This window comes from Streptomyces sp. STR69 (genome assembly GCF_024519455.1).
GTDB lineage: Bacteria > Actinomycetota > Actinomycetes > Streptomycetales > Streptomycetaceae > Streptomyces.
Genome location: NZ_JALJRY010000017.1, coordinates 135,098 through 192,768, shown reverse-complemented (window position 1 = coordinate 192,768; position 57,671 = coordinate 135,098). Strand labels below are relative to the sequence as shown.

General features: G+C 69.9%; 47 protein-coding genes and 1 other RNA gene (1 of these 48 cut by a window edge). 25 read left to right on the top strand and 23 right to left on the bottom strand.

Annotation, left to right across the window (positions count from 1 at the left end; translation table 11 throughout):
* On the top strand, positions 1–466 hold the 3' portion of the coding sequence (locus OC490_RS30010) for a glycosyltransferase family 39 protein (RefSeq protein WP_262061175.1). The gene continues 1,250 nt to the left of window position 1, outside the view; only the last 466 of its 1,716 coding nucleotides appear in the window; its start codon lies beyond the left edge, outside the window; the stop codon is at positions 464–466.
* On the opposite strand, the gene OC490_RS30005 is transcribed toward OC490_RS30010, so the two are convergent.
* Positions 426–899: a MarR family winged helix-turn-helix transcriptional regulator gene (locus OC490_RS30005; RefSeq protein ID WP_262061136.1), complete on the bottom strand. Its 474-nt coding sequence runs from the start codon at positions 897–899 to the stop codon at positions 426–428. The two genes, OC490_RS30010 and OC490_RS30005, sit on opposite strands and share 41 nt — an antisense overlap.
* Before the next feature lie 131 nt (positions 900–1,030).
* Here OC490_RS30005 and OC490_RS30000 point away from each other — a divergent pair, with 131 nt between their 5' ends.
* A complete protein-coding gene (locus tag OC490_RS30000; RefSeq protein ID WP_019056748.1) occupies positions 1,031–1,444 on the top strand; it encodes an organic hydroperoxide resistance protein in 414 nt (137 codons plus the stop codon).
* A gap of 71 nt (positions 1,445–1,515) precedes the next feature.
* Here the strand turns inward: OC490_RS30000 and OC490_RS29995 are convergent, their stop codons facing one another.
* From OC490_RS29995 to OC490_RS29960, 8 genes are all read right to left on the bottom strand, one after another.
* A complete protein-coding gene (locus tag OC490_RS29995) occupies positions 1,516–2,778 on the bottom strand; it encodes a hypothetical protein (RefSeq protein ID WP_262061135.1) in 1,263 nt (420 codons plus the stop codon).
* Complete coding sequence (locus tag OC490_RS29990) at positions 2,775–4,997, bottom strand: bifunctional glycosyltransferase/CDP-glycerol:glycerophosphate glycerophosphotransferase (RefSeq protein ID WP_262061134.1); 2,223 nt, start codon at positions 4,995–4,997, stop codon at positions 2,775–2,777. Before OC490_RS29990 ends, OC490_RS29995 begins: the two co-directional genes overlap by 4 nt.
* Before the next feature lie 7 nt (positions 4,998–5,004).
* Positions 5,005–7,200 carry a bifunctional glycosyltransferase/CDP-glycerol:glycerophosphate glycerophosphotransferase gene (locus OC490_RS29985; RefSeq protein ID WP_262061133.1) on the bottom strand — a complete coding sequence of 732 codons (2,196 nt, stop codon included), beginning with the start codon at positions 7,198–7,200 and terminating at the stop codon, positions 5,005–5,007.
* Between the two features lie 147 nt (positions 7,201–7,347).
* Positions 7,348–9,609: a bifunctional glycosyltransferase family 2 protein/CDP-glycerol:glycerophosphate glycerophosphotransferase gene (locus OC490_RS29980; protein ID WP_262061132.1), complete on the bottom strand. Its 2,262-nt coding sequence runs from the start codon at positions 9,607–9,609 to the stop codon at positions 7,348–7,350.
* A 154-nt stretch (positions 9,610–9,763) separates the two neighbouring features.
* Positions 9,764–10,672 (bottom strand): carbohydrate ABC transporter permease, encoded by a 909-nt coding sequence (locus OC490_RS29975; protein WP_262061131.1) that lies wholly within the window; start codon positions 10,670–10,672, stop codon positions 9,764–9,766.
* Entirely contained in the window at positions 10,669–12,009 is a 1,341-nt protein-coding gene (locus OC490_RS29970) for a carbohydrate ABC transporter permease (RefSeq protein ID WP_262061130.1), read from the bottom strand. The genes OC490_RS29975 and OC490_RS29970 overlap by 4 nt, the downstream gene beginning before the upstream one ends.
* Positions 12,010–12,016: 7 nt before the next feature.
* Positions 12,017–13,402, bottom strand: coding sequence for an ABC transporter substrate-binding protein (locus OC490_RS29965; RefSeq protein WP_262061129.1), 1,386 nt, complete (start codon positions 13,400–13,402; stop codon positions 12,017–12,019).
* 155 nt (positions 13,403–13,557) lie between these two features.
* Positions 13,558–17,097, bottom strand: a complete 3,540-nt coding sequence (locus OC490_RS29960) for an FHA domain-containing protein (RefSeq protein WP_262061128.1) — start codon at positions 17,095–17,097, stop codon at positions 13,558–13,560.
* Positions 17,098–17,431: 334 nt separating this feature from the next.
* Here OC490_RS29960 and OC490_RS29955 point away from each other — a divergent pair, with 334 nt between their 5' ends.
* The 4 genes from OC490_RS29955 to OC490_RS29940 all read left to right on the top strand — a co-directional run bounded on the left by OC490_RS29955 (position 17,432) and on the right by OC490_RS29940 (position 22,681).
* Positions 17,432–19,138, top strand: a complete 1,707-nt coding sequence (locus tag OC490_RS29955; protein WP_262061127.1) for a serine/threonine-protein kinase — start codon at positions 17,432–17,434, stop codon at positions 19,136–19,138.
* A gap of 131 nt (positions 19,139–19,269) precedes the next feature.
* Positions 19,270–20,511, top strand: a complete 1,242-nt coding sequence (locus tag OC490_RS29950; RefSeq protein WP_262061126.1) for a serine/threonine-protein kinase — start codon at positions 19,270–19,272, stop codon at positions 20,509–20,511.
* 140 nt (positions 20,512–20,651) lie between these two features.
* A complete protein-coding gene (prfB, locus tag OC490_RS29945; protein ID WP_262061125.1) occupies positions 20,652–21,758 on the top strand; it encodes a peptide chain release factor 2 in 1,107 nt (368 codons plus the stop codon).
* Positions 21,759–22,069: 311 nt separating this feature from the next.
* The gene (locus tag OC490_RS29940) at positions 22,070–22,681 is read left to right on the top strand and encodes a hypothetical protein (protein WP_262061124.1); all 612 of its coding nucleotides are present in this window, start codon (positions 22,070–22,072) and stop codon (positions 22,679–22,681) included.
* A gap of 96 nt (positions 22,682–22,777) precedes the next feature.
* On the opposite strand, the gene OC490_RS29935 is transcribed toward OC490_RS29940, so the two are convergent.
* A complete protein-coding gene (locus tag OC490_RS29935; protein WP_262061123.1) occupies positions 22,778–22,969 on the bottom strand; it encodes a hypothetical protein in 192 nt (63 codons plus the stop codon).
* Between the two features lie 251 nt (positions 22,970–23,220).
* Here OC490_RS29935 and ftsE point away from each other — a divergent pair, with 251 nt between their 5' ends.
* From ftsE to ssrA, 5 genes are all read left to right on the top strand, one after another.
* The gene (ftsE, locus tag OC490_RS29930; protein WP_019065989.1) at positions 23,221–23,910 is read left to right on the top strand and encodes a cell division ATP-binding protein FtsE; all 690 of its coding nucleotides are present in this window, start codon (positions 23,221–23,223) and stop codon (positions 23,908–23,910) included.
* Positions 23,911–23,975: 65 nt separating this feature from the next.
* Positions 23,976–24,896: a permease-like cell division protein FtsX gene (gene ftsX, locus OC490_RS29925; protein WP_262061122.1), complete on the top strand. Its 921-nt coding sequence runs from the start codon at positions 23,976–23,978 to the stop codon at positions 24,894–24,896.
* Between the two features lie 67 nt (positions 24,897–24,963).
* Entirely contained in the window at positions 24,964–26,148 is a 1,185-nt protein-coding gene (locus OC490_RS29920) for a S41 family peptidase (RefSeq protein ID WP_262061121.1), read from the top strand.
* Positions 26,149–26,229: 81 nt separating this feature from the next.
* The gene (gene smpB / locus OC490_RS29915) at positions 26,230–26,775 is read left to right on the top strand and encodes an SsrA-binding protein SmpB (RefSeq protein WP_262061174.1); all 546 of its coding nucleotides are present in this window, start codon (positions 26,230–26,232) and stop codon (positions 26,773–26,775) included.
* A 94-nt stretch (positions 26,776–26,869) separates the two neighbouring features.
* Positions 26,870–27,257, top strand: a transfer-messenger RNA (tmRNA) gene (gene ssrA / locus OC490_RS29910).
* A 72-nt stretch (positions 27,258–27,329) separates the two neighbouring features.
* Here ssrA and OC490_RS29905 read toward each other — a convergent pair.
* The 7 genes from OC490_RS29905 to OC490_RS29875 form a co-directional block, all read right to left on the bottom strand.
* Positions 27,330–30,239: a glycoside hydrolase family 3 protein gene (locus tag OC490_RS29905; RefSeq protein WP_262061120.1), complete on the bottom strand. Its 2,910-nt coding sequence runs from the start codon at positions 30,237–30,239 to the stop codon at positions 27,330–27,332.
* 44 nt (positions 30,240–30,283) lie between these two features.
* The gene (locus tag OC490_RS29900) at positions 30,284–31,294 is read right to left on the bottom strand and encodes a LacI family DNA-binding transcriptional regulator (RefSeq protein WP_262061119.1); all 1,011 of its coding nucleotides are present in this window, start codon (positions 31,292–31,294) and stop codon (positions 30,284–30,286) included.
* Positions 31,294–33,567, bottom strand: a complete 2,274-nt coding sequence (gene yicI / locus OC490_RS29895; protein WP_262061118.1) for an alpha-xylosidase — start codon at positions 33,565–33,567, stop codon at positions 31,294–31,296. The genes OC490_RS29900 and yicI overlap by 1 nt, the downstream gene beginning before the upstream one ends.
* A 15-nt stretch (positions 33,568–33,582) precedes the next feature.
* Positions 33,583–34,407, bottom strand: a complete 825-nt coding sequence (locus tag OC490_RS29890) for a carbohydrate ABC transporter permease (protein WP_262061117.1) — start codon at positions 34,405–34,407, stop codon at positions 33,583–33,585.
* On the bottom strand, positions 34,404–35,372 hold the full coding sequence (locus tag OC490_RS29885; protein WP_262061116.1) for a carbohydrate ABC transporter permease: 969 nt from the start codon (positions 35,370–35,372) through the stop codon (positions 34,404–34,406). The genes OC490_RS29890 and OC490_RS29885 overlap by 4 nt, the downstream gene beginning before the upstream one ends.
* Entirely contained in the window at positions 35,369–36,637 is a 1,269-nt protein-coding gene (locus OC490_RS29880; RefSeq protein ID WP_262061115.1) for an ABC transporter substrate-binding protein, read from the bottom strand. The genes OC490_RS29885 and OC490_RS29880 overlap by 4 nt, the downstream gene beginning before the upstream one ends.
* A 207-nt stretch (positions 36,638–36,844) precedes the next feature.
* A complete protein-coding gene (locus tag OC490_RS29875) occupies positions 36,845–38,014 on the bottom strand; it encodes an MFS transporter (RefSeq protein WP_262061114.1) in 1,170 nt (389 codons plus the stop codon).
* Between the two features lie 84 nt (positions 38,015–38,098).
* Here OC490_RS29875 and OC490_RS29870 point away from each other — a divergent pair, with 84 nt between their 5' ends.
* The 4 genes from OC490_RS29870 to OC490_RS29855 all read left to right on the top strand — a co-directional run bounded on the left by OC490_RS29870 (position 38,099) and on the right by OC490_RS29855 (position 43,886).
* The gene (locus OC490_RS29870) at positions 38,099–39,067 is read left to right on the top strand and encodes a LysR family transcriptional regulator (RefSeq protein WP_262061113.1); all 969 of its coding nucleotides are present in this window, start codon (positions 38,099–38,101) and stop codon (positions 39,065–39,067) included.
* 555 nt (positions 39,068–39,622) lie between these two features.
* The gene (locus OC490_RS29865) at positions 39,623–40,369 is read left to right on the top strand and encodes a hypothetical protein (protein WP_262061112.1); all 747 of its coding nucleotides are present in this window, start codon (positions 39,623–39,625) and stop codon (positions 40,367–40,369) included.
* A complete protein-coding gene (locus OC490_RS29860; RefSeq protein WP_410099130.1) occupies positions 40,369–42,609 on the top strand; it encodes a glycosyltransferase in 2,241 nt (746 codons plus the stop codon). Before OC490_RS29865 ends, OC490_RS29860 begins: the two co-directional genes overlap by 1 nt.
* The gene (locus tag OC490_RS29855) at positions 42,606–43,886 is read left to right on the top strand and encodes an acyltransferase family protein (protein ID WP_262061111.1); all 1,281 of its coding nucleotides are present in this window, start codon (positions 42,606–42,608) and stop codon (positions 43,884–43,886) included. Before OC490_RS29860 ends, OC490_RS29855 begins: the two co-directional genes overlap by 4 nt.
* On the opposite strand, the gene OC490_RS29850 is transcribed toward OC490_RS29855, so the two are convergent.
* The 3 genes from OC490_RS29850 to OC490_RS29840 are packed head-to-tail and all read right to left on the bottom strand — an operon-like array spanning position 43,852 to position 45,106.
* Positions 43,852–44,049 (bottom strand): DUF397 domain-containing protein, encoded by a 198-nt coding sequence (locus tag OC490_RS29850; protein WP_262061110.1) that lies wholly within the window; start codon positions 44,047–44,049, stop codon positions 43,852–43,854. The genes OC490_RS29855 and OC490_RS29850 overlap by 35 nt on opposite strands.
* An 11-nt stretch (positions 44,050–44,060) precedes the next feature.
* Complete coding sequence (locus tag OC490_RS29845; RefSeq protein WP_262061109.1) at positions 44,061–44,240, bottom strand: DUF397 domain-containing protein; 180 nt, start codon at positions 44,238–44,240, stop codon at positions 44,061–44,063.
* An 11-nt stretch (positions 44,241–44,251) separates the two neighbouring features.
* Positions 44,252–45,106: a helix-turn-helix domain-containing protein gene (locus OC490_RS29840; protein WP_262061108.1), complete on the bottom strand. Its 855-nt coding sequence runs from the start codon at positions 45,104–45,106 to the stop codon at positions 44,252–44,254.
* Between the two features lie 229 nt (positions 45,107–45,335).
* Here OC490_RS29840 and OC490_RS29835 point away from each other — a divergent pair, with 229 nt between their 5' ends.
* Complete coding sequence (locus OC490_RS29835) at positions 45,336–45,794, top strand: ATP-binding protein (protein ID WP_262061107.1); 459 nt, start codon at positions 45,336–45,338, stop codon at positions 45,792–45,794.
* 19 nt (positions 45,795–45,813) lie between these two features.
* Here the strand turns inward: OC490_RS29835 and OC490_RS29830 are convergent, their stop codons facing one another.
* Both OC490_RS29830 and OC490_RS29825 read right to left on the bottom strand, forming a co-directional pair.
* Complete coding sequence (locus OC490_RS29830; protein ID WP_262061106.1) at positions 45,814–45,969, bottom strand: hypothetical protein; 156 nt, start codon at positions 45,967–45,969, stop codon at positions 45,814–45,816.
* Positions 45,970–45,996: 27 nt separating this feature from the next.
* Positions 45,997–46,176, bottom strand: coding sequence for a hypothetical protein (locus OC490_RS29825; RefSeq protein ID WP_262061105.1), 180 nt, complete (start codon positions 46,174–46,176; stop codon positions 45,997–45,999).
* Between the two features lie 329 nt (positions 46,177–46,505).
* On the opposite strand from OC490_RS29825, the gene OC490_RS29820 reads away from it, so the two are divergent.
* The 4 genes from OC490_RS29820 (at position 46,506) to OC490_RS29805 (ending at position 50,378) form a co-directional block, all read left to right on the top strand.
* Complete coding sequence (locus OC490_RS29820) at positions 46,506–47,333, top strand: PQQ-binding-like beta-propeller repeat protein (RefSeq protein ID WP_262061104.1); 828 nt, start codon at positions 46,506–46,508, stop codon at positions 47,331–47,333.
* 26 nt (positions 47,334–47,359) lie between these two features.
* On the top strand, positions 47,360–47,596 hold the full coding sequence (locus OC490_RS29815) for a hypothetical protein (RefSeq protein WP_262061103.1): 237 nt from the start codon (positions 47,360–47,362) through the stop codon (positions 47,594–47,596).
* A gap of 138 nt (positions 47,597–47,734) precedes the next feature.
* Entirely contained in the window at positions 47,735–49,090 is a 1,356-nt protein-coding gene (locus tag OC490_RS29810; protein WP_262061102.1) for a nitrate/nitrite transporter, read from the top strand.
* A 127-nt stretch (positions 49,091–49,217) separates the two neighbouring features.
* On the top strand, positions 49,218–50,378 hold the full coding sequence (locus tag OC490_RS29805; protein ID WP_262061101.1) for a uroporphyrinogen-III synthase: 1,161 nt from the start codon (positions 49,218–49,220) through the stop codon (positions 50,376–50,378).
* 73 nt (positions 50,379–50,451) lie between these two features.
* Here the strand turns inward: OC490_RS29805 and OC490_RS29800 are convergent, their stop codons facing one another.
* Positions 50,452–50,964, bottom strand: coding sequence for a DUF1772 domain-containing protein (locus OC490_RS29800; RefSeq protein ID WP_262061100.1), 513 nt, complete (start codon positions 50,962–50,964; stop codon positions 50,452–50,454).
* 169 nt (positions 50,965–51,133) lie between these two features.
* On the opposite strand from OC490_RS29800, the gene OC490_RS29795 reads away from it, so the two are divergent.
* The 5 genes from OC490_RS29795 to OC490_RS29775 all read left to right on the top strand — a co-directional run bounded on the left by OC490_RS29795 (position 51,134) and on the right by OC490_RS29775 (position 57,602).
* Positions 51,134–51,727, top strand: a complete 594-nt coding sequence (locus OC490_RS29795) for a CGNR zinc finger domain-containing protein (protein WP_262061099.1) — start codon at positions 51,134–51,136, stop codon at positions 51,725–51,727.
* 329 nt (positions 51,728–52,056) lie between these two features.
* On the top strand, positions 52,057–52,578 hold the full coding sequence (locus OC490_RS29790) for a sigma-70 family RNA polymerase sigma factor (RefSeq protein ID WP_019056398.1): 522 nt from the start codon (positions 52,057–52,059) through the stop codon (positions 52,576–52,578).
* A gap of 38 nt (positions 52,579–52,616) precedes the next feature.
* The gene (locus OC490_RS29785) at positions 52,617–53,372 is read left to right on the top strand and encodes an anti-sigma factor family protein (RefSeq protein ID WP_262061098.1); all 756 of its coding nucleotides are present in this window, start codon (positions 52,617–52,619) and stop codon (positions 53,370–53,372) included.
* A 152-nt stretch (positions 53,373–53,524) separates the two neighbouring features.
* A complete protein-coding gene (locus tag OC490_RS29780) occupies positions 53,525–55,837 on the top strand; it encodes a HelD family protein (protein WP_262061097.1) in 2,313 nt (770 codons plus the stop codon).
* 337 nt (positions 55,838–56,174) lie between these two features.
* The gene (locus OC490_RS29775) at positions 56,175–57,602 is read left to right on the top strand and encodes an NAD-dependent malic enzyme (RefSeq protein ID WP_262061096.1); all 1,428 of its coding nucleotides are present in this window, start codon (positions 56,175–56,177) and stop codon (positions 57,600–57,602) included.
* Positions 57,603–57,671: the final 69 nt, after the last annotated feature.

Sequence of the window (57,671 nt, the reverse complement as noted above, 5' to 3'; positions counted from 1 at the left end):
CCCCGAGAACCTCGCCGTCGTGTCCGCGCTGGCGGGCCGTGAGCTGCGGCCCGGCGACCCCGTGCTGTTCCTGCCGTCGTTCTGGCGGGTGACGGCGTTGGCGTATCCGGGCCCGTTCGCCGGGGCGCGGGACCTGGCGCTGGCGGAGTCGGGGGCGAGGTCCGGGACGCTGAGCGGGCGGGAGGTGGCGCCGGGGGAGTTGCGGGCACGGCTCGCCGGTGCGGACCGGGTGTGGATTGTCGCGCAGTCGAATCTGCTGCCGTCCCGCTGGGTGCCCGGCGACCCGGCCGACCGGGTCAAACTCGACGTCGTGGACGGGGAGTTCGCGCGTCGGCGGCAGTATGTGAGCGGACGCGTGAAGCTCGCTCTCTACATCCGCCGAATGCCTCCGCGGCACCTGGTCATGCCTGCTCCGGAACCCACGGTCATGCCTGCTCCAGCGCCGCCGAGTCCAGCGCGCCGGTGAGTTCGTCGAGTCGTGTCCGCAGTGCGCGGATCTCGTCGATGTCGAAGCCGGTCGCGCCGAGGATGCGGCGCGGTACGTCGAGGGCGCGTTCGCGCAGGGCGACGCCCTCGTCCGTGAGCCGTACCTCCACCGAGCGCTCGTCGCGGGCGCTGCGCTCACGTCGTACCAGACCGGCCGTCTCCAGCCGCTTGAGCAGCGGGGACAGGGTGCCGGAGTCGAGCCGCAGGTGTTCGCCGAGCTTCTTGACGGGCAGTTCGCCGTGCTCCCACAGCACCAGCATCACCAGGTACTGCGGGTAGGTGAGCCCGAGGTCCTTGAGCAGCACGCGGTAGACGCCGCCGAAGGCGCGTGACGCGGCGTTCAGGGAGAAGCAGATCTGCTGGTCCAGGCGGAGCCAGTCGCTGGTCGGGGTGTCGGCGGGAGTGGTGGTCATGGTTCCAGGATAGCGCTAGTGGGCCATTTAGTTGTGTGCAATTGAATTGTGTGCTCTACTTGCCGTCGTGAGGCGGTCCGGACACCCGGGCCGGCCACCCCCACCAAGACTTCCGAGAGGGATGGTTTCCAATGGACGCGATCTACACCGCCGTAGCCACCGCCACCCACGGCCGTGACGGCCGCGCGGTCAGCAACGACGGCAAGATCGACCTTCAGCTCGGCATTCCGGTCGAAATGGGCGGCAACGGCCAGGGCACCAACCCTGAGCAGCTGTTCGCCGCCGGTTACGCCGCCTGTTTCGGCAGCGCCCTCGGCCTCGTCGGCCGGCAGGCGAAGGTCGACGTCACCGACGCGGCCGTGACCGCCGAGGTCGGCATAGGCAAGCAGGGCGAGGGCTTCGGCCTCAAGGTGACGCTGCGCGTCGAGCTCCCCGACACCGTGGACGAGGCGACCGGCCGCAAGCTGGTCGAGACCGCCCACCAGGTCTGCCCCTACTCGAACGCCACCCGCGGCAACATCGAGGTCGACCTCGTCATCGAGTAGTCACATCGAGTACGACGCCTCTACGACCCCGGCGACGAGCGCTGATCACCTCGTCGCCGGGGTCGACCGCGTCACCGCACCGGCTGAGCCTCTTGCCCGTGTGCCTGCATCGGCACCGCGACGACCGCCTTCCCCCGCACCACGCTCTCCAGCAGCAACGGCACGCCCACCACGGGCAACAGCCACACCAGCACGATCAACCGCCCGCCCCACACACTGATGTCGGGGTGCGCGGCCTGCGTGAGGATCCCGGTGAACGCGGCCCCGATCAGGAACACCCCGAACACCGGCCGCCGCAGCGCACCCCACGCACCGGCGCCCAGCGCCGCCACGAGCACCGGCTGCCACAACTGCTGCCGCGTCCACTCCAGCCAGAAGTTCGCCTCCAGATGCAGGAATTCCGGCCACAGCCGGGCCCGGTCGGGACGCGCGTAGTGATCGGTCAGCAGGTCCTGAAGGCTGTCGGTCTGCGACGGGTAGTGCAGCAGCCCCGCCAACAGCAGAGTTCCTACGGCCGCCGCCGCGCCGAGTGCCGCGACCACCGCCCACTCCCGCCGCCGCTGTCGTACGGCGATCAAGGCGCCCGCACCGGCCAGGCACAGCCCGAGGAACAGGGCCTGCGAGTGCTTGACCGTGAAGAGGAGCAGCAGGGAACCGCCGACGAGGGCGAGTGCGGCACGGGTACGGCGCCCCGTCGACACCAGCGCGCAACCCCACACCGCAGCCAGCGTCAGAGCCATCATCAGACCCTCGGTCATGGGGCGCATCGCGGTCGTCCCGCACGGCAGGACGTAGTAGAGGGCCTGCCCGGTCAGCGCGAGCGGCACCGACACGGACAGCGTGCGCAGGATCAGGAACACGAGGATCCCGCCCGCGATCGTGAGGACGACACTCGACGTCCACAGCCCCCACACCGGCCCGAGCAGCGTGACGAACGGGACCAGGAACACCGGGTATCCGGGCCGCACTTCGAAGATCCGCATGAACCGCTCGGGCATGAACGGCGTGATGAACCCGCCGCTGTTCCCGGCCCGCACCTGCGCGTCCACCACCCGCCACTGGGCGGCCCGGCACTTCTTCGCGACCCGCGAGGCCGGGTCCTTGCCGTGGAAGTTCAGCACGTTCACGCTCTGGTCGCGCCGCGCGGTGTCCCCCTGGCTCGCACAGTAGGAGTCGATGGTGACGGTCGCCGCCTCGCGCTTGCTCTCACCGCGCAGACTCAGCGCGTACGACAGGTAGTTCTTGGTGTCGGGGGTGTCCCGGCCGGTGACATTGGCGAGTTGGAGCACCGCGAACACGGCGGCCAGCACCAGCACCCAGGTGCGGGGCCTCATGAGGACGCCAACTGGTCGTGACCGGCGGCGGGAGAGGGGACCCGTGCGGCGGATCCGGCCGACGGCTGCCAGTCGTCCTCACCCAGCAGCAGTGTCCGTACGACCCTCTCGGCGGCGTTCCCGTCGTCGAACTCGCAGTAGCGCGACCGGAATTCGGCCCGCAGTCGCGTCGAGTCCCCGTCCCGCCAGGCACCGGAAGCGAACAGCCACGCCAACTCCCGGTAGGAACCGGACACATGGCCCGGTGGCGCGGCGGTGACGTCGAAGTAGGTGCCCCGGCTGGCCGCGTAGGCCTCCCGGTCGTCGGCGTGGAGGACGATCGGCCGGTCGAGGTTGGCGTAGTCGAACATCAGGGCCGAGTAGTCGGTGACCAGCGCGTCGGAGGCCAGCATGACGTCCTCGACGGACGGTTCGTCGGTCGCGTCGACCAGCACCCCGCGCCGGTGCAGATCCGCGAGGCCGAGACCGCGCGCGGGACCGGTCGCGAGGGTGGGGTGGAGGCGTACGACGAGGGTGTGGTCCGGGCCGAGATCCTCCGCGAACCGGGCCAGGTCGAGGCGGTCGACGTGCCCGCTCCTGCTGTACTCGCGGCGAGTCGGCGCGTACAGCACGACGGTGTGGTCGATGGGGATGCCGAGCCGTTCCCGAACCGCCGTCCCCGCCGCCGGTGTTGCTCCGACGAGGACGTCGTTGCGGGGGCTGCCCGTCCGTGCCGACGCGAAGTGGCAGGGATACGCCCGCTCCCACACCAGTTCCGAGTGCCGGTTGGCGACCAGGCTGTGGTCCCAGCGGTCGGCGCGGCGCAGCATCTGCGGCACGTCGACGCCGTAGCGGGCGCCGGGCTTGTCCAGCAGGTCGGCCGCCATGTACTTGAGCGGGGTGCCCTGGTGGGTGTGGATGTGGACGCTGCCGGGGCGCTTGGTGAGGGTGCCGGGCCAGTTGACGTTGTTGACGAAGCACTTGGCGCGCGCGGTGACCTGGCGGTACCGCAGGGTGTTGAGGAGGACGTGATCGACGCCCGGCGGCAGCGATGCGGCCTGTTCCGCGTCCTGCACGACCCACACGCCCCGCAGGTGCGGGGCGATCTCCTTCGCCTTGTAGTACACGGCGGCCGGGTCACCGAGGACCCCGCGGTGCGAAAAGGCCGAGTACACAACGAGGTTGGGGTCGAGCGACCGGCGGGCGTGCAGCGCGCCCCAGCCGCCCTTGACCCGCCCGGCCGCTGATTTGCGCGCTTGCAGCGCCCGCCGTTCGAGCTGCCGCGCGGCCCGCCCCGCCTGCCGCCTGACCCGGTACAGCGCGTAACTGCCCTCCAGGACACGGACTTCCGCGTCCACGGTCCCGCCCGCCGGCTTGTGCTTGGCGAACAGCTCGGCCGTACGGCGGAAGAACTCGGCCTTGTCGGACGGGGGCAGGCGGTCCGGCTTGCCGAGGATGTCGAGACAGTGCTCGCCCATCTTGCGGTGCAGGTAGGGGCGCCAACTCGCCAGCTCAGGGCGGGAGTCGACGAACGCGAAGACCCGCTCGTACTGGTCGTGGATGTCGAAGTGCTTGCGGCTGGTGGTGGACAGGATGTTGCCCTGCCGCCGCTGCCGGTAGTTCAGGCAGATCCGGTCGAGGGTGGCGATCCGCTCGGCGCTGAGCAGCACCGGGAACGTCCAGGGCGTGTCCTCGTAGTAGCCCGGCGGGAACTCGAAGGTGTGCTTGTGTACGAACTCCCGGCGGTACACCTTGTTCCACACGACCATCAACAGGTCGAGGATCTCCGGGTGTTCGGCGACCGTGAAGGTGTCGTCGACCTCGGTCAGGACGTGCGCGAGGACGTTGCGCCGGGTGCCGCCCCACCAGTAGGTGCGCGCGTAGTCGAAGACCAGGACGTCCGGGTCGCCGCTCGCGTCGAGCCGGTCGGCCATCGCGCGCAGGGCGCCCGGAGTGAGGGTGTCGTCGCTGTCGAGGAAGAACAGGAAGTCACCGGTGGCCAGGGGCATTCCGGCGTTGCGGGCGCGGCCCAGGCCGACGTTCTCCGGCAGGTGCAGCACCTGCACGCGCGGGTCGCGGGCCGCGTACTCGTCGAGGATCGCGCCGCAGCCGTCCGGCGAGCAGTCGTTCACGGCGATCACCTCGATGTCCCGGTAGGACTGCTCCAGAACCGAGTCGAGGCACTCGCGCAGAAAGCCCTGCACCTTGAAGACGGGGACGATGACGCTGAAGCGGGGCACTTCGGGTTCAGCTCCTTACGAGGGTGGCGGCGGGGGCCGGGACGCGCTCCGCGAGCGGGAGCACGGGCGGGACCGCCTCCGGCGGCTCACCGAGGAACACCCGGCGTACGACCCGTTCGGCGGCCAGCCCGTCGTCGAACTCGCAGAAACGGGACCGGAATTCGGCCCGCAGGGCCTTGGACTCCGCCCCCGCGTACGAGCCGTCGCGGAACACCTGGGCCAGCTCCTCGGGCGTCCGCGCGACCGGGCCGGGCGGGGCCTCCATGAGGTCGAAGTAGACGCCCCGGGTCTCCCGGTAGACGTACCAGTCGTCGGCGTACACGACGATCGGCCGGTCGAGGTTGGCGTAGTCGAACATGATCGACGAGTAGTCCGTGACCAGCGCGTCGGCGGCCAGGCACACGTCCTCGGAGGAGCGGTGCCCGGTCACGTCGATGATCCGGCCGCTGCTCTTCGCCCGGCCCTGGTCGTAGAAGTAGTGGGCGCGCAGCAGCACGACGACGTCCTCGCCGGCCGCCGCGCAGAAGGCCTCCAGGTCGAGGCCGGTGTCGAAGCCGGTCTGGTAGTCGCGGTGGGTGGGCGCGTACAGGACGGCCGTCTTGTCCTCCGGTACGCCCAACTCCCGCCGCACACGCGCCACTTCGTCGGCGGTCGCCGAGTAGTAGACGTCGTTGCGCGGATAGCCGTACTCCAACGCCTCGTACGAGCCCGGGAAGGCGCGCTCCCACATCTGGGTGGAGTGGCGGTTGGAGGAGATGTTGTAGTCCCAACGGTCCACCCGGCCCAGCAACTTGGCGAAGCTGCCGGTCGCCGCGGCCACCACCGGATACGTCGACTGGTCGACGCCCATCTTCTTCAGCGGGGTCCCGTGCTGCGTCTGGACGTGCACGCTGCCGCGCCGTTTGACGACGCCTTCGGCGAAGTTGGCGTTGTTCACCAGGTACTTGGCCCGGGCCAGCACCTGCCAGTACTTTCGGCTGCCGATGACGGCGTGCTCGACGCCCTTCGGTACGGCGTCCACCGCGTCCGGCTCCACCAGGAACACCGAGCGGATGTGCGGGGCGAGTTCAGCGGCCTTGGCGTGGATCGCGGCCGGGCTGCACGCGTAGCCCCGGCCCCAATAGGCGCAGTAGACAGCCAAGTTGGGGTCGAGCGGGCGGCGCAGATCGAGGGCGTAGCGCAGGCGGGTGCGGAGCATCCGGGGGCGCGGGACCCGCTCCGCCGCTTCCGAGGCCGAGCGGTTGGCGCCGCGCAGTGCCCGGAACGCCGAGTACGCCCCCGACGCCAGCAGCCGGTGCTGCACGCCCACGCTCCCGCCCGGCGCGCGGAAGCCGGCGGGCCGGTGTGCGCGGTACAGCCGTCCCGCCCGGCGGAAGAAGGCGCGGTGCCCGGACGTGAGGCGTTCCGGCCGGGAGGCCGTCTTCAGCACCACCGCGAAGAGCTGCTCGAACAGGGCGGCGGACAGCTCGCTCTTGGCCGCACGCGTCAGCACCAGGTCGACCTGGTCGAGGAGTTGGTGGTGGTGCGCGCCCGGCAGGTTGAGCCGGCTGCCCTGCCGCCGCAGCAGATGCCGTACGACCACCGAGCGCAGCACCGCGATCCGCTCGGCGGCGACGGTGACCAGGCCGCCCCAGCCGAGGTCGGTGAACGGGCCCTCAGGAAAGGTGAGTTGGTGGTCAGTGAGGAAGGCGCGGCGGTAGGCCGCGCTCCAGGCCGGGAGCTGAACGCCCGTCAACTGCGGTGCCTGGGACGGGGAGAAGGCGCCGGCCGGGGTCTTCGCCAGCAGCGGGGCGGCCGGGTTGGTGGGCTCGCCCTCCCACCACGGGGTCCGCTCGTGCTCGAAATACAGGACGTCGACGTCTGTGGCATCCCCCGTCTCCGTCAGCCGGGCGTCCAGCGCGGCCAGTGCGCCCGGGGCGAGGGTGTCGTCGCCGTCCAGGAACAGGACGTGGGCGCCGGTCGCCGCCCGCAGCCCGGTGTTGCGTGCCTCGCTCAGACCGGCGGACGGCGGTGAGTGCACCGGGGCCACCCGGGAGTCCCGCCCGGCGTGAGCGGAGGCGACGTCGTCGGCCGGGGAGCCGGGGGCGTCGCAGACCGGGATCAGCTCGAAGTCGCCGTAGGACTGCGCGAGGACCGAGTCCAGGGCCTGGGAGAGCCGGCCGGCGACCCCGTGGGACGGGACGATGATGCTGAAGCGGGGCATTCTGTTCTTTCTCCAGTGGGCCGGAGGGGAGGTTCCGGGTCAGTGCGCGCGGCCGGGGCGCCCGGTCGGACGCCACGTCGACGGCCGGGTCGGTGTCGGCCGCGAGGGGCTTGATGGCATGCGAACTCCCCTGTGTGGGAACGGCGTTCAGAGGCGGTCGGTGACGGGCTGGGACGTCGTGGGCTGCGGCACGGTGGCGAGCGGGGAGCGTGTGAGGCTCGCGGCGGCGGACGGGACCGGGTGGCGGTCGGCGAGCGGGACGACCGGCGGGAGGTCGGTTTCGCCCAACACCACGTGGCGTACCACCCGTTCGGCGGCGCGGCCGTCGTCGTAGGGGCAGAAGCGCTCGCGGAACGCGGCGCGCAGCTGGGCCGAGCGGGAGCCGCGCCAGTGGTCGGTCGCGAAGATGTCGATCAGTTCGTCCTCGCTGCGCGCGACCGCGCCCGGCGGGAAGGCGCGCAGGTCGAAGTAGGTGCCGCGGGCCGCCTCGTAGGCCTCCCAGTCGTCGGCGTGGATGACGATCGGGCGGTCGAGGTTGGCGTAGTCGAACATCAGGGACGAGTAGTCGGTGACCAGCGCGTCCGAGGCCAGGCAGAGCGATTCGACGCTGGGGTGGTCGGTGACGTCGATGATCCGGCCGGACGCGGTGGCCGCGAGCGGGCCCTCGTGCCAGTAGTGGGCGCGGGCCAGCACGACGAAGCGCGGGCCGAGGCGGCGCAGCACGCGGTCGAGGTCGAGGTGGGCGCGCTGGACGCGGCGGTAGTCACGGTGGGTCGGCGCGTAGAGGAGCGCGATCGCGTCCTGCGGGATGCCGAGCGACTCGCGCAGGCGGTGCACGTCGGCCGAAGTCGCCTGCTGGAACACGTCGTTGCGGGGATAGCCGTAGGCGAGTGTGGTGTAGCTGCCGGGGTAGACCCGCTCCCAGGTCAGGGTGGTGTGGCGGTTGGGGGACAGGACGTGGTCCCACTTGTCGACGCCCTTGAGGAGTTCGCCGAAGTCCATGTCCCTTGCTGCGGCCGGGCGTTCCTGGAGGTCGAGGCCCATGTGCTTGAGGGGGGTGCCGTGTTGGGTCTGGATCAGCACCTGGCCGGGGCGCTTGACCAGCCTGCGGTCGAAGTTGACGTTGTTCACCAGGTACTTGGAGCGGGCCAGCGCCGTCCAGTAGGAGACCGTGTTCGGGCGCAGCCTGCGGGTGGCGGCCGGGATCGTGTGGTGGTGCTCGGGGCGGGCGATCCACGCCGTGCGGATGTGCGGGGCGTGGGTGCGGAACGCGGTCTCCAGCGCGCCCGGGTTGCAGCTGTGGCCGCGCCCCCAGTAGGCGGCGAACACCGCGCGATCCCTGAGCGGGAGCCGGAGTTGGACGCGGTAGTGGAGCTGGAGGACCGCCGCTCTGAGGTTGCGCAGGAGTTTGGCGGTGAGCTTGACCGCGCGGCGCCGCCAGCTCATCGCCTTCTGCACGGCCCGGAACGTGCGGTGCACGCCGAAGTGCACGAACGTGTGCCGCATCCGGGTGCGCAGCGGGACCGAGGTGCCGGGGATGCGGTAACGGCGGTAGTGGGCGCGGGCCTTGCGCAGGAACTCGGCGCGGGTGCCGCGCGGCAGCCGGTCCGGCTTGGTGAAGACCGTCGCGAGGTGGTCGACCATGCGGCGGAACAACACCGGCCGCCACTGGGCGAGTTCGGGGCGCGCGTCGACGAACGCGAAGACCCGGTCGTACTGGTCGAAGACGTCGAAGTGCTGACGGCTGGTGGTGCCGAGGATGTTGCCCTGGCGGCGCTGGCGGTAGTGGACGCAGACCCGGTCGAGGGTCGCGATCGTCTCCGCGGCCATCAGGACCGGGTAGGTCCACGGGGTGTCCTCGTAGTAGCCGGGCGGGAAGGCGAAACCCTCGCGCTCGACGAACTCCCGCCGGTACGCCTTGTTCCAGGCGACCATGATGACCCGGAGGAGCCCGGGACGGTCCTCCAGCCGGAAGGGGGCCGGGCCCTGTTCGGTCAACTGGGCGGCGGTCTTGTTGCGTTGGGCCTCCCCCGACCAGAAGGTGCGGGCGTAGTCGAAGACCAGGACGTCCGGCTCGCCGGTCTCCTTGACGCGGTCCGCGATCGAGCGCAGCGCGTCGGGCGTGAGCGTGTCGTCGCTGTCGAGGAAGAGCAGATAGTCGCCGGTCGCCTCCTCCAGGCCGGCGTTGCGGGCGCGGCCGAGACCCTGGTTCTCGGGGAGGTGGACGGCGCGTACGCGGGCGTCGCGGGCCGCGAACTCGTCGATGATCGCGCCGCAGGCGTCCGGCGAGCAGTCGTCGACCGCGATCAGCTCAAGATCGGGATACGACTGGGAGAGCACCGATTCCAGGCATTCGTGCAGGTACGCCTGGACCTTGTACGCGGGGACAATGACACTGAACCTGGGCAAGGGACATCCATGGGTCGGTCGGCGCGGGCGTTCTGCCCGGGAACGGCCGATGGAGTGACTTGGTTACGCCGCGTACGGCATACGGGGGACGCACGGTGAACGCGAAGGGGCGGGCCGGTGACGGCCCGCCCCTTGAACTATGTGCGGTTTATAGCTATTTGACCGCGCCCGCCATCACGCCGGACACGAACTGCCGCTGGAACGCGAAGAACACGGCCAGCGGGATCACCATGGAGATGAACGCACCGGGCGCCAGCACGTCGATGTTGTTGCCGAACTGGCGTACCTGGGTCTGCAGTGCGACCGTGATCGGCTGCGTGCTGGACTTGGTGAAGACCAGCGCGACCAGCATGTCGTTCCACACCCACAGGAACTGGAAGATGCCCAGGCTCGCGATGGCGGGCCCGCCGAGCGGCATCACGACCCGCGCGAACAGCCGGAGTTCACCCGCGCCGTCCAGCCGGGCCGCTTCCAGCAACTCGCGCGGGATCTCCGCGAAGAAGTTCCGCAGCAGGAACACCGCGAACGGCAGCCCGTACCCCACATGGAAAAGGATCACCCCGAAGATGGTCCCGAACAGGCCGATCTTGCCGAAGAGTTCGGCGATCGGGATCAGCGCCACCTGCACCGGCACGACCAACAGGCTGACCACGCCCAGGAACCACCAGTCACGGCCCGGGAACTCCATCCACGCGAAGGCGTAGCCCGCGAGCGCGCCGATCACCACGACGAGGACCGTCGCCGGGACGGTGATCAGGACGGTGTTCCACAGCGAGTTGGTGATGTCGCTGTTCTCCAGGAGTGTCTTGTAGCTGTGGAAGGTGAGTTGGGACGGCTGGCTGAAGACCTTCCACCAGCCGCTCGCGTTCATGTCCTCCGGGCTGCGCAGCGAGGACAGCAGCAGTCCGATCGTCGGCACCAGCCAGAACAGGCCGACGAGGATCAGGAATACGCGGACGATCCCCCCGCTCGCCGCCGCCGCGAGCCGCCCGCCGAGCGACTCCCGTGCCTTGACGACCTCAACAGGCCCTGTCTTTCCCAGAGTTCCGGCATCCGTGGTCATCGCCGCACCTCCCGCCGCAGCCGGCGCACATTGAAGAGCATCACCGGGATGACCAGGAGCAGCAGGAACACCGAGATCGCGCTGGCGATCCCCGGCTGGTCCTCCGAGAAGCCCTTCCGGTACAGCTCCAGGGCGAGCACGTTGGCGTCGTCCTGCGAGGAGCCCGGGGCGATGATGAAGACCAGGTCGAAGATCTTCAGCACATTGATCATCAGCGTGACGGCGACGACCGCGAGCACCGGTGCGAGGAGCGGCACCGTGACCCGCCGGAACACCTGCCACTCGTTGGCGCCGTCGACCCGTGCCGCCTCCAGCAACTCCCGTGGCACACCCGCGAGTCCGGCCGCGATCAGCACCATCGCGAACCCGGCCCACATCCACACGTACGACCCGATGATGGCCGGCGTCACCAGCGACGGGCCCAGCCACTCCACTCCGTTGTACGGCGCCTTGAAGTTGCTTGCCGGGAGCCGGAGTTGAGCCCCGTCGGCCTTGGCGGGCAGGGTGAAGGTGCCATCGCCCGCGGCCTTGGCCGAGGCGACCACCTTGCCGTCCTTGACCGCCTCGATCCGCATCCCGCCGTAGCCGAGCTCGGACGGGTCGACCGCACCGAGTTTGCCGACACCCTTGCCGCGGGTGAAGTCCTGCCAGGTCGTGCCGGTGATCTTCCCCGGCTCCGGCTTGGCCGCTACGGCCTTCTTCGCGCTGTCGGGCATCTGGTCGGGGGCGACGCCGACCAGCGGCAGGACGACGGTCTGGCCGGTGTGGACCGTCGTACTGGTGATGAAGCCGCCGTGGTCCGCCTTCAGCGGGGACTCGCGGCCCGGGTGGGCGTTGGGGAACGCCGACGACGAGACGAACGTGTCGTGGATGCCGACCCAGACCGCGTTGGCGACACCCTTGTGCGGGTCCTGGTCGTAGACGAGCCGGAAGATGATGCCTGCGGCGAGCATCGAGATCGCCATCGGCATGAAGACGACCAGCTTGAACGCCGTTCCCCAGCGCACCCGTTCGGTCAGCACCGCGAAGATCAGGCCGAGGGCGGTAGCGACCGTCGGCGCGAAGATCACCCAGATGATGTTGTTCTTCAGGGCGGTGCGGATGCCGTCGTCGGTGAACAGGGCCTTGTAGTTGTCGAATCCGGCGAAACCGTCGCCGGCCTGGTTGCCGAAGCTGCGGACCAGCGAGTACCCGATCGGGTAGACCACGAGCGCGCCGAGCAGCACCAGGGCGGGCAGCAGGAACAGCACTGCAACGGTCCTGCGGGTGCCGGTCACGCTCTTGCGACCGCGGGGAGGGACGGGGGCCCCGGGGGCCTCCGCCGCTGCCGATGCCATCGCCGGATCAGCTCCCGCTCGCGTACGCCGCCGCCGCGTCCTTCTCCAACTGCGCCTGCGTGCCCGCGATGTCGGTCGGGTTCTTCAGGAAGTCCTGGAGGTCCTTCCACTCGCCCTTGCCCGGGGTACCGCCGAAGGACTGCGGGGCCTGGTCGGACATGTCGAAGCGGAAGTCGTCACCGGCCGCGATCAGCGACTTGGCGATCGTCCGCTGCACCGCGTTCGGGTACGCCGAGTCCGGCACGTTCTTGTTGGGGGAGAGATAGCCGCCGAGCTTCGCCTGGATCGTCGCCGCGTCCGGCGAGGCGAGGAAAGTCGCCAGCGCCTGGGCCGCCTTGGAGTCCTTCAGGATGACGGCCGCGTCGCCGCCGGAGACCACGGGCGCGGTGGAACCCACGGTCGGGAACGGGAACACCTTGGCGTCGGTGCCCACCTTCGCCTTCGTCTCACCGATGTTGACCTGCACGAAGTCGCCCTCGTAGACCATCGCGGACTTCGGCTGGTCGCCGCCGGTGAAGGTCTGGGTGACCGAGGCGGGGAACTCGGTCTGCAGCGCGCCGCTCTGACCGCCCGCGATGTACGCCTTCTTGCCCCAGATCTGCGCCAGCGTGGTCAGCGCCTCCTTCACGGAGGGGTCCGTCCACTTGATCTTGTGCTGGGCGAGTTCGTCGTACTTCTCCGGGCCCGCCTGCGACAGATAGACGTTCTCGAACCAGTCGGTGAGCGGCCAGCCGTCCGCGCCCGCGATCGAGAAGGGGGTGACCCCGGAGTCGTAGACCGTCTGCGCGGTGGTCAGCAACTCCTGCCAGGTCTTGGGCTCCTTGGCGCCCGCGTTCTCGAAGACCTTGGCGTTGTACCAGATCAGCGACTTGTTGGCGGCCTTGTAGTACACGCCGTACTGCTTGCCGCCGACCTTGCCGATGTCCTGCCAGCCCTGCGAGTAGTTCTTCTGCAACTCCGCGAGCGCTTCGGGTCCGAGGGGCTTGGCCCACTTCTTGTCGACAGCCTGTTTGATCGCGCCGGGCTGCGGGAGCATCGCGATGTCCGGCGGCTGGCCGCCCGCGATCTTCGAGCCGAGGAAGTTGATGATCGGGTCCTGGGCGGGCACGAAGGTGACCTTGGCACCCGTGCGCTTCTCGAACTCCGCGAGGACCGTCTTGAAGTTCTTCTGCTCGGCACCCGTCCACACGGCGGCCACTTCGAGGCTCTGGCCGTTCAGTTTGGGGAGGGTCACCGTGCCGGTGCTCTCCGAAGGGGTGCTCGACTTGCCGCTGTCGCTCTTGTTGTCGCTGCCGCCACAGGCGGTGAGCGAGAGCGCCAGTGCCCCCGCGGCGACAACTGCCGCTGTGCGTACGGTTGTGCGTGTCCGGATGGTGCTGCTCGTGCTGCGCATCACTGCCCCGTTCTTCGTTCCTCGTCGAACGCTCGAACGCTTCCGTGCGCACTGGTCTACGCCCGGTACTTCAACGCGGCAAGATGGCGTCCGCTGTCAAGTACGGGATCGTGATTGGGTCGTGACGTGGGGTTGTGTGGACGACCTGTGAACGATCAGAGGAGTGACGGGACCTCCGCCGCCGACACCGAACGCGTCGCCCTCTCCAGCGCGCTGGCCAGGAGCGCCAAGTCCGTTGGCCCGTTGCCCAGTTCGCGGACCGGTCGGCGGGCCGGGGGGTCGCCCATGCGCTGCCACTCCAGCGGGACGACCGTGGGTCGGAGCGTCGCCGTGCGCGGGATACGGCCCGTCACCCGACCGCCCTGGAAGGGCGTGCTCCGGCCGTCCGGGAGGGTCAACCGACCACGGCCGGGCGCCGGTTCGTCCGGGCCCTGGGCCGTCGCGTCGAGGGTGACGCGAAGCGTGGCGTGCCGGGCGGGCTCCGCCTCGGCCGTACGGGCGTCCAGCGCGGCGGCTGCCACCAGATGCACGCCGAGCCGCTCGCCCTCGCGGGCCACCGCCTCCAGCGCGCGTATCACCGAACCGGCGGCGGGACGGCCGGGCGAGCCCAACGGCGGCTTCACCAGGGCGTCCAGATCGTCGACGACCACCACAAGACGGGGCAACGGCGGTGCCGCCTCCGTCTGTTGACGGGCCGCCGCCGGGCGCAGCCGGATCGTCGAACTCGTCGGACTCTCCAGATCCCCGGCACCGGACGTGCCCCGCTGGGCGACGATCCGGCCCGACACCTCGTGCCGCGAGTGCCACTCGGCGAACCCGATCCGGCCCAGCAACTCGGCCCGCCGCTTCAGCTCCGCGCTCAGGGACTGCGCGAACTCCCGCATCCGTACAGGGTCGTTGGCTGTGAGGTGGGTGGTGACATGCGGTACGTCCGTGCAGACCCGCAGGCCCTCGCCGTGACCCCCGCTCGCGCCGACACTGTCCCGGCCGTCGATCAGCACGATGCCCAGCCGGTCGGGCCGCTCGGCCGCCGCGAGCGAGGCGACCACCGCCCGCAGCGACTCCGTACGGCCGCTGCCCGGCGGGCCCTCGATCAGCAGATGCGGTCCCTCGGCGGCGAGGTCCGCGCTGACCGGCCCGCGCGGTCCGGCCCCGAGCACCGCCCAGGCCCGCCCGCCGAGCGCGTCCTTGTCGTCACCCGCGTCCGCCCAACGCGCCAGCAGGGACGCCGGGGTGGCCCTGGCCAGCCCCAACTCGTCCAGCAGCCGCGCCGATTGGGGCAACGGCGCCGACACGCGCGCGTGCCGCTCACCCGTCGCGCCGTCCGCCCTGAGCGGCGCCAGCGCCCGCGCGAACCGCTCGGCCCACGCGAGCGAGACCGCGTCCACGGCGGCCACGGTGCCTTCGCCCACGGGGCCGGGATGCGGCGCCTCCTGGCCGGTCCGGGACGCCGCCGTACCGTCGTGCGCGACCCGCAACAGCCGTAGCGCCGTGGCGACATCGCCGCTGAGCAGGGCGACCGCCCCGCACTCCCGGAACGTCGGCGCCGCCGTGCACGCCGCCTCGTACGTCTCCGTCACCGGCGACGTGGGCGAGGCCGACTCCGTCTCGGCGAGACACACCACGTGGATACCGGCCCGCGGTCCCTCGTGCGCGAGCCGCGCCACCGCCTCGCGCACATCGGCCCCACCGGGGTCACCGTCCACCACGAGCACGGTGTACGGCCCCATGAAACCGTCCGCCCGGCCGTCACCGTCGTCCGCGCGGGCCCAGGACGGGCGGTGGGCGGCGCCGCGCACCGGGTCGGAGGCGTCGGCGGGTTCGGTGTCGGAGGGGCGCTGCCGGGTGACGTCCGACGGGTCGGGTGCGCCGGACCGGTGGTGGTGGGCGTCGTCGGTGGTGCTGTACGTGGTGGACGCGCCGCGCGGGGGGTGTCCGTCGGCCGCGTGCCGCGCGGCGGCGGCACCCGGCCGGCCGTCCGCCGAGGCGTGCGGGGAGGAGGCGGACGAGGAGATCCCCGACTGCCCCTCCGCCGAGCCGCGTTGCGCGCCGATGCCCGGAGTGCGCCGGCCGGAGGCGACGCCCGGCCGGCCCGTGCCGCCGCGCGTGTCCATGGCGTGGTCCTCCAGGCGGCGCAGCAACTCGTCGGTGCGGGCCGTGGCCTGTTCCCGGTCGTAGGCCAGCAGGAGGCGGCAGTCCTGGCCGTGCCCGGGGCGCAGATGCGGCAGCCAGCCGAGCCAGGACCACTCGGCGGTGCGCTCGGCCATCGAACGCGCCCGGTCCGTGCTGATCAGCACGATCTCCAGGGCGTCGGGCGAGTGCAGCGCGGCCAGCTGGGCCACCACCGCGCGGGCAAGCCCCGCCAGCCGTGCGCGCGGACCGGCCAGGCCCAGTGCGCCGACCTCACGCAGCCCGGAGGTCACCGGCACCGCGGGCAGCAGCGCCGAGCCGTCCGGTGTCGTCCGGTCCGCCGTGCCGAGCCGCACCGTGAGCGCCTCGGGGTGACCGGGGGCGCGCTCCCACAGGCGGGGGCCCGGGCCCAGGGCCGTCAGCAGCAGGGCCGCCGGGTCGGGCCAGGTGTCCGGTTGCTGGAGGGCGACGGGCGGGGGCGACACGCTCTCGTCGGCGCCCTCCTCGTCGTCGTAGGAGGCCTCGTACGTCGGCTCGGCGCCCTCGGCCGTCGATTCGTCGCGTCCGCCCGTCAGGCGTCGCGCCCACTTGCCGATGCCGCCGCGCCTGCGCACGCCCTGCGGCACATCGGTGCCCCGGAGAGGGGTGCCCTTGCGTCCGCCGTGCTCGCCGGAGCCGTCGTCCAGGGGGACGCGGGAGGTCGTCGTACGCGCGGAGAACGATTCCTCGGTGCCCTCGTCCCCGAGGGCCTCGCCGAGCGCTCCGAAGCGGCCGGCGTGGGTGTCCCCGCCGTCGTGGGCGGCGCGGTGCTCGATGCTCGGGGCGGCGCCCTGGCCGGGCACCACGGGCGGCTGCGCGCGGGGGCCCGCGGGCGTGCCGGGAGACACGCGCACGTGGCCCTCGCCGTCGGGGGTCGTCCCGGCGCGTGCTCCCGGGCCGCCGGACGGGGTCAGCCGCAGGGCGGACTCGCCGATGCGCAGCAGCGCGCCCGGGGGGAAGCGCACCGGGCGGGTGCCCACGCGCGTGCCCGCCAGGGTGGTGCCGTTCGTCGAGCCCAGGTCGGCGACCGAGACCCGGCCGCCGGGGTCGACGGTCACCGCGCAGTGCAGCCGGGAGACGTCCGGGTCGTCGAGCGGGACGTCGGCGTCGCCGGAGCGGCCGATGTGGATCTGGCCGCCATGCAGGAGATGCACCCCGCCCGCGTCCGGGCCCGCGACGACATGGAGCTGCGTCGGGGCGTCGTCCAGCTCGGGGTGCGCCTCGGGCTCGGCGGGGGCGCCCAGGGACAGCACCGCGCCGTCCGTCAGCGGCGGCTCGCCGAGCGTGCAGCGCTGGGTGTCCAGACGCTCCACGCCCGCGTAGAGCACGATCGGGGCGCCGGACTCACGGCTCCGCTCGGGCGGGGACGCGGCCGGGTCGGCGGAGACCGCCGAGGCCAGCGCCGACGCCACCGCGGCCAGCGCGGTACCCGCCGGCGCGGTGACCAGCACGTCGCAACTCGCGGCACGGCCCCGCGGCTGCGCGGGCGGCCCCAGCGGGTCTACGACGGTCAGCCGGATCTGCATCGCCGTCAGCGGTCCCTTCTGCCCCGGGCGCGGAATATTCCCCCACCCCGCGCGAGCACATCGGCCAGTTCTGCAGGCATCCTCGCACCTGCCACTGACAACTCGCCCGGGGCCCGGCAGCAAGTGATCTTGATTGGTCAGCTCTGTCCCCAAAAGTGCCTGACCAGTGCCGCACCGGTGATCGAGTGAGACCGGTCATGTCCGGCTTCGGCAACCAGGAGACCGGGGTAAGCGTCTTTCCTTCGAACATGTACGGCAACGCTTACGTAGGTAGCCCCAAGAGGGGCGGCACTACAGTGGACCGGAACACAGGCAAGCAGCAGGGAGCGCAGACGTGCGGCCGGTAGGCAGCAAGTACCTCCTGGAGGAGCCGCTCGGACGCGGCGCCACGGGCACCGTCTGGCGGGCCCGCCAGCGTGAGAGCGCGGGTGCCGAGGCGGCCGTCCAGGGCCAGCCCGGCGAGACCGTCGCGATCAAGGTCCTCAAGGAAGAACTCGCGAGCGATCCCGACATCGTGATGCGGTTCCTGCGCGAGCGGTCGGTGCTGCTGCGCCTGACCCACCCGAACATCGTCCGGGTCCGCGACCTGGTCGTCGAGGGCGATCTCCTGGCGCTCGTCATGGACATCATCGAAGGCCCCGACCTCCATCGCTATCTGCGCGAGAACGGCCCCTTCAGCCCCGTCGGCGCCGCGCTGCTCACCGCGCAGATCGCCGACGCGCTCGCCGCCAGCCACGCCGACGGCGTCGTCCACCGCGACCTGAAGCCGGCCAACGTCCTGCTCAAGCAGGGCGGCGGCCAGATGCACCCGATGCTCACCGACTTCGGCATCGCGCGCCTCGCCGACTCCCCGGGCCTGACCCGCACCCACGAGTTCGTCGGCACGCCCGCGTACATCGCGCCGGAGTCCGCCGAGGGCCGCCCGCAGACCTCCGCCGTGGACATCTACGGCGCCGGCATCCTGATGTACGAGCTGGTCACCGGCCACCCGCCGTTCTCCGGCGGTTCCGCCCTCGAAGTCCTGCACCAGCACCTGAGCGCCGAACCGCGCCGCCCCTCGACCGTCCCCGACCCCCTGTGGACGGTCATCGAGCGCTGCCTGCGCAAGAACCCGGACGAGCGGCCCAGCGCCGAGAACCTCGCCCGCGGCCTGCGCGTCGTCGCCGAGGGCATCGGCGTGCACGCCAACTCCGCGCAGATCGCCGCCGCCGAGAACGTCGGCAGGCTGCTCGCCCCCGACCCGACCCCCGCCGCCGTACCGGGCGTACCCGGCGCCGCGGACCCGACGCAGGTCCTCTCGCACGGCGCGGGGGGCTTCGACCCGAACGCGGCGACCAGCGTCCTCCCGCACACCGGCGGCCCGCTGGGCGCCGCCGACCCGACCACCGTGCTGCCGAGCCGGGGCGCGGCCGACCCGACCACGGTCATGCCGCAGAACCCGTACGGCCAGCAGGGCGGGCAGGGCCAGCAGAACCAGCCCGGCGGCCCCGGCCCCGAGCAGCCGCACCCCTGGCAGAACCAGCTGCGCGCCGCCCGCGACCGCAACGAACAGACGCAGTTCCAGCCCTACCTCGACCCGGGCGAGGACCCGCTGCGCCGCCGCCCCCAGCGCCAGGTCTCCCGCGCCCAGCAGCCGCAGCAGCCCCGCCAGGCCGCCCAGCAGCGCCCGCAGCAGCGGCCCTCGCAGCGCCGGCAACCGCAACAGCAGGGCGGCTACGGCCATCCGCAGCAGCAACAGCCGCAGCAGTACGCCCCGCAGAGGCAGCCCCAGCAGCCGCAGCAGCGGCCCCAGGAACCGGCGCGCGAGCCCCGCCAGCCGCGGCAGCGCAGCGCCAATCCGATGAAGATCCCCGGACTCGGCTGCCTGAAGGGCTGTCTGTTCACGATCGTCCTGCTGTTCGTCGCGGGCTGGCTGGTCTGGGAGCTGACCCCGTTGCAGGACTGGATCGGCACGGGCAGGGGCTACTGGCACGAGATCGGCCACGTCGCCAAACAGGTCAGCGGCTGGGTCAAGAATCTGAGTTCCGCGACCGGCAACTGACCCTCGAACCGCCCTTGTCGGACGCTGGGTTGGGGATTTGTCGACACCCAGTGGGTGATTTCCGCCCTGGCGGTGAAGGTTGGCTCATCTGACGCGTAGTTTTAGCGACACACGCGTCGGTAGGAGCAGTCTTGGCACGGAAGATCGGCAGCCGGTACACCGCCAACCAGATCCTGGGGCGGGGCAGCGCCGGCACGGTGTGGCTGGGCGAGGGTCCCGAGGGGCCCGTCGCCGTCAAGCTGCTGCGCGAGGACCTCGCGTCCGACCAGGAGCTCGTCGGCCGCTTCGTGCAGGAGCGCACCGCCCTGCTCGGCCTGGAGCACCCGAACATCGTGTCCGTACGGGACCTGGTCGTCGACGGCAACGACCTCGCCCTCGTCATGGACCTGGTCCGCGGCACCGACCTGCGCACCCGCCTCGACCGGGAACGCCGGCTCGCCCCCGAGGCGGCGGTCGCGATCGTCGCCGACATCGCGGACGGACTCGCCGCGGCCCACGCGGCAGGCGTCGTCCACCGGGACGTCAAGCCGGAGAACGTGCTCCTCGACATGCAGGGCCCGCTCGGCCCCGGCGGAGCGCACCCCGCCCTGCTGACGGACTTCGGGGTCGCCAAACTCATCGACTCCCCGCGCCGCACCCGCGCCACGAAGATCATCGGCACGCCCGACTACCTCGCCCCCGAGATCGTCGAGGGCCTGCCCCCGCGCGCGGCCGTCGACATCTACGCCCTGGCGACCGTCCTCTACGAACTCCTCGCCGGATTCACCCCGTTCGGCGGCGGCCACCCCGGCGCGGTGCTGCGACGCCATGTCACCGAGACCGTCGTACCGCTGCCCGGGATCCCCGAGGAGCTGTGGGCGCTGCTCGTCCAGTGCCTGGCGAAGGCCCCGGCGTCCCGGCTGCGGGCCTCCGAACTCGCCGCCCGGCTGCGCGAACAGCTGCCCATACTGGCCGGGATGCCTCCACTGGACGTCGACGAGCCGGACTCTGAGCAGGAGGACGCGGAGCCGGAGGAGGCCCCGGTGGCCACGCCCGCGCGCGGTGAGCGGGTACGGCGCGGTGCCGTACCGCTGGTGCCGGGCGCCAAGCCCGCCGACTCCAACCGGGACACGCACACCTCGATGCGGGTGCCCGCGCCGGACGAACTGGCGGGCGGGGCGCGCGGGACGGCACGGGCGCCGCGTGCGGCGGGCGCTCCGCGTCCCGGCTCGGCCCGCCACCGGGCGGCGACCCGGCGCCGGCGGCTGACGCTCGGGGCGGCGGCGGTGGTGCTGGTCGCGGCGGTGGGGGTCGGTACGTGGGCGGCGACGTCGGGGGACGACTCCGGCACGACCTCCCCGGACACGAAGAACTCGGCACCGGCTTCGCCGTAGGGGCTCTTCGGCACCTCTCGGCCGACCGAGACGGGTGGTGGGTGGGCATAGGCCCGGGGGTCCGGGGGGCGGAGCCCCGGTGACGTCCAGCTGTCGCAGGCCCGGCGCTCCCCGCTTGGCGGAGCCGTTACGCTGGAGGCGTGGCAGTCGTCGATGTTTCCGAAGAGCTCAAGTCCCTCTCCTCGACCATGGAGTCGATCGAGGCCGTCCTGGACCTGGACAAGCTGAGGGCAGATGTCGTCGTCCTTGAGGAGCAGGCGGCAGCGCCCTCCCTGTGGGACGACCCGGAGGCGGCGCAGAAGGTCACCAGCAAGCTGAGCCACCTCCAGGCCGAGATCCGCAAGACCGAGGCCCTGCGCGGCCGGATCGACGACCTCTCTGTCCTCTTCGAGATGGCCGAGGAGGAGGACGACCCGGACACCCTCGCCGAGGCGGAGCACGAGCTGACCGCCGTCAAGAAGGCGCTGGACGAGATGGAGGTCCGCACCCTTCTCTCCGGCGAGTACGACTCCCGCGAGGCCGTCGTCACCATCCGCGCGGAGGCCGGCGGCGTCGACGCCTCCGACTTCGCCGAGAAGCTCCAGCGCATGTACCTGCGCTGGGCCGAGCGCCACGGCTACAAGACGGAGCTCTACGAGACGTCGTACGCCGAAGAAGCCGGCATCAAGTCGACCACCTTCGCCGTGCACGTCCCGTACGCCTACGGCACGCTCTCCGTCGAGCAGGGCACGCACCGGCTGGTCCGGATCTCGCCCTTCGACAACCAGGGGCGCCGTCAGACCTCCTTCGCCGGTGTCGAGATCCTGCCGGTCGTCGAGCAGACCGACCACATCGAGATCGACGAGTCCGAGCTGCGCGTCGACGTGTACCGCTCCTCCGGGCCCGGCGGCCAGGGCGTCAACACCACCGACTCCGCGGTCCGTCTGACCCACCTGCCCACCGGCATCGTCGTCTCCTGCCAGAACGAGCGCTCGCAGATCCAGAACAAGGCCAGCGCGATGAACGTGCTCCAGGCCAAGCTGCTGGAGCGCCGCCGCCAGGAGGAGCAGGCCCGGATGGACGCCCTCAAGGGCGACGGCGGCAACTCCTGGGGCAACCAGATGCGTTCGTACGTCCTGCACCCGTACCAGATGGTCAAGGACCTGCGCACCGAGTACGAAGTGGGCAACCCCGAGGGCGTGTTCAACGGCGAGATCGACGGCTTCCTGGAGGCCGGAATTCGCTGGCGCAAGCAGCAGGAGAAGTAAGTTTGTCGACAAGGCAACTGCCGCCCGGCGGGCGGCAGTTGCCTTTTGCTTTCCCGTCTTGCTCTTCGATGTCTGGGTTTTGCATCACACTCACAGGTTCCATCCCCCAGCAAAGAACCCGTAGTTGGACATTGCGCTCGCAACGGCCTTGACGTTGCTGTGAAAAATGGGAAGGGTAAAGCGTGGCATGCGTGTCTCCGGGGCGCATGTGAACCGGGGGAGTCGAGCTTTCGCCAGCCGCTACCCCTGTCGATCACGGCCCCGGACACCGACGCACCACTGACGACGAGCTACATGGGGGTAGCAACCTAATGACGAAGAAGACGCGGATCCGTGTCGCGCGAATAGCGGCAGGCGCGATCATCGCCGCCGGCGCCTCGCTGACCGCCGCGGGTGCCGCATCGGCGCTCGACCTGGGCGTGACGCTGAGCGCCACTACCACCACCGACGACGCACCCGGCGACGGGACGGACTCCCCGTCCCCGACCGACTCGGTGATCCCGACCGCTCCGAACACGAGCGAGCCCCCGACCTCGGAGCCGCCGACCTCGGAGCCCCCGTCCTCCGAGCCGCCGACGTCGGCGCCTCCCAGCGACGAGCCGACCGAGCCCACCGACAACCCCACCGAGCCGACGGACGAGCCCACCGACAGCCCGTCGGACGGCAGCACCAGCGGCTCCGGCTCCACCGGCGGCAACAACACCGACCCCGACGGCGGCTCCTCCGCCCAGGAAGCCGGTACCTCCGCCCTCACCGACACCGGTTCCGACACCTCGGCCCAGGGCAGCGGTGACGAGCTGGCCGAGACCGGTGCCGGCCAGACCGCGTTCCTGCTGATCGGCGCCGCGACGATGATCGCCGGCGGCATCGCCTTCCGCGTCCTCCCGCGCCTCGGGAACGGCCGCAACGGCACGGTCGCCTGACGGTAGCCGTCCCCGTACGGACCGTGCGCACGCCGTACGACGAAGGGCCCGGAGCTTGTCGCTCCGGGCCCTTCTGCGTGTCCTTGTCCAGGCCGCCTACGCGGTCTGGTGCGCCACCAGCGCCAGCGCCGCGATCAGCACCGCGAGCAGGGCAATCAACGCCATGGGATTGAGATTGCCCCACGGGTTCTCCTGCTGCAGCCGCTGACGATTCGCGCGGCAGACGGGACAGCGGCCCTCGTTCACGGGCGCCGCGCAGTTCGCGCACACCAACCGGTCGTACGTCATGCGCTCGCCCTCCTTGCACCGGCTTTCACAGACACAACGCCCAGGGAAACCAGAACGTTCCCCCTCCACTGTGCCAGGTTCCGCGGGATTCGGCGCGGCTCGCCTTATCCTGCCCCGACCCCGCGCGTTCCAGCCCTTCAAATCCGCGACAAAACGTGCAAGCCTCGCACAACCCCGGAGGGCGACTGCGCGGGCCCACCCGGGTCGCGTATGGTCACGCTCACCTACCCCCGGCTACCCGTGGTGCACCCGTGATCCGATTCGACAGTGTCTCCAAGGTCTACCCCAAGCAGACCCGCCCCGCTCTCAGGGACGTCTCCCTGGAAGTGGAGAAGGGCGAGTTCGTGTTCCTCGTGGGGTCCTCGGGCTCCGGAAAGTCCACCTTCCTGAGGCTGGTCCTCCGCGAGGAGCGGTGCAGCCAGGGCCAGGTGCACGTGCTGGGCAAGGACCTCGCCCGCATCTCCAACTGGAAGGTGCCGCAGATGCGCCGCCAGCTGGGGACCGTCTTCCAGGACTTCCGCCTGCTGCCCAACAAGACGGTCGCCGAGAACGTGGCCTTCGCGCAGGAGGTCATCGGCAAGTCCAAGGGCGAGATCCGCAAGTCCGTGCCCCAGGTGCTCGACCTCGTCGGCCTCGGCGGCAAGGAGGACCGGCGGCCCGGTGAACTCTCCGGTGGTGAGCAGCAGCGCGTGGCCATCGCGAGAGCCTTCGTGAACCGGCCCAAGCTCCTCATCGCGGACGAGCCCACCGGCAACCTCGACCCGCAGACCTCCGTCGGCATCATGAAGCTGCTCGACCGCATCAACCGGACGGGCACCACCGTGGTGATGGCGACGCACGACCAGAACATCGTGGACCAGATGCGCAAGCGCGTCATCGAGCTGGAGGGCGGCCGTCTCGTCCGTGACCAGGCGCGTGGCGTCTACGGCTACCAGCACTGACCCTCGCTGATCGCCGACCGACCGCCGTCTGATGTCCGTCCACGGAAAGGCCTGAAGAAGCCGCCATGCGCGCCCAGTTCGTACTGTCCGAGATCGGTGTCGGTCTCCGCCGCAACCTGACGATGACCTTCGCGGTCGTCGTCTCCGTAGCCCTGTCCCTGGCCCTCTTCGGCGGCTCGCTCCTGATGAGCGACCAGGTCACCACGATGAAGGGCTACTGGTACGACAAGGTCAACGTCTCGATCTTCCTCTGCAACAAGAGCGACGCCGAGTCCGACCCCAACTGCGCCAAGGGCGCGGTGACCGACGACCAGAAGAAGCAGATCGTCTCCGACCTCGACAAGATGTCGTCGGTCGTCCAGAAGGTCACGTACGAGTCGCAGGACGAGGCGTACAAGCACTACAAGCAGCAGTTCGGCGACTCCCCGCTGGCCAGTTCCCTCACTCCGGACCAGATGCAGGAGTCGTACCGCATCAAGCTCAAGGACCCGGAGAAGTACCAGGTCATCGCGACGGCCTTCGACGGCCGCGGTGGTGTCCAGTCGGTGCAGGACCAGAAGGGCATCCTGGACAACCTCTTCGGCCTCCTGAACGGCATGAACTGGGCCGCCCGCGCGGTCATGGCCCTCATGCTCGTCGTCGCCCTGATGCTGATCGTCAACACGGTGCGCGTCTCGGCGTTCAGCCGTCGCCGTGAGACCGGCATCATGCGGCTGGTCGGCGCGTCCGGCTTCTACATCCAGGCCCCGTTCATCATGGAGGCCGCCGTCGCCGGTCTCATCGGCGGCACGGTCGCCTGCGGATTCCTGGTGGTCGGCCGGTACTTCATCATCGACCACGGCCTGGACCTGTCCCACAAGCTCAATCTGATCAACTTCATCGGCTGGGACGCCGTCCTGACGAAGCTCCCGCTCATCCTCGCGACGAGCCTCCTGATGCCTGCGCTGGCAGCGTTTTTCGCGCTGCGCAAGTACCTGAAGGTGTGACGCATGCCAAGAGGGCCGTACGGGCAACCGCCCGTGCGGCCCTTCCCGTTGTCCTAGACTCACCGCCATGTCAGGCCGCGACCTGTTCTGTCAGCCCCGCCGCATCCGCCGCGGGGCCGCCCTGACATTGGTGTTCGCGAGCGTGCTCGTCGCCGGCGCGGCGACCGGGTCGTTCGACGAATCCGACCGCCCCGACCGGAAATCGGCGTCCGGTACGGCCCGTTCGGCGCCCCTCGGCCGTACGGAGGAGGTCGCGAAGGCCGCCGCCGAGGCCAAGGCCGACGGCAAGTCGCCCATGGAGGCCGCCGAACGCGCCGTCAGCCGCAGCGGGGACCGCTGGGGCGCCGTGTACTCCCAAGGGGAGTACGAGGAGTTCGAGCAGGCCCTCGACGGCCAGTACACCGGCGTCGGGCTCTGGGCCCGCCGGGAGCGCGACGGCCGGATCGAGGTGACCAAGGTGCAGTCCGGGTCGCCCGCCGCCACCGCGGGCGTCCGCAAGGGCGACCGGCTGCGCACCGTCGACGGCGAGAACGTCGACGGACAGCCCGTCACCGAGGTCGTGTCCTTACTGCGCGGCGACGCCCAGGACGCCGCCGCCGGCACCACCGTCACCCTCGGCCTGGAGCGCGGCACGCACGCGTGGAGCGAGACCGTACGGCGCGCCCGCCTCTCCACCGACTCCGTGACCGTCACCAGACCCGCCGGCGAGGTCACCGTCATCAAGATCTCCGCGTTCACCAAGGGCGTCGGCGACATCGTCCGCACCGCCGTCCGCCAGGCCCCCGCCGACTCCGGGTTCATCCTCGACCTGCGCGGCAACTCCGGCGGCCTGGTCGCCGAGGCCGTCACCACCGCCTCCGCCTTCCTCGACGGCGGCCTCGTCGCCACGTACGACGTAGACGGCCGGCAGCAGGTCCTGCACGCGGCGACCGGCGGCGACACCACCAGACCGCTGGTCGCGCTCGTCGACGGCGGCACGATGAGCGCGGCCGAGATGCTCACCGGCGCCCTCCAGGACCGCGGTCGCGCGGTCGTCGTGGGCTCCAGGACCTTCGGCAAGGGCTCGGTCCAGATGCCGAGCCAACTGCCCGACGGAGTAGTCGCCGAACTCACCGTCGGCCACTACCGCACCCCCTCCGGCCACACCGTCGACGGCCGGGGCATCACCCCCGACCTCGATGTCACCGCGCAGGGACAGGCCGCCGTGGAGCGGGCGGAGACGGTGTTGAGCGGGCTCGGGGACGCTTCGTAGCCGTCGGCCGGCGCCGTTCGTAATCGCCTTTCCCTCCGGCCCCCTTGTGGTGCGAAAATGGGGAGCACTATGAGCAAGGGAATGTACGTACCCAAGGAGTCCCAGCCCAAGCAGGGCGGCGGGACCGTCGGCAAGGCCAGGGACGGCGAGAAGGGCGGCAAGCGCAAGATCGTCGCCCAGAACAAGAAGGCCCGGCACGACTACGCGATCATCGACACCTACGAGGCCGGGATCGTCCTCTCCGGCACCGAGGTCAAGTCGCTGCGTGAGGGCCGGACCTCGCTGACCGACGGCTTCGTCCAGATCGACGGGGGCGAGGCGTGGCTGCACAACGCCCACATCCCCGAGTACCACCAGGGCACCTGGACCAACCACTCCGTGCGCCGCAAGCGCAAGCTGCTGCTGCACCGCGAGGAGATCGACAAGCTGGAGTCCAAGACCCAGGAGACGGGTCACACGATCGTGCCCCTCGCCCTGTACTTCAAGGACGGCCGGGCAAAGGCCGAGATCGCGCTCGCGCGAGGCAAGAAGGAGTACGACAAGCGGCAGACCCTGCGCGAGAAGCAGGACCGCCGGGAGTCGGACCGCGCGATCGCGGCGGCGAAGCGCAAGCAGCGCGGCGAGTAGCCACGGGGAATACGGTGGCATCGGCGTGCGTTGGTCACGTACGATGGCTACTGCACCCCACAGCGGGCGCAGCAGTAGATTGAAAAAACAACATGGGGATGATCGGTTTCGACAGCGGATGTCGAAGCAGGGGAAGCGTGTCGAGGAAGCGGCAATGATCTCGTTAACCATATGTCGCAACCAATAATCGCCAATTCCAACAGCGATTCCCGCGCCTTCGCCCTCGCTGCCTAATAAGCAGTGAGTGAAGGCCCTTAACGGGTGTCAGCCCGGGAGTGTTCCCGACCCGGATCCTGGCATAATCTAGGGGACTAAACCATCGAGCCCGGTCACGGGGTTCGATGGGAAATCAAACAGTGACTGGGCCCGTCGGCGACTTGTTCGCGTGATCACCGGGGCCGAGAAAATCACAGCGAACTGCACACGGAGAAGCCCTGATTCAGCACCGGTGGACGCGGGTTCGATTCCCGCCATCTCCACTCATCCCATGTTTGTGATTTAGCACAGCGGTAAAGCCCCCGCTGCTTCGGCAGCGGGGGCTTTTTCCTGTCACCTCACCGAACAGTGAAGGTCGATATTCGCAGGCCGTCGCTCAGGACCAGACAGACGTCCGTACGGCCTTTCGTCGCGCCCGACAGATCGGCGGCCACCGTCTCGTAGTCGTACGACGACGGAGTCGCCGCCGTGTGAACCGTCCCCACCAGCCTGCCCGTCGGGGAATCGAGCCGGACCTCGATCGTGCCGGGTGCCGTTCCCGCCACCCGGGCGGTGAACTTCGTTGCGCCCGCGCCCAGTTGGGTGTCCGCGAACTTCAGCCATGCGCCGTCCGCCGCCGCGCCCACCGCCGTGCCGCTCGCCTTGGACTCGTCGACGAGGTGGACGGCGGAGTAGTCGTCGAAGTTCTCGGCGCGGGTCGTTCGGGACAGGTTCCGGGGCGGGATCGTCTCCCCGTGGACCTGCCAGGTCGTACGGGCTCGGATGTCCGCCGACGACGCTCCGGCCATGACGTCGTACGTGCCGGATTCCACGACCCATTTCGAGCGCGTGACGTCCCAGTGGGCCAGGTCCTGCTGCCGGAGCTTCAGGCGGACCGTTTTCGTCTCGCCCGGTTTGAGTGATACCCGCTGGAAAGCCTTCAACTGTTTCAGGGGTTCCTTGTCGCGGGACGTGCGCTGGTGCGTGTAGAGCTGGACGACCTCGTCGCCCGCTCGTGTGCCGGTGTTGGTGACCGGGACCTCGTAGCCGCCGGCGACGGGTTTCAGGGTGCCGTAGCGGAAGGTCGTGTACGAGAGGCCGTAGCCGAAGGGGTAGAGCGGGGTGCCCTGGAAGTACTGGTAGGTGCGGTCGGACTTGATGATGTCGTAGTCGAGGATCGACGGGAGGTCCGAGGACGACTGGTACCAGGTCTGGGTGAGGCGGCCGGACGGGTTGACGTCGCCGTAGAGGACGTCGGCGAGGGCGTTGCCCGTCTCCTGGCCGGCGTGGGAGGTCCAGAGGAGGGCCGGGACTTCCTTCTGTACGGCACCCAGCGTGGTGGGGTAGCTGTTCTCGACGATCACGACCGTCTTCGGGTTGGCCTGGTGGACCGCCTTGACCAGGGCTTCCTGCGAGGGGGCCAGGGACATGTCCGTGCGGTCGTGGGCCTCGCGGCCGTTGATCGACGGCATCGAGCCGATGACGACGACCGCCGTGTCCTTGCCCTTCACCGCAGTCACGGCGTCGTCGATGCCGTTGCGGACCACGTCCTTCGTGTAGTGCGCCGCCTGGTCCTTGGGTACCAGGCCCAGGGTGCCGTTCGCGTCGGTCGGGCCGAGGTAGACCGGGCTCGACCACCAGGACTCGGCCGTCTCGTAGCCCGCGTATCTCAGCAAGTACGTGCCGTCGTCCTGCTGTTCCAGCTTGAACTGCTGCTGGACGTACCAACCGTTGGGCTGCGTCTGGTCGTTGACGAAGTTCGACCAGTTGTAGCCGACGTACTTGCCGTTGGCCGCGGAGCGCAGGGTGACGATGCCCGAGCCCCAGTCGAAGGCGTCGAACTGGGCGGCGGGCGTGGCGGTTTCCGTGGTCTCCGTGAGGGGTGCGCCTGTGTCGCCGGTGCCGGCCGTGACGTATTTGCCGGTCGCCGTGTCGCGCAGCGCGATGCGGTCCACTCCTTCGCTGGTGGCCACCGCGGTGCCGAGTTTCGAGGCGATGCCCTGTGCCGGGGTGACGGCGTAGGGGAGTGTGCCCGAGTACCAGTCGGTGTAGAGCGTGTCGGCGAGGGGGCCGACCACTGCTACGTTTTTCTGTGTCGTTTTGAGCGGAAGTGACACACTTTTCTTGAGCAGTACCGTCCCCTCGGCCGCCGCTTTGCGCGCCAGTTGGCGATGCGCCGGGCTGTCGATGACCGATGCGTCGATCGAGCCGTACTTGCCGCCGCCCGGGTCGAACTCGCCGAGCCGGACGCGGACGGAGAGGATGTCCGACACCGCGCTGTCGATGTCCGACACCTTCAACAGGCCTTGCTGCAGCGCCGAGTTGATCGCCGCGGTCGTCGGGCCCGGGTCCGCGCTGTTGTCCGTGAAACTGTCGACGCCCGCCTTGAGCGCCGCCGCGTCACCCTCGGCGATCGTGGGGTAGTACTGCTGGGGAGTGACGATGTTGCCGGGGGCGAAGGCGTCGGTGACGTTCAGCAGGTCCTGTCCGGTCCACTTTCGCACGACTGCGTCCAGGTCCGGATTCACCGTGGCGGGACGGCCGTTGACCAGGTTGTACGACGTCATCACGCCCGTGGCCGCGTCCGCCGTGATCGCCGGTTTGAACGCGGCCTCGTCGTACTCCTTCTCCACCCGTGGGCGCAGATCGGAGGAGGTGGTCGCGCGGTCGACCTCGTTGTTGTAGCCGAGGTAGTGCTTGAGGGTGGGGGCCGTCTTGAGGTGGTCCGGGTCGCCGCCGGTCAGGCCCTCGCCGTAGGCCGTGGCCAGGGCACCGGTCAGTTCGGGGTCCTCGCTGTAGCCCTCCTCGTTGCGGCCCCAGCGCGGGTCGCGCAACAAATTCACCACCGGGGCCCAGAGGTTCAACCCCCAGCCGTCCGGGCGCTGTTGCTGGAAGCCGCGGGCCTCGTCGCCGACCGCCGAGCCGACCTGCTCCATCAGCGCCGGGTCCCAGGTGGAGGCGAGTCCGATCGCCTGCGGGAAGACGGTGGCCTTGCCGAGCCAGGCGACGCCGTGCAGTGCCTCGGTGCCGGTGCGGAAGGACTGGATGCCGAGGCGAGGGATCGCGGGCTCGTACTGGTGGAGAAGGGAGATCTTCTCGTCGAGGGTCAGCCGGCCCAGTAGGTCGTCCACACGCTTGCTGACGGGGAGAGTCGGGTCGCGGAAGGGGTACGGGGTGTCGGCCGTCGCCGGGACCGTCGCTCCCAGACCGACGATCAGGGCGAACGCCACGGCGAGCATGGTTCTGTGTCTTCTTCTCGTGCCTTTCATGTCGCGGCTCCTTCACGTAGGGCCTTGCTCCAACGGTGGTGAGATCAGGGCACGTTGCGCGGTGCCGTGCTCGCGCGTTCCGTCAGCCGGGGTGCGAGCAGCGTGGCGTCGGGCACGGTCTTGCCGCCCAGTTTCCTCATCAGCAACTCCACTGCCCCGGAGCCGAGTTCGGCGGCGGGCAGCGCGACCGACGTGACCGGGACGCGTACGGACTCGGCGAGTTCGTCGGGACAGATCGCGGTGATCGAGAGATCGCGGGGGACGCGCAGGCCGAGCTGCTCGAAGGCGTCGATGAGGGGTTCGAGGAGCGGTTCGTTGTGGACGACGACTCCGGTCAACGCGGGCTGATCGCGCAGCAGTTGCTCGGCCACGGCCGCTGCCGCGGCGGGCGCCGGCTCACAGGGGTGGACGCAGGAGGTGAGCCCGTTGCGGTGCGCGGCGGCCGTGAAGCCCTGAACGACCCGCTGGGCGAAGGCGGTTCGGCGGACGTACACCTCGGGCGGTGACCCGACGAGGGCGACGACCCGGTGCCCGAGCCCCGCGAGCCGTTCCACGCACAGCTCACCGGCCGCCTTGAAGTCGAGGTCGATACAGGTCAGCCCGTCGGCCTCGGCCGGGAAGCCGATCAGCACGGACGGCCGGTCCAGGGAGCGGAGCAACGGCAGCCGGGGGTCGCTCAGTTGGACGTCCATCACGATCATCGCGTCCACGAGTGCCGTGTCCGCGACCCGCCGCAGACCCTCCTCGCCCTCCTCCTGGGTGAGCAGCAGCACATCGTGGTCGTGGCGCCGGGCCGTGGTCGCCACCGACATCGCGAACTGCATGACCACGGGCACATGGATGCCGGTCCGTAAGGGGATGACGAGGGCCAGCACGTTGGAACGGCTGCTGGCCAGGGCGCGGGCGCCGGCGTGCGGCCGGTAGCCCAGCTCGCGGATGGACGCCTCGACGCGCTGCCGGGTCTCCTCCGAGATCGGACGCTTCCCGCTCAGCGCGTACGACACGGTGCTGGGGGAGACCCCCGCGTGCCGGGCCACATCGGTGATCTTCACCATCAGCCCAGCTCCAGGGTCAGGAACCCGCTGCCCGACTTCGACCGCTTCCCGGCGGCCAGCGCCCACGCCACGGACGGGTCACTGCACGACGCCCGGAGCGTGTCCCCTTCCCGTACGACGGTGAAGGTCACGTCGCCGACCGGCACCGTCACCTGCGCGCCCCGCTCCAGGCCGTACGCCCGCAGGGTGACGCCGTCGGCGAAGTCGTAGTCGGGCCGGTCGTCCACCGCGCCGACCGGGATCACCGCGCCGGGCCGGACGAGGAGCGGCACGCTGTCGAACCCGTGCTTCTCGCGCACCCAGCGCGGCCCGGTGACCGTGCGGCCGGTGAGGTAGTGGGTCCAGGTGCCCTCGGGGACGTAGTACGAGACGTCCCCGTCGTCGCTGAACACGGGCGCGACCAGCAGATCGCTCCCGAGCATGTACTGCCGTTCCAGGTGCGCGCACCCGGGGTCGTCCGGGAACTCCAGCACCATCGCCCGCATCATCGCCACGCCCTCGGCGGAGGCGGTGCGCGCGGTCTCGTAGAGATACGGCATGAGGCTCAGCTTCAGGCGGGTGAACTGCCTTAGTACGTCCACGGATTCCTCGTCGAAGAGCCACGGGACCCGGTACGAGGAACTGCCGTGCAGACGGCTGTGGGACGACAACAGGCCGAAGGCCAGCCAGCGTTTGAAGAGGGCCGGGGTCGGGGTGCCCTCGAAGCCGCCGATGTCGTGGCTCCAGTAGCCGAAGCCGGACAGGCCCAGCGACAGCCCGCCGCGCAGCGACTCGGCCATCGACTCGTACGTCGCCTCGCAGTCGCCGCCCCAGTGAACGGGGTACTTCTGGCTGCCTGTTGTGGCCGAGCGGGCGAACACGACGGCCTCGCCCTCGCCCCGGTGTTTGCGCAGGACGTCGAAGACCGTGCGGTTGTAGAGGTAGGTGTAGTAGTTGTGCATCCGCTCGGGGTCCGCGCCGTCCGCGTAGGCGACGTCGACCGGGACCCGCTCGCCGAAGTCGGTCTTGAAGCAGTCGACGCCCTGCGAGAGGAGCGCCTCCAGCTTTCCGGCGTACCAGTCGCGGGCGGCCGGGCTGGTGAAGTCGACCAGGGCCATGCCGGGTTGCCACAGGTCCCACTGCCAGACACTGCCGTCCGGACGGCGCAGCAGATGCCCGAGCGCCTTGCCCTCGGCGAAGAGCGGTGAGCGCTGCGCGATGTACGGGTTGATCCAGACACAGATGTGCAGCCCGCGGTCCTTCAGCCGGGCGAGCATGCCCTCCGGGTCGGGGAAGACCCGCGGATCCCACTGGAAGTCGCACCAGTTGAACTCGCGCATCCAGAAGCAGTCGAAGTGGAAGACGGAGAGCGGGAGTTCACGCTCCCGCATGCCCTCGATGAACGACGTCACCGTCTCCTCGTCGTAGGAGGTGGTGAACGACGTCGACAGCCACAGCCCGAACGACCAGGCGGGCGGGAGGGCCGGGCGGCCGGTGAGGGCGGAGTACTTGCGGAGGATGTCCTTCGGGGTCGGGCCGTAGATGACGTAGTACGTCAACTGCTGGCTCTCCACGCTGAACTGGACCCGGGAGACCGCCTCCGAGCCGACCTCGAAGGAGACCCGGCCGGGGTGGTCGACGAAGACGCCGTAGCCCGCGTCGGTGAGGTAGAAGGGGACGTTCTTGTAGGCCTGTTCGGTGGCGGTGCCGCCGTCGGCGTTCCACATGTCGACGACCTGGCCGTTCTTGACGAGTGGGCCGAAGCGTTCGCCGAGTCCGTAGACGGACGTGCCCACTTGGAGCCCCAGCTGCTCGCGCAGATAGTGGGCGCCGGTCGCGTCCCGCATGATGCCCATGCCTTTGGGGCCGCTGCTGGTCAGGGTCCGGCCGTGGGCGAGGAAGTCGACATGCCAGGGGCCGGTGCGCGCCACCTGGACCGACAGGGCGCCGGAGGTGAGCGTCGCGCGCTCGTCGTCGTAGGACGTGTGGACGGCGCTGTGCTTTTCTGGGGGACATCCCCCAGACCCCCGGACGCTCTTGTGCACCTCGAATTGGGGGCCGCGCGGCTGCTCGCCCTCGAAGTGGGTGAAGGTGACGCCGATGACGTCGGGCATCGGGGCGTGGGCGCTGATCGTCACGACCGGTCCCTTCAGCAGGTCGCCGCGGTGGCGGATGGGGACGGTCGGCGCGTGGATCTCCAACGCGCTGTCCGGAGCGGTGACATCGAGCACTTCGACCGGGTGGGCGGCGGTGACGCCCTCGCGCAGCAGCCAGTAGCCGTCGGTGAACTTCACGTGGGGGTCCCCTTACTACTTGACGGCACCCACGGCGATACCGCGCGTGAGGGTCCGCTGGAAGACGAGGAAGAAGACGATGGCGGGCAACACACCCAGCAGAGCAGCCGCGTTGGTCATCGTGGCGTCCATCAGACGCTGGCCCTGGAGGACGCCGAGGGCCACCGACACGGTCTGGTTGTCGTTGGAGATCAGCATGACCAGGGGGAGCAGGAACTCGTTCCAGGTCCAGATGAAGAAGAAGACCAGCAGGACGCCGATGGTGGGACGGCTGACCGGGACCACGATCCGCCACAGCACCTGCCACTTGTTGGCACCGTCGATCCGGGCCGCCTCAAGGATCTCGCGGGGGAACTGGCTGAGCACGGAGGAGAGGAGATACGTGCCGAACGCCGCCTGGATCACCGTGAAGACGATGATGACGCTCAACCTCGTGTCGTACAGGCCGACTTGCTTGCTCAGGTAGTAGATCGGATAGACCAGCGCCTCCTGCGGCAGCATGTTGGCGAGGACGAAGAAGGCCAGGACCCAAGTGCGGCCCCGGATACGGCCGATGCCGATCGCGTACGCGTTGAGGACCGAGAGCGCGGCGGCGAGGACGGCCACCGAGCCGCTGATCAGCACCGAGTTGAAGAGTTTCTGGCCGTAGTCGACGCGCTGCCAGAAGTCCTTGAGGCCGTCCAGGTAGAGGCCCTTGGGGAGGCTGAGCGGGCCGTGTTCGGAGTACTCGGCCGGTGACTTCACGGCGTTGATCAGGACGATCAGGAACGGGACGACCATGAAGAGGGCGGCGATGCACAGGGCGATGAGCACCGGGTAGCGGCGCAGGGTGGTGGTCATGCTCGGGTCCCTTCCTCGGCGTCCTCCGCGCGGGTCTGGAGTTTGAGGAAGGCGAGGGAGAGCACCAGGATGATCACGGTCAACACCGTGGAGATCGCGGCGCCGTAGCCGACCTGGGTCTTCTCGAAGAACGTGGTGAAGGAGAAGTAGGAGGGGACGTCGGTCGCGCCGCCCGGTCCGCCCTTCGTCAGGACGTACACCGCGCCGAACACCTTGAGCGCGGCGATCGTGCACCAGGTGAGGACGACGTAGATCTCGGGGCGGATCTGCGGCAGCGTGATGTGCCAGAAGCGGCGCCACCAGCCGGCGCCGTCCAGTTCGGCGGCCTCGTAGAGCTGCGGGTCGACGCGTTGCAGCCCGGCCATGAACACCACGAGCGGGAAGCCGAGTTGGACCCAGACCATGACGCCCATGACGCTGTAGAGCGCGATGTCCGGGTCGCCGAGCCAGTCCTGCTGCCAGGAGCCCAACCCCACTGCTTTCAGAAGGGTGTTGAGGGAGCCGTTGTCGGGGGAGAGGATCCAGCTCCAGACGATGCCTGCGACGGCGATCGGGAGCACCTGCGGGAGGTAGAAGCAGGCGCGGAGGACGGCCGCGATGCGAGTGCCGAAGTGTTTGGCGATGTAGTCGAACAGGGCGGCGGCGAGGACCAGTCCGATCAGCGTCGGTACGGCGGCCATCGCCACGACCATGAACAGGCTGTGCCGGAAGGACGCCCAGAACTCCGAATCGTCCAGCAGGTCACGGTAGTTGGCGAGCCCGGTCCACTTGGGGTCGCCGATGCCCTGCCAGTTCGTGAAGCTCACGGCCGTGTTCATCAGGAACGGGACGACGATCACGGTGAGCGCGGCGAGGCCGCCGGGGAGGAGGAACAGGGCGTACGAGTTGCGGGGGCGCGGGCGGCGCGGGCCGGTGGTGTGGTGCCTGTTGCCGGCCCGCGCGCCCTTCTCGACGGTGACCGTCATGTCGACGGAACGCCCTTGTCGTACGCCTTCTGCAGGTTGCTGAGATAGGCGTCCGGTTTCTCGCTGCTCGTGATCAGCTTCTGGGTCTCGGAGACGAGGACGTCGTAGAAGCCGGGGACCGGCCAGTCCGGGTAGAAGGCCAGGCCGTCACGGGCCGTGAGGGTGTTGAAGTTGGCGATGAGTTCCTTGGACTTGGGGTCGGTGATCGCGGAGGTGTCGGCCGCGACCGGGATGCCGCCCTTGTTGCCCATCAGGTTCTGGATCTTCTTCGACAGGGTGATGTCGATGAAGTCGTAGGCGAGTTGCTTGTTCTTGGCGCCCTTGGGGACGACCCAGATGTTGCCGCCGGAGCCGAGGGTGAGGTTGGAGCCGGGCCAAAGGGCCGTGTCCCAGTCGAACTTGGCCTCCGTCTGGAAGCGGCCGTACCACCAGCTGCCGGAGAACAGGATCGGCGTCTTGCCCTGGATCCAGGAGACACCGGCGTCCTCGGCCTTGGTGGAGCTGGAGGTCTTGGCGATGTAGCCCTTCTTCACCCAGTCGGCGAAGGTGGTCGCCGCGTAGGTCCAGGCCGGATCGTGGAAGTCCGTCTTGCCCTTGTACAGCTCGTACTTGTCGACCCAGGCGCGGTCGGCCTTCGACAGCGCGAGCTGGTAGAGGTACTGCTGGGCCGGGTACTCGGCGCCCGCGTTGGCGAGCGGGGTGACGCCCTTCGCCACGAACTGGTCCATGGCGGCGGTGAGTTCGTCGAACGTCTTCGGCTCGGCGATCTTGTACTTCTTGAAGAGGTCCTTGTTGTAGTAGACCATCGTGTACTCGCCGTAGTCGGTCACGCCGTACCACTTGCCGGAGCCCATCACTCCGTTGGTGTCGTACAGGTCGGTCGTGCCGACGCTCGTGGGGATCTTCTTGTCCCAGCCGCGTGCCTTGGCCTCGGCGGTGAGATCGGTCAGCAGGCCTTGCTTGGAAAGCAGGCCGGCGGTCGCGTTGCCCTTGTTGTACTCCATGACGTCCGGCGCGTCCGAGGAGTTGAGGACCATCGGGGCCGTCTTCTGGATCTGCTCGAAGCCCTTCTCCTCGAACTTCACCTTGACGCCCGGGTGTTGGGCCTTGAACTCCTTGATGGCCTCGTTCCAGGCCACGCCCATCGCACTGTCGGGGCCCTCGTAGTGCCAGAGCTTCAGGGTCTTGCCGTCTGAGCTACCGCTGTCCGAGTTGCCGCAGGACGTGAGCAGCAGGGCTCCCGTCACGATCACTGCGGCCGTCATCGTTCGCCTTCGGGTCGTCAACATCCAGGGCCTCCGGGGGAGTCGGATGGGTGTCGAAGCGCTTCGATGGAGGAACGTATGTAGGCGGTGCTGGTGCGTCAATGGGTTAGGCGGAGATTGGCGCAAGCGGTTCGATGAAAGTTGCTCGCCGTTGTGGCTGGGCGCGCCCACGCGGCGGAGCCGCAAATCGATACAGCCCCGCGCCCCTTAAAGAACTGCCCTTCCCGGTGCTGCAATGACGAGGGCCGTTGTTGCTGACGCAACTGGCAGCCAGAACGCCGACGTTGGTGAGGCATGGTCCGTTGTCCAACCCGCTGCCGCCGAACCGCACGCGATTCCCAGCAGCAAGCCCGTCACCGCCAGGCTCATGCCCTCGTTCAACCGGCCCTCCGGCGTGCGGTGTTGGAGCAAGGTCATCGCGGTGACCATCGTCGGGGCCGTTGCCATGCCTGCCAGCAGCAAGGTTGCCGCCAACGCGGGTAGCGAGCCCAGCGTGGCGGCTGCCAGCAGGGGCAGGGTCATCAGGGCGCTCATCGCCAACAGGCACCACCGCAGGCGGAGTTCCGGCGCCCCCGTCGGTTTCAGCCTCCCGTACAGCAGACCCGCCGCGCACGAGCCGGCCGCCTGGAGCGCCAGCACCGCACCGCCAGTTGCACGGTGACCCGCCGCGTTCGCGTAAGCGAGCGTGGCGACCTCCATCGAACCGAACACCCCGCCCGTCGCCACGAAACCGGCGAGGAGGGGAGGGATGCCGGGTACGCGCAAGGGCGGACCGCCCCTCGGGGTCGGGCTCGGCGGTGGCTCCGTCGAACGCTGTGCCGTGAAGATCAGGATGCCGGTGAGCAGGAGCACCGATCCGGTCAGCGTGCCCGCCTCCGGGAAGAACGTGCCGCTCAGGAAGGCCGCCAGCGCCGGGCCCAGCATGAAGCACAGCTCGTCGGCCGCCTGCTCGAAGGAGTTCGCGGTGTGCAGGGCCTCGGTGTCGCCGGCGAGCAGATGGGCCCAGCGGGCGCGGGACATGCCGCCGGTGTTGGGGGTCGTGGCGGTGGCCGCGTACGCGGCGAACAGGGTCCAGTCGGGGGCGCCGTAGCGCACGCAGAGGAGGAGGGCCACCGAGCCGAGGACCGCAACCACCGTTGCGGGTACGGCCGTTCGGGACTGGCCGTGGCGGTCGGTCAGGCGCGCGATCCACGGGCCGGTGAGCGCTGTCGCCGCGAGGCCGGTCGCGGTGACGGCGCCGGCGAGGGCGTACGAACCCCGTGAACCGGCGATCATCACGACCGCGCTCACGCTGAACATGCCCGCGGGGAGGCGGGCGATCAGGTTCCCGGCGGTGAAGGCGCGGGTGCCGGGGAGGGAGAAGAGGTGGCGGTACATGTCTCCCACCGTCACCCCCGGACGATCAAGGGGTCCAACACCTGTTCCGCGCCGATTCACGCACCTGCGTTGTAGGTTCGCCGGATGCCCTGGACACCGGCTCACGTGGACCCCCGTCTCCTCCGCGCCTTTCTCGCCGTCGCCGAGGAACTGCACTTCACCCGTGCCGCCACGCGCCTGTACGTCGCCCAGCAGGCGCTGAGTCGTGATGTGCGGCGGCTGGAGCGGGAGTTGGGGGCCGAGCTGTTCGTGCGGACCACCCGACAGGTGACGTTGACGGCGGACGGTGCGCGGCTGGTGCCGTATGCCCGGCAGGTGTTGGCCGCGCAGGACGAGTTGCTCGCCGCGTTCCGGCAGGCCCGGCCCCTGCTCGTGGATCTGAACTCGCCAGGCCTTGGCACCGGGCGCCGGGTGCTGCACCGGGCCCGTGAACTCGCCCCGGAGCAGGAGCTGATGGCCCGCTACGAGAGTGGACTGACGGGAGCCGCGGGGGAGTTGCTGGCGGGGCGGCTCGACGTGTCGTTCGGGAGGTTCGCCGGGCTCGACCGGGCGCTGCGGGCCGGGCTCGATCATCAACTCGTGCGGTACGAGCCGATGGCGGTCGTACTGCCCGAGGACCATCGGCTGGCGTCGCTCGCGGAGGTGCCGGTGGACGCGCTCAAGGGGGAGGCCGTGTACGCGGGGGCCGGGAATCCGCGTACCCCGGAGTGGACGGATCTCGCGCGGCGGTTGTTCGAGGGGCGTGACATCGAGGTTGCGGCGCCCGCACCGATGGCCGTAGGGGAAGAGGAATTCGAACGGGTGATGGGCCGGACACGGAACCCGATTCTTGTCGTGGTGGACTTTCCGGCCATGCGTCGGACCGTGCTGCGGCGCCTGGTGAAGCCGGTGCCCTTGTCCCCCGTGTCGCTCGTGTGGCGAAAGGGGCTGGTGCACCCCGGATTCGACGCGCTTCGACGGGCTGCGGCGGAGATCGGTGCCGCCGAGGGGTGGCTTCGTCGGCCCGTTGATGGATGGATTCCGGCCATGGACGTGGACATGCTAAAGACGTAGAAATTACGCATCCCGGCACATGCGAGGTCGCGTTGCGCTACCTTCGGGGGCCTGAGCGCGGTGTGGTAAGGGGGGCGCGTGGACCGGGTGGGGGCCCGGTTCGACGGCGTGTGCTCAGGGTCGTCTGCGCACCCGGAACAGTTCCGTGGGGGGATGTGCGTGCGCGTGGAAAAGTGGCGAGAAGAAGCCCAACCGGAGTGGCCCCAGGCTGCATCCGCGACCAGAGAAGTACCGGTCGTAGGCGGAGAGGCCCAGGCGTTCCCGGAGACCGGAGCGGCCCGAATGACCGGGGCAGCCGGAGCGGCCGGGGGATCGGAGATCCTGGAGGGCGGCCGGCATGGCCGTCACGGTGGTCGCGCCGGCCATGGCGGTCACGGGAGCCGTGCCGGTCATGGCGGCCGTATACGGACCGAGCCGGCCGAGTCGTCCGGACCACCGGGGTCGTCCTGGCCCGTCGTGCCCAAGGGAGTACGTAGGGGACCGGCAGGGTCGCTCACAGATCCGCCCGTCGGTCCGCCCATCGGTCCCTCAGGTGCCCTGGCCGATCCCTGGGCCGTGCCCGCGGCCAACGACCCCGACGAGGTGACCGTCCAACTGGACGGCCCCGCCGATGAGTTGGCCGATCCGGGGGCGAAGGGCGCCGGTCACGACGGATCGGACGGGCCCGTCTTCGTCGACGCGTCCGGCCGCCGCAGCCGTAGGTACCGCCGGATCGGCATGGCCATCGGCATCGCCTGCGCGGTCTACGCCGTCGTCATCGTCGTCACCCTGCTGTCCGGCAGCTCCGACGCGCCCTGGCTCCCGGTACCGGGCCAGAAGGACGACCCGCCCGCGGGCAAGGTCGACACCTCGCCGCTGCCCGCCGAGTCGGGCCGGCCGTCCGGCGGCAGCGGCAGCGTGGCGCCGGGGAACATTCCCACGGCGAGTGACGGTACGACACCGTCGCCGGGCGCCAGTGCGAGCGCGACCGGCGCGTCCAAGGCGCCTGGCAGCAAGGCGACCACGTCCGCGTCTCCCAAGCCGTCCGCCACCAAGAGCGCGCTGGCGCCGGCCGGCGGGACCGTGAGCAATCCGGTCGTACAGCCCTCGCATCCGCAGGAGACCCCGTCGTCCGGCCCGAGCACGCCCACGGGCGGTACGAGCGCCCCGGTCTCGCCGACGCCGAGCCCGACCGTGAGCGGAGGCACCGGCACGGTCGCCGACGGCCCGGGCAGCCCGTCGCCCGTGGCGCAGGGGCCGGCCGCGCCCGCCGAACCGGCGCCCGCACCGGCACCGTCCACGACCCCGGAGCACATCGTCTGATGGCATCGCACAACCGCCGCCCCGCAGCCACGAACACGGCCCCGGGCGGCCGTCACGGAGGCATACCCAAAGCGGCCCGCGGCTCCCGGCGCCGCCGCCTGTCCATGCGGTTCCTGCTGCCCATGCTGCTTCTCGTCGCGATGCTGGCGATGCTGATGCTGCGCGGCTATGTGCACAGCGAGATCCTCGCCGACCACCGCATCCGCCCCGAGGCGGCGTCCGACAAGGTGCCGGAGAAGATCCTCGACGGCGGCCCGGTCATCGACACCCGCAGCGGCCGTACCACCAGCCTGGACGTGCCGGACCACGACATCGTCCTCACCTTCGACGACGGCCCCGACCCGACCTGGACCCCCAAGGTCCTGGACGTGCTCAAGAAGCACCACGCGCACGCCGTCTTCTTCGTCACCGGCACCATGACCTCGCGCTACCCGGAGCTGGTCAAACGCATCGTGGACGAGGGCAACGAGGTCGGCGTGCACACCTTCAGCCACCCCGACCTCTCCTTCCAGTCCAAGAAGCGCATCGACTGGGAGCTGTCGCAGACCCAGCTCGCGATCACCGGCGCGGCCGGCATCCGGACGTCGCTGTTCCGGCCGCCGTACTCCTCCTCCGCCGACGCGATGGACAACCTGTCCTGGCCGGTGACCGAGTACATCGGCACCCGCGGCTACCTCACCGCCGTCAACAACACGGACAGCGAGGACTGGCAGAAGCCCGGCGTCGCGAAGATCATCAGCAACGCCACCCCGCGCGACGGCAAGGGCGCGATCGTGCTCATGCACGACTCGGGCGGCGACCGGCACCAGACCGTGCAGGCGCTGGACAAGTTCCTGCCGGAGATGCAGGCCAAGGGCTACGAGTTCGACAACCTCACCCAGGCGCTCGGCGCCCGCAGCGCGCTCACCCCGGTGACCGGCGTGAACCTGTGGAAGGGCAAGGCGTGGATCTTCCTGGTCCAGGCCTCGGACAACATCACCGACATCCTGGTGGTCGGGCTGGCGATCACCGGGTCCCTGGTCATCGCCCGCTTCGGGCTGATGCTCCTGCTCTCCGTGATCCACGCCCGCCGGGTGCGCCGTAAGAACTTCGCCTGGGGCCCGCCGGTCACCGAACCGGTCACGGTCCTCGTCCCGGCGTACAACGAGGCCAAGTGCATTGAGAACACGGTCCGTTCACTGATGGCGAGCGAGCATCCCGTCGAGGTGATCGTCGTCGACGACGGCTCGGCGGACGGCACGGCGAGAATCGTGGAAGAGATGTCCCTGCCGAACGTCCGGGTCGTACGCCAGATCAACGCGGGCAAGCCGGCCGCCCTCAACCGCGGCCTGGCGAACGCCAGTCACGACCTCATCGTGATGATGGACGGCGACACGGTCTTCGAACCGGCCACCGTACGGGAGTTGGTGCAGCCCTTCGGCGACCCGCGCGTCGGCGCCGTCGCCGGCAACGCGAAGGTGGGCAACCGGGATTCGCTCATCGGCGCCTGGCAGCACATCGAGTACGTGATGGGCTTCAACCTCGACCGCCGGATGTACGACGTCCTCCGCTGTATGCCGACGATCCCGGGCGCCGTGGGGGCCTTCAGGAGAAGCGCGCTGCAGCGGGTCGGCGGCATGAGCGACGACACGCTCGCCGAGGACACCGACATCACGATGGCGATGCACCGCGACGGCTGGCGCGTCGTCTACGCCGAGAAGGCCCGCGCGTGGACGGAAGCCCCGGAGACGGTCCAGCAGTTGTGGTCCCAGCGCTACCGGTGGTCGTACGGCACGATGCAGGCGATCTGGAAGCACAGGGGCGCGCTGCTCGACCGCGGCCCGTCCGGCCGCTTCGGCCGCGTAGGCCTCCCGCTGGTGGCCCTGTTCATGGTCGTGGCGCCCATCCTGGCCCCGCTGATCGACGTATTCCTGCTCTACGGCCTGGTGTTCGGCCCGACGGAGAAGACGTTCCTGGCCTGGCTGGGCGTCCTCGCCATCCAGGCGTTCTGCGCGGCGTACGCCTTCCGCCTGGACCGCGAACGCATGACCCACCTCGTCTCGCTGCCGCTCCAGCAGATCCTCTACCGCCAACTCATGTACGTCGTACTGCTCCAGTCCTGGATCACCGCGCTCACCGGAGGCCGCCTGCGCTGGCAGAAGCTGCGGCGCACGGGAGTTGTGGAGGCGCCCGGCGGTCCGGTACCGACCCAGCGCAGCGGCAGCCGCAGTGGCAGTGACGATCGGAGGCCGGTCGCATGACGCACGGACACGGATACCCGGCGGGGACGGGTACGGGCCCCGAGTCGACGCCGGCCTACGGGATTCCCCAACAGCGGCAGCAGGAAACGGAGTTGGCGCCGGAGCCGGCGAAGACCGCCAAGCCGGGCGGCGGCGGCCGGGACCGCTATCTCGACCTCCTCCGCTCGATCGCCCTGGTCCGGGTGGTCGTCTACCACCTCTTCGGCTGGGCCTGGCTGTCGGTCCTGTTCCCTTCCATGGGCGTGATGTTCGCGCTCGCGGGTTCGCTGATGGCCCGCTCGCTGAACCGTCCGGCGCTGGGCGTGATCAGGGGTCGGCTACGGCGACTGCTGCCCCCGCTCTGGGCGTTCAGCGCGGTGGTGCTGGTGCTGACGTTCGCGATGGGCTGGAACCCGCTCAAGGACCCTGACCTGGGCGGTACTTGGTGGGGCGCGGCGAAGGTCTTCGACTACATCGTGCCGTTCGGCGCGCCGCCGTACCCCGAGCATCTGGGTTCCGAATCGGGCCTGTTGGAGAGCACGTGGGCGGACCAGGCGGCGGGGCCGCTGTGGTACCTGCGGGCGTATCTGTGGTTCGTGATCGCGTCACCGCTGTTGCTGTGGGCGTTCCGGCGGGTGCCGTGGGCGACGTTGCTGGCGCCCTTGCTGCTGACGGCAGTTGTCGGTACGGGCCTGGTGACCATCCCCGGCGAGACGGGCAACGCGGTGTCGGACTTCGCGGTGTACGGGGGCTGTTGGGTCCTGGGCTTCGCGCACCACGAGGGGGTGTTGAAGCAGGTCCCGCGCTACCTCGCGGTGTCGGGCGCGACCGTGATCATGGGCTTCGGCCTGTGGTGGGCGTCGGGTCATCTGGGCCCGGACGGCTGGGACTTGAACGACATTCCGCTGGCGCAGGCGACGTGGTCCTTCGGGATCGTGGTGATCCTGCTCCAGTACGCCCCGTCCTGGCAGGAGTTGCCGGGCCGCCTGGCCCGCTGGGACAAGCTGGTGACCCTCTCCAACAACCGTGCCGTCACGATCTACCTGTGGCACAACCTCCTCATCATGGCCACGGTCCCGATCATCGACCAGCTGTACAACCTGCCGTTCATGGAGAGCGACGCGGCGACTTCGTTGCTCGACAAGGCGGACACGTTCCTGATGTTCCTGCTGATCTGGCCGCTCATCGCGGTGGCGATCCTGGCGTTCGGGTGGATCGAGGACATTGCGGCGAAGCGGGGGCCGAGGTTGTGGCCCAACGGGGTTAGTGGTGGGGGGAGTCGGCGGCGGGGGACTTGAGGGTGTCGACCAGGTGCCTTAGGCCTTCGGCTGTGGTGGTGAGGATCGTGTTGGGGGCGTCGCTCTCGCGGAGGCGGACGGTGCCTGTGGGGTCGGCGGAGACGTAGACGCAGTTGGAGGCGTCGCCGCTGTAGGTGGACTTCTGCCAGGGGCTGTTGGACACAGTTGGGCTCCTCACTGCGGGGATTTGAGGGCGCGTATCAGGTGTCGTAGACGCTCGGTTGTGGTCGTCAGGATGACTTCCGGGGTGTCGCTCTCACGGAGGCGGACGGTGCCTGTCGGGTCGGCGGAGACGTAGACGCAGTTCGAACCGTCGCCGCTGTAGGTGGACTTCTGCCATTCGGTGCTGTGCACGGTCGTCTCTTTCAGATGTCCCGGGTGAGGCGGTGGATGAAGTCCCGCGACTCGACAGGACCGAGTGCGCAGGCCTCCATACTGTCCAGCACTGCACGGTACTTACTCAACTGTGCTTCCGCGTCCAGGAATTCGCAGGCCCCGTAGTGGGTGTCCAGTTGGATGGTGTCGAGTTGCGGCACGGGGCCTGTGACGTAGTCGATGGACTGGCCCGTCGTGGGAAAGTGCGGCGCGCCGAACGGGACGACCTTGACGGTGACGTGGGGCAGCTCGCTCATGTCGGTCAGGTGCTTGAGCTGCCCGCGATTGACGACGGGGCCGCCGAATCCCATGCGGAGCGCTGCCTCGTGAATGATCGCGGTGTACGGGGGCGGGCTCTCGCGGTGGAGTAGGCCCTGCCGCTTGATGCGGTGAGTGAGCCGGTACTCGATCTCGTACTGCCGCATGGGCGGCGCCACTTGCTGGAACAGGGCGCGGGCGTGGTCCGTGGTCTGGAGCAGCGCCGGGATGTGGACGATGAGTGCCACCCGCATGGCGACGGCGTGGTGTTCCAGCTCGGCGAGGTCGTTCAGAGCGACGGGCAGGTGTTCGCGATACTCCTCCCACCAGCCGCGGGTTCGCCGTCCGGTCATCGCGGCCAAGGCGTCGACGAGTTGATCGTCCGTGCAGTCGTACACGTCGGCCATGGAGCGGATCTTGTCGGCGCTCACGGGCGTACGGCCGGTCTCGATCATGCTCACTCGCGCCTGGTTGACGCCCAGGAACTCAGCGGCCCCCGTGGCGGTGAGCCCGGCCCGCTCGCGGAGCTTGCGCAGCTCACTGCCGAGTCGCCGTTGGCGCAGCGTCGGGTTGTTGGTGGGCGGCACAGCATTCCCTTCCGGCCGTCACACGGCACAGCCTTCCCTCACACGGGTGAAGGTTGGAGCCTTCTTGCTCAAAAAGTTAGAACCATCTAACAAGCTGCTCTACGGTAGTCCCGTACCCGCCCAACTGCCCCCGCCCATAAGCCGGAAGCGCACCGCACCCACGGCTCTGCCACCGCCCGGCGCAGCCGTTGAGCGAATCCGAGGCCATCACCCCCTCCCGGAGCCAGCCATGGTCACCGTATCCTCGCCCGCCACCTGGGTATACGCCCTTCGCCTACCCCACGACCCCCGAGCCGCACGCGTCGCACGTATGACCGTACGGGCCGCCCTCGGCGGGCACGGGATGTCCGAAGTCCTGGACGTGGTCGAGCTGTTGACGTCCGAACTCGTCACCAACGCGTACCAGCACACGAGGGGTCCCGCCTCCCTCCGCCTCACCGCGCTCGGAGGCGGGCGGCTGCGGGTCGGCGTCTGGGACTCGAACCCCCACATCCCCGCCCCCTTCGGCAAGCGGCCCGGCGAACAACTCCCGCCCGCCGCAACCGATGCCGACAGTGGCCGCGGTCTCCATCTCATCCAGGCGTACGCCACTTCCTGGGGCGGCTGGCCGATCGGTGACGGCGGGGTGTTGGACCGGGGAGCCGGAAAGCTGCTGTGGTTCGAAGTGGGCGGCCGTTGCACCCGTTGACGGTCCGGGGTCGGGTCCGTCAGCCACGCGCCGTCAGGTACAGGCCGATACCGGCGAAGAACACGGCGCCGACAGTCAACGGATCAGCAACGACCGACCAGGTGAAGTGCCGCCGAAGCCTGGCCGGCCCCGGCAGCAACCCGGCCTTCGACTCCGCCCGCACACGTGCCTGCATGGCGTGGTCGCAGATGCTGGAGAAGTCCTAGAACGCGTCCCACGTCGACGAGACGAACCATGCGAAGTCGACGTTCTCCCCGCTGTTGGTCTCCAGGAGAAGGCCCGCCCGGGACGTGCCGAGGTGCAGCCTCTTCACCTCCGAGCAGGGCACCACCGCATGCCGCAACACACCGAAGCGCACGATCTCGCCCGGCCGGAGTGCCACCCTGATCAGCGAGCCCCGCCACAGGTGCGACGCCGTTGCCGGCGCACCAGTTTGATCTCTCCGTGCCGGTTGGGCCGGTAACCCCGTACCCGCTGGACGATCGGGGTTCCGGGCCCGTACCAGTCACGCAACCCCGACTGCCACACCCCTGACGTCACCCGCGCGAGCGTCCCGGAGGGGAGTAGCCCCCCAGAAGTGTGCCACTTTCGCACAGAGTGTCACACTTTTTTTCACCCCACCCCCTGACACCGACCGCGTCGACCGCGTCGGCCGCAGCATCCGATATCTCATACTGACCCGCACGATCGCCACCGACCCAGGGGGGACAAGTGGCCGACGACAGAGTGCCGTTGAGCGTTGCGGTGGACGCGGAGCGGCGGTTGTGGACGTTGCGGGCCAAGGGCGCCGGGGTGGGACATCCGGTTGTGGAGGGCGACACGGTGTACGTGTCCGTGCCGGGTGAGCGCGTCGCCGCTCTCGATGCCGGCAGCGGGCGGGTGCGCTGGTGGAGTCGCGAGGTCGCGGAGGTGTGGCCGCCGTATGTGGCCGTCGGTGGTGACGTGGTCGTTTTTCCCGCACGGCAGGAGACCGGGCCCGATGCGCTCACCGGGCTGGACGCGGCCACCGGCAGGGTGCGCTGGACCCGCCGCGAGAGTGCCCTGTGCACCGTTGTCGCCGTCGGTGACTCGACCTTCGTCGTGTGGAACGGCACGCCCGAGGAACGCGGATCGATCGCAGGCGTCGACGCGCTCACCGGCGAGACGTTGTGGGAGGACGAGTTCGAGCGGATCGACGGGCTCGTCGTGCGGGCGGAGCGGGTGATTCTGGGCGCGGGCCGGCTGCGGGCGCTGGACGGCCGTAGCGGTGACGAGATCTGGAGCGGAGGGGAGGGGGAGCTGCTCCGCCAGGCCGGAGGAACTGTCGAGGACGCGGCCGTCTTCCTTTCCTGGCGCGGCCGGTCCTACGGGCCCAAGAGCCTCGTCGTAGGAGCCTCGGACACCGGCGAGCAACTCGCCGAGACCCGGTTCCCCGGGGAAGCCCAGAGGTACAGGTGGGGACACCCCGAACTCGTCGACGGTGGGCGCGCGTTGTTCTACGGGACCACCGGGCGCAGGGTCCGGCTGCTGGGGTACCACGGCGTGGCCTGCGGCGGTTGAGGCTGCGGGGCCCGTACAAGATGACCGTGCGGGAGCCGCGGTACCTCACCGCCGGGCCCGGGTATGTGCTCGCCTCGGGCAGCGACGGGATGGCCGTGCTCCGGGACGGTCGCGTGCTGTGGGCTTCGCTCACCATCCGGCCGGAGGTCTTGCCGGTGCCGCTCGACGGCGACCGTTTCCTATTGACGGCCCGGAGCCGGAACGACAGGGAGATCCGTCTGTACTGCGCCGACGTGGAGACCGGTCGGCGCGTGCTGCCCTGAGGACCTCACCGTGCGCTTCCCACGCTCGTGAGAGCAACGTTCCCTTCCGGTCACTCACAGCCACAGCGTGGAAACCCGCCCTCCCTACCTTCGGGATGCATCACCGCTCGTTACCCCGTAGTGGACCGTGGAGGCGTCATGACAGCCACTGGCAAGTGGATCGAGCACTGGGATCCGGAGGACGAGACCTTCTGGCGGGAGACCGGAGAGAAGGTCGCCCGTCGCAATCTCCTGTTCTCCGTGCTCTCCGAGCACATCGGCTTCTCGATCTGGACCCTGTGGTCCGTGCTGGTGCTGTTCATGGGCCCGGAGTACGGACTGACCCCGGCCGACAAGTTCCTGCTGACCTCGATGGTCACGCTCGTCGGCGCGGTCGTCCGGGTGCCGTACACCTTCGCGGTCGCCATATTCGGCGGGCGGAACTGGACGATCGTCTCCGCGAGCCTTCTCCTCATCCCCACCATCGCCGCCTTCGTGGTGATGAAGCCGGGGACCTCCTTCGACACCTTCCTCTGGATCGGCCTGCTGGCCGGTATCGGCGGCGGCAACTTCGCCTCCTCCATGACCAACATCAACGCCTTCTTCCCGTTGAGGAAGAAGGGGTGGGCTCTCGGGCTCAACGCCGGGGGCGGCAACATCGGCGTCCCGGTCATTCAGCTCATCGCCCTCGCGATCATCGGGGCCAGTGGCGGGCCTCGCGTGCTGCTCGGGATCTACATCCCGCTCATCCTCGTCGCCGCCGCCCTCGCCGCCCTCTTCATGGACAACCTCACCTCCGTGAAGAACGACACCGGCGCGGCCAAGGACGCCGCCCGGGACTGGCACACCTGGATCATGGCGTTCCTGTACATCGGTACGTTCGGGTCGTTCATCGGGTACGCCTTCGCCTTCGGGCAGGTGCTTCAGGTCCAGTTCGGCCGTACGCCGCTGCAGGCCGCGTACCTCACCTTCATCGGCCCGCTGCTCGGCTCGCTGATCCGCCCCGTCGGCGGCTGGCTCGCCGACCGCTACGGCGGCGCGAAGATCACCCTGTGGAACTTCGTCGCCATGGCCGCCGCCACCGCCATCCTGGTCGTCGCCAGCATGCAGAAGTCGCTGCCGCTGTTCGTCACCGTCTTCATCGTGCTGTTCGTGCTCAGCGGGCTCGGCAACGGGTCGACGTACAAGATGATCCCCGGCATCTTCCAGACCAAGGCCCTCGCGAAGGGACTGGAAGGGGACGAGGCGGCTGCCTACGGTCGGCGGCTCTCCGGTGCCTCCATGGGGCTCATCGGGGCCGTCGGCGCGCTCGGCGGGGTCGGCATCAACCTCGCCTTCCGGCAGTCCTTCCTCTCCTACGGCTCCGGCACCGGCGCGTTCGTCGCCTTCCTCGCCTTCTACGGCCTCTGCTTCGCCGTCACCTGGGCCGTATACCTTCGCCGCCCGACCGCACAGGCGCAGGCCAAAGCTTCCGCATCGGAGGCGAAGCCGCAGCTCAGCTATGCCGAGGTGTGACGTAACACTGTCGACATGAAGTCGAACCGAGCCTGTCACGCACCGTTGACAGGCTCGTTCGGCATGTAGGCACCGCCGCACCACCTCCTGCACGACTGCATGTACGACTACGTTCGGGACGAGAGCCATGTACGAACAACCGCAGCGACCGGAGAGCGCGCCCCACGGCCCCCTCTCCGGGTTCACCGTGGGCGTCACCGCCGCACGCCGCGCCGACGAGCTGGGGGCCCTGCTCCAGCGGCGCGGCGCGGTGGTCGTGCACGCGCCCGCGCTGCGCATCGTGCCCCTCGCCGACGACAGCGAACTGCTCGCCGCCACCAAGGAGTTGATCGACCAGGCGCCCGATGTCGTGGTGGCCACCACCGCGATCGGGTTCCGGGGATGGGTCGAGGCCGCCGACGGGTGGGGGCTCGGCGAAGCCCTCCTCGACCGGCTGCGCGGGGTTGAACTGCTCGCCCGCGGGCCCAAGGTCAAAGGCGCGGTACGGGCCGCCGGCCTCACCGAGGAGTGGTCGCCCTCGTCCGAGTCCATGGCCGAGGTGCTCGACCGGCTCCTGGAGGAGGGCGTCGACGGCCGCCGCGTCGGCATCCAACTGCACGGCGAGCCCCTGCCCGGGTTCGTGGAGTCGCTGCGGGCGGGCGGCGCCGAGGTCGTCGTCGTCCCCGTGTACCGGTGGATGCCGCCCGAGGACATCGCCCCGCTGGACCGGCTCCTCGACGCCGCGGTCTCCCGCGGCCTGGACGCGCTGACCTTCACCAGCGCCCCGGCCGCCGCGTCGCTCCTCTCCCGCGCCGAGACCCGCGGCCTGCTGCCCGAACTCCTCGCCGCCCTGCACCACGACGTCCTCCCGGCCTGCGTCGGCCCCGTCACCGCGCTCCCGCTCCAGAACCACGGCATCACCACGGTCCAGCCCGAGCGCTTCCGTCTCGGCCCGCTCGTCCAGCTCCTCTGCCAGGAGCTCCCTGCCCGCGCCCGCACCCTGCCCGTCGCGGGCCACCGGGTGGAGATCCGCGGCCACGCGGTCCTGGTCGACGGCGCGCTACGGCCGGTTCCGCCGGCCGGTATGTCCCTGCTCCGGGCGCTGTCCCGCCGGCCCGGCTGGGTCGTCGCCCGCGCGGAACTCCTGCGGGCGCTGCCCGGCGCCGGGCGCGACGAGCACGCCGTAGAGACGGCAATGGCGCGTCTCCGTACGGCACTTGGGGCGCCGAAGCTGATCCAGACGGTGGTGAAACGGGGGTATCGGCTGGCGTTGGATCCGGCGGCCGATGCGAAGTACTCCGACGGTTGAGCGGGGCGTTGATGCGGGCGTTGCTGGGGGCTCCGCCCCCAGACCCCCGATCGGCCCTGAAGGGGCCTCGTCCTCAAACGCCGGACGGGCTGGATTGCACCAAGCGGCGTTGGCAGGCCCCGTACAGCACCAGCGCCCGCGCCAAACACCCCACCCCCACCGTCGACAACACCGCCCGCACCACGTTCCACCCCACCCACGCACTCTCGAAGTGCTCCCTGGCCACCCCCACATCCGCCGTCCGCGCAAGGTCGTCGTTCAGCGGAATGTTGAAGGCCACCGTGACGAGGAAAGCGAGCGCGTACGCCACCAGCCCCGCCCACACCCACCCCCGGTACGGCCTCCCGCGCACCTGCCACGCGGACACTCCGGTCAGTACCAACGCCCCCATGAAACTCAGGAAGAACACCGGGTTCTGGATCACGTCGTTGATGTTCCGCATCACCTCGACGAACACCCGGTCGTCGCTGCGTGCCAGCCCCGGCATCACCGCGCAGGCGAAGACGTAGAAGGCCCCGGCGATCAGCCCCAGCGCGACCGTGGCCGCGCCCAGTACCCAACCCGTGCCAGTCCTGTTCTCTGTCATGCCCTCCAGTCAACGGATCCGGCGCCCCCGCCGACATCGCCGAGACGCGCACCCGCATACGCGGCCGTCCACGCGCGCTCGGTACGAGGGGTTCCGGCCGCGCGGGCGGACAGGCACTGTAGAGGCAACGGTTTCCCGACCGGGGTAATCCCTAGGCGGTGACAGGCGCATGGCACTGGGTACGACCATGGCCCCGTACGAGCTGCGTTTCGACGCCGGGCGGATCTGCCTGGATCTCCTCGCGACCACGCATCCCGAGGAACGGCTCGACGCGCCGGAGCAGTTGCGCGCGTGGATCGTCCGCTCCGGGCTGGTCCCGGCGGCCACCGGGCTCGCGCACGTCGACTCGGCCTGGCTCGTCGGCTTCCGTGAACTGCGGGGACGGATCGGACAGTTGGTGCGCAGCAGGCCGCCGGTGGAGGGCGGGTCCTACGACCTCGCGCTCGCCCACCTCAACGACCGCGCCCGCGCAGCACCCCCGGCACCCCGTGCCGTACAGGCCGAGGACGGGGCGCTGGTGCGGGAGTTGGCCGGTCCGCCGGGGTGCGAGGCGCTGCTCGCGGTGATCGCCAGGGACGCCGTCGAGCTGCTCACCGACCCGGTCGCGCGGGCCTCGCTGCGGGAGTGCGAGGGCGACAACTGCCCCATCGTGTACCTGGACACATCACGGGGACGCAGGAGGCGCTGGTGCTCCAGTGAGGTCTGCGGGAACCGCGAAAGAGTGGCCCGGCATCGTCGGCGCGCGGCCCTCGCCCGAGCCTGAGAATCCCATATGCGGCTTCTGTGAAGTGACGTACCGTCGATTTGCGAAGTGATTTTGACAACAGCGCGTTTCACTCAGCCGCGGCACGGGCACCCCGCGTGATCTTGCGAGTGTGGTGGAAATGTAAAGATCGTACGGTGGGAATGTGCACTCATGTCCCGCTCGTCACGTCACTTCGAAGAAAACTGTCGCCTCACGTTGAACACTCGCCCACCCTCCCGCGTACTCCTCACCGAGCGACCGACCGGGGCAACCCCCGGACACCGGAGGTGGGCGTGCGCAAGGATTCCGTCGTGGCCAATGAACAAGCGCCGAGGGCCCGACATCGCATGTCCCAGTCCTCGGAACCTGATGAGGAGCTGATGCGTGCCCTGTACCGAGAGCACGCCGGACCCTTGCTCGCCTATGTGCTGCGGCTCGTCGCCGGCGACCGGCAACGTGCCGAGGACGTGGTGCAGGAGACGCTCATCCGGGCCTGGAAGAACGCCGGCCAGCTCAACCGGGCGACCGGATCGGTACGACCCTGGCTGGTGACGGTCGCACGGCGCATCGTCATCGACGGTCACCGCAGCCGGCAGGCCCGGCCGCAGGAGGTGGACCCGTCGCCGCTGGAGGTCATCCCCGCGGAGGACGAGATCGACAAGGCGTTGTGGCTGATGACACTGTCGGACGCGCTGGACGACCTGACCCCGGCCCACCGGGAGGTGCTCGTCGAGACGTACTTCAAGGGACGTACCGTCAATGAGGCGGCCGAGACGCTTGGCATCCCCAGTGGCACGGTGCGCTCAAGGGTGTTCTACGCCCTTCGATCGATGAAGCTTGCTCTGGAGGAGCGGGGGGTGACGGCATGAGCATGTACGGGGGATACGGAACGGGTAGTCCTGGTTCCATGCAGGGAACTCAGGGCTCGAACGAACACGAGACCGTCGGCGCCTATGCCCTCGGGATTCTCGACGACGCCGAAGCAACCGCTTTCGAGGCACACCTCGCCACCTGCGAGTGGTGCGCCCAGCAGCTCGACGAGCTGGCCGGGATGGAACCGATGCTCGCGGCGCTCGCGGACCTGCCGGGCTCCGGCACCCCCGCGATCGGCGAGTCCCTGTCCGCCAAGCCGAGCCCGCGGCTGGTGGAGCGGCTGGTCGACGACGTCGGTGAACGCAGGGCCCTGAAGCGCCGGCGCAGCTTCTACATGATCGCCGCGGCGGCTGCCCTGATCATCGCGGGACCGCTGGCCGTGATCGCGGCCAACGGCGGCAACAGCTCGGGTGACACCCCGGCGGTGGCCACCGCGAAGACCACCTTCGACACTTTGTCCGACAAGGTCTCGGCCACGGACAAGACCACCAAGGTCAGCGCGACCGTCGCGATGACCAAGAAGGACTGGGGCACCCTCGGGGTCGTGGAGCTCAGCAACGTCAAGGGCCCCCTGAAGTGCTCCCTGATCGCGGTCGGCAAGAACGGCGAACGCGAGACCATGAGCTCCTGGTCGGTCCCGGCCTGGGGTTACGGCATCGCGAACGCCACGAAGGCCGAGGCCAAGGCGCCGCTCTACGCCCAGGGCGGAGCGGCTCTCACGCCGAACGAGATCGACCACTTCGAGGTCATGACCTTCGACGGCAAGAAGCTCGTGGAAGTGGACGCCTAGCAACTGGTCCACTGTGCTCGACGGGGTCCGGAACGCGCCAGGCGCGCACCGGGCCCCGTGTCTTTGTCAGGATCCGCCGGGCGGGCCCCTCGCCTCGGCGGCCTCCCTTCGCGTACGGTTGACGGCTGCCCAGCACGTCAGAAGGGGGCCCGGTGGCCGCACAGGCTCAACAGGAGACCGCGCTCGATGCGGTGTCCGACAAATCCGCCCAGGATTCGCTACGGGACCGGGAGATCAGCGGCGAACAGACTCACCTGGACCGGGTGTACCGGCGCCTTGAGGAGAAGATCCGCGAGGCCGAGTTCCTCATGAACGACGCCGCCAAACGCGGCCAGGTCGGCACACCCGGCGCGCTCGCCGAACGCGACGCGCAGGTGTTCCGCGCCGGTATCCACCTCAACCGGCTCAACAACGAGTTCGAGGACTTCCTCTTCGGCAGGATCGACCTGCTGCTCGGCAAGGACGGCCAGAAGGGGCCCGACGGCGCCTACACCGCCGTCGAACCCGCCGACGGCTCCGTCCGCGACGACAACACGGCCGACATCGCCGAGACCCTGCACATCGGCCGCATCGGAGTTCTCGACACCGAGTACGCACCCCTGGTCATCGACTGGCGGGCGCCCGCCGCCGCCCCGTTCTACCGCTCGACCCCGGTCGACCCGGGCCGGGTCGTACGGCGTCGCGTCATCCGCTCCAAGGGCCGCCGGGTCCTCGGTGTCGAGGACGACCTGATGCGCCCCGAGCTGACCGCCTTCCTGGACGGCGACAAGCTGGCCGTCATCGGCGACGGCGCCCTGATGGCCGCGCTCGGCCAGGCCCGCAGCCACACCATGCGCGACATCGTGGCGTCCATCCAGGCCGAACAGGACCTGGTGATCCGCGCCCCCGCCGCCTCGGTGACGTATGTCGAGGGCGGCCCGGGCACCGGGAAGACGGCCGTCGCCCTGCACCGCGCCGCCTACCTGCTCTACCAGGACCGGCGCCGCTACGCGGGCGGCATCCTCATCGTCTCGCCCACCCCGCTGCTGGTCGCGTACACCGAAGGCGTCCTGCCGTCCCTCGGCGAGGAGGGCCAGGTCGCCATCCGGGCCATCGGCTCGCTGGTCGACGGCGCCGAGGCCACCCTGTACGACTCCCCGGCCGTGGCCCGCACCAAGGGCTCGTACCGCATGCTCCGCGTGCTGCGGAAGGCCGCGCGCGGCGCCCTCGAAGCGAACGAGTCACCGGCCCGGCTGCGGGTCGTCGCCTTCGGCCGCCGGCTCGAACTGGAGGCCGCCGACCTGGAGCGCGTCCGGCAGAACGCCCTCAGCGGTACGGCCCCGGTCAACATGCTGCGCCCGCGCGCCCGCAAGCTCCTGCTGGACGCCCTGTGGGAGCGCTCCGGCTCGGCCGGCCGGCACACGGACCCCGAACTGGCCGCCGAACTGCGCTCCTCCTTCGACGAGGACGTCGCGAGCGAGGACGAGTTCATCGCGTTCCTCGACGCCTGGTGGCCCGAACTCACCCCGCGCGCCGTCCTGGAGGCCATGTCCGACGAGCGCAAGCTCGGCCGCTGGGCCCGGCGCATCCTCAACCCCGGCGAGGTCCGCAGGACCGCCCGCGCCCTGAAGCGCGACGGACTCTCCGTCCACGACGTGGCGATCCTCGACGAACTCCAGGCGATCCTCGGCACCCCGGCCCGCCCCCGCAAGCGGCGCGACCTGGACCCGCTGGACCAGCTCACCGGCCTCGAAGAGCTGATGCCCGTACGCGAGGAGACACAGCGCGAACGGGCCGAGCGGCTCGCCCAGGAGCGCGTCGAGTACGCGCACGTCATCGTGGACGAGGCCCAGGACCTCACCCCGATGCAGTGGCGCATGGTCGGCCGCCGCGGCAAGCACGCCACCTGGACGGTCGTAGGAGACCCGGCCCAGTCCTCCTGGTCCGACCCCGACGAGGCCGCCGAGGCCCGCGACGAGGCCCTCGGCTCCCGGCCCCGCCGCCGCTTCACCCTCACGGTCAACTACCGCAACCCGGCCGAGATCGCCGAGCTGGCGGCCAAGGTCCTGGCCCTCGCGATGCCCGGATCCGAGTCCCCGTCCGCGGTCCGCTCGACCGGAGTGAAACCTCACTTCGCCGTCGTACGGAACTCGCTGTCGGAGTCCGTCCGCGCGGAGGCCGCCCGGCTGCTCGACCAGGTCGACGGCACGGTCGGCGTCGTCGTCGCCATGAACCGCCGTGAGGAGGCCCGCCGCTGGCTCGCCGGCCTCGGCGACCGGGTCGTCGCCCTCGGCAGCCTGGAGGCCAAGGGGCTGGAGTACGACGCGACGGTGGTCGTATCGCCGGCGGAGATCGCCGACGAGTCACCGGCCGGCCTGCGGGTCCTCTACGTCGCCCTCACCCGCGCGACCCAGCAGCTCACGGTCGTCTCCGCCGATCGGGACGAGCCGGACGCGAACGGGGTGCCGGATCTGCTCAGGGACTGATCGAGGGTGCTTCCTATGAACTCTCGGGATGGGAATGGCCTTACGGGATCTGTTTGTTAGCCTGGGTGTGACACCGGCCCGATCCAAGCCCCCGGGCCCAACCTTCGTCGCTTAGAGCGACCACTTGCCGCGAGGCGAGCATGGCGGGTCGGTGTCACTGAACGACAGGAGAGGCCCGCGTCACGGGAAAGTGACGCGGGCCTCTTCTTGCTGTGAACCGCTGCCGACCGTTGAGAACAAAACGTTCGCAATCAGGGGCGGCTAACGCCTACCCAGCAGTAGGTGCGACCATCGGAGCGCGTACTCAGCTCAACGGTGAAAGCAGAGGAAGTCGGCCATGGCTACGGCGCCCAGCGTCTCCTACTCGATCACGGTCCGTCTGGAGGTGCCCGCCAGCGGAACGGCGGTCTCCCAGATCACCACGGCCGTGGAGTCCCACGGAGGCTCGGTGACCGGCCTCGACGTGACCGCCTCCGGCCACGAGAAGCTCCGCATCGACGTCACCATCGCGGCGTCCTCCACCGCCCACGCCGACGAGATCGTCCAGCAGCTGCGAGGCATCGAGGGCGTCACGCTGGGCAAGGTCTCGGACCGTACGTTCCTCATGCACCTCGGCGGCAAGATCGAGATGCAGTCCAAGCACCCGATCCGCAACCGTGACGACCTCTCCATGATCTACACCCCGGGCGTCGCCCGCGTGTGCATGGCGATCGCGGAGAACCCCGAGGACGCGCGCCGCCTCACCATCAAGCGCAACTCCGTCGCGGTCGTGACCGACGGCTCGGCCGTGCTCGGCCTCGGCAACATCGGCCCGATGGCCGCGCTGCCGGTCATGGAGGGCAAGGCGGCCCTGTTCAAGCGGTTCGCCGGGATCGACGCCTGGCCGATCTGCCTGGACACCCAGGACACCGACGAGATCGTCGCGATCGTCAAGGCCATCGCCCCGGGCTTCGCCGGCATCAACCTGGAGGACATCTCCGCGCCGCGCTGCTTCGAGATCGAGGCCCGGCTGCGCGAGGCCCTCGACATCCCCGTCTTCCACGACGACCAGCACGGCACCGCGATCGTGGTGCTCGCCGCGTTGACGAACGCGCTGCGGGTCGCCGGCAAGGGCATCGGTGACATCCGGGTCGTCATGTCCGGCGCGGGCGCGGCCGGTACGGCCATCCTCAAGCTGCTGCTCGCCGCCGGCGTCAAGAACGCGGTCGTCGCCGACATCCACGGTGTCGTGCACGCCGACCGTGAGGACCTGGTCGACGCCAAGCCCGACTCGCCGCTGCGCTGGATCGCCGACAACACCAACCCCGAGGGCCTCACGGGCACGTTGAAGGAGGCCGTGCGCGGCGCCGACGTCTTCGTGGGCGTCTCCGCCCCGAACGTCCTCGACGGCGACGACGTGGCCGCGATGGCCGACGGCGCGATCGTGTTCGCGCTTGCGAACCCGGACCCCGAGGTCGACCCGACGATCGCCCGTCAGACGGCGGCTGTCGTGGCCACCGGCCGCTCGGACTTCCCGAACCAGATCAACAACGTGCTGGTCTTCCCGGGTGTCTTCCGCGGTCTGCTGGACGCGCAGTCCCGCACCGTCAACACCGAGATGATGCTCGCCGCCGCGACCGCACTCGCGAACGTCGTGTCCGAGGACGAGCTGAACGCGAACTACATCATCCCCAGCGTCTTCAACGACAAGGTCGCCGGTGCGGTGGCCGGCGCGGTGCGCGAGGCCGCCAAGGCCGCCGGAGCCGCGGCGCCCGCCTCGTCGTAGCCCATCCGGCCGCGTGTGTGCGGCGGCTGTGAGGATCGCCACGGCCGCCCGCACATCGGCGCGTCGCGG

Excerpts from the sequence above, each read along its gene's own strand:
- OC490_RS30005 (WP_262061136.1), bottom strand. The coding sequence starts at position 899 with ATGACCACCACTCCCGCCGACACCCCGACCAGCGACTGGCTCCGCCTG.
- OC490_RS30000 (WP_019056748.1), top strand. The coding sequence starts at position 1,031 with ATGGACGCGATCTACACCGCCGTAGCCACCGCCACCCACGGCCGTGAC.
- OC490_RS29995 (WP_262061135.1), bottom strand. The coding sequence starts at position 2,778 with ATGAGGCCCCGCACCTGGGTGCTGGTGCTGGCCGCCGTGTTCGCGGTG.
- OC490_RS29985 (WP_262061133.1), bottom strand. The coding sequence starts at position 7,200 with ATGCCCCGCTTCAGCATCATCGTCCCGTCCCACGGGGTCGCCGGCCGG.
- OC490_RS29975 (WP_262061131.1), bottom strand. The coding sequence starts at position 10,672 with ATGACCACGGATGCCGGAACTCTGGGAAAGACAGGGCCTGTTGAGGTC.
- OC490_RS29970 (WP_262061130.1), bottom strand. The coding sequence starts at position 12,009 with ATGGCATCGGCAGCGGCGGAGGCCCCCGGGGCCCCCGTCCCTCCCCGC.
- OC490_RS29965 (WP_262061129.1), bottom strand. The coding sequence starts at position 13,402 with ATGCGCAGCACGAGCAGCACCATCCGGACACGCACAACCGTACGCACA.
- OC490_RS29960 (WP_262061128.1), bottom strand. The coding sequence starts at position 17,097 with ATGCAGATCCGGCTGACCGTCGTAGACCCGCTGGGGCCGCCCGCGCAG.
- OC490_RS29940 (WP_262061124.1), top strand. The coding sequence starts at position 22,070 with ATGACGAAGAAGACGCGGATCCGTGTCGCGCGAATAGCGGCAGGCGCG.
- OC490_RS29935 (WP_262061123.1), bottom strand. The coding sequence starts at position 22,969 with ATGACGTACGACCGGTTGGTGTGCGCGAACTGCGCGGCGCCCGTGAAC.
- ftsX (WP_262061122.1), top strand. The coding sequence starts at position 23,976 with ATGCGCGCCCAGTTCGTACTGTCCGAGATCGGTGTCGGTCTCCGCCGC.
- OC490_RS29920 (WP_262061121.1), top strand. The coding sequence starts at position 24,964 with ATGTCAGGCCGCGACCTGTTCTGTCAGCCCCGCCGCATCCGCCGCGGG.
- smpB (WP_262061174.1), top strand. The coding sequence starts at position 26,230 with ATGTACGTACCCAAGGAGTCCCAGCCCAAGCAGGGCGGCGGGACCGTC.
- OC490_RS29905 (WP_262061120.1), bottom strand. The coding sequence starts at position 30,239 with ATGAAAGGCACGAGAAGAAGACACAGAACCATGCTCGCCGTGGCGTTC.
- OC490_RS29900 (WP_262061119.1), bottom strand. The coding sequence starts at position 31,294 with ATGGTGAAGATCACCGATGTGGCCCGGCACGCGGGGGTCTCCCCCAGC.
- OC490_RS29890 (WP_262061117.1), bottom strand. The coding sequence starts at position 34,407 with ATGACCACCACCCTGCGCCGCTACCCGGTGCTCATCGCCCTGTGCATC.
- OC490_RS29885 (WP_262061116.1), bottom strand. The coding sequence starts at position 35,372 with ATGACGGTCACCGTCGAGAAGGGCGCGCGGGCCGGCAACAGGCACCAC.
- OC490_RS29880 (WP_262061115.1), bottom strand. The coding sequence starts at position 36,637 with ATGACGGCCGCAGTGATCGTGACGGGAGCCCTGCTGCTCACGTCCTGC.
- OC490_RS29875 (WP_262061114.1), bottom strand. The coding sequence starts at position 38,014 with ATGTACCGCCACCTCTTCTCCCTCCCCGGCACCCGCGCCTTCACCGCC.
- OC490_RS29870 (WP_262061113.1), top strand. The coding sequence starts at position 38,099 with ATGCCCTGGACACCGGCTCACGTGGACCCCCGTCTCCTCCGCGCCTTT.
- OC490_RS29860 (WP_410099130.1), top strand. The coding sequence starts at position 40,369 with ATGGCATCGCACAACCGCCGCCCCGCAGCCACGAACACGGCCCCGGGC.
- OC490_RS29855 (WP_262061111.1), top strand. The coding sequence starts at position 42,606 with ATGACGCACGGACACGGATACCCGGCGGGGACGGGTACGGGCCCCGAG.
- OC490_RS29835 (WP_262061107.1), top strand. The coding sequence starts at position 45,336 with ATGGTCACCGTATCCTCGCCCGCCACCTGGGTATACGCCCTTCGCCTA.
- OC490_RS29830 (WP_262061106.1), bottom strand. The coding sequence starts at position 45,969 with ATGCAGGCACGTGTGCGGGCGGAGTCGAAGGCCGGGTTGCTGCCGGGG.
- OC490_RS29810 (WP_262061102.1), top strand. The coding sequence starts at position 47,735 with ATGACAGCCACTGGCAAGTGGATCGAGCACTGGGATCCGGAGGACGAG.
- OC490_RS29805 (WP_262061101.1), top strand. The coding sequence starts at position 49,218 with ATGTACGAACAACCGCAGCGACCGGAGAGCGCGCCCCACGGCCCCCTC.
- OC490_RS29800 (WP_262061100.1), bottom strand. The coding sequence starts at position 50,964 with ATGACAGAGAACAGGACTGGCACGGGTTGGGTACTGGGCGCGGCCACG.
- OC490_RS29795 (WP_262061099.1), top strand. The coding sequence starts at position 51,134 with ATGGCACTGGGTACGACCATGGCCCCGTACGAGCTGCGTTTCGACGCC.
- OC490_RS29790 (WP_019056398.1), top strand. The coding sequence starts at position 52,057 with ATGTCCCAGTCCTCGGAACCTGATGAGGAGCTGATGCGTGCCCTGTAC.
- OC490_RS29785 (WP_262061098.1), top strand. The coding sequence starts at position 52,617 with ATGCAGGGAACTCAGGGCTCGAACGAACACGAGACCGTCGGCGCCTAT.
- OC490_RS29775 (WP_262061096.1), top strand. The coding sequence starts at position 56,175 with ATGGCTACGGCGCCCAGCGTCTCCTACTCGATCACGGTCCGTCTGGAG.